General features: G+C 35.5%; 49 protein-coding genes (1 of these 49 only partly in view). 42 read left to right on the forward strand and 7 right to left on the reverse strand.

Going from position 1 to position 57671, the window contains the following annotated elements:
* Positions 1 to 53 precede the first annotated feature (53 nt).
* Positions 54 to 734 (forward strand): GntR family transcriptional regulator, encoded by a 681-nt coding sequence (locus DS031_RS03025; RefSeq protein ID WP_113804460.1) that lies wholly within the window; start codon positions 54 to 56, stop codon positions 732 to 734.
* Between the two features lie 75 nt (positions 735 to 809).
* Here DS031_RS03025 and nadX read toward each other — a convergent pair whose 3' ends face one another.
* Positions 810 to 1613, reverse strand: a complete 804-nt coding sequence (nadX, locus tag DS031_RS03030; protein WP_113804461.1) for an aspartate dehydrogenase — start codon at positions 1611 to 1613, stop codon at positions 810 to 812.
* A 226-nt stretch (positions 1614 to 1839) separates the two neighbouring features.
* Here nadX and DS031_RS03035 point away from each other — a divergent pair, with 226 nt between their 5' ends.
* The 28 genes from DS031_RS03035 to DS031_RS03170 all read left to right on the forward strand — a co-directional run bounded on the left by DS031_RS03035 (position 1840) and on the right by DS031_RS03170 (position 35489).
* The gene (locus DS031_RS03035) at positions 1840 to 2172 is read left to right on the forward strand and encodes a 2Fe-2S iron-sulfur cluster-binding protein (RefSeq protein ID WP_113804462.1); all 333 of its coding nucleotides are present in this window, start codon (positions 1840 to 1842) and stop codon (positions 2170 to 2172) included.
* Between the two features lie 45 nt (positions 2173 to 2217).
* Positions 2218 to 2388, forward strand: coding sequence for a hypothetical protein (locus DS031_RS23445; protein WP_181832986.1), 171 nt, complete (start codon positions 2218 to 2220; stop codon positions 2386 to 2388).
* A 686-nt stretch (positions 2389 to 3074) separates the two neighbouring features.
* The gene (locus DS031_RS03045) at positions 3075 to 4022 is read left to right on the forward strand and encodes a ribose-phosphate diphosphokinase (RefSeq protein ID WP_113804464.1); all 948 of its coding nucleotides are present in this window, start codon (positions 3075 to 3077) and stop codon (positions 4020 to 4022) included.
* A 155-nt stretch (positions 4023 to 4177) separates the two neighbouring features.
* Entirely contained in the window at positions 4178 to 5047 is an 870-nt protein-coding gene (locus DS031_RS03050; protein ID WP_113804465.1) for an SDR family oxidoreductase, read from the forward strand.
* Positions 5048 to 5271: 224 nt separating this feature from the next.
* Positions 5272 to 8565: a DEAD/DEAH box helicase gene (locus DS031_RS03055; RefSeq protein WP_113804466.1), complete on the forward strand. Its 3294-nt coding sequence runs from the start codon at positions 5272 to 5274 to the stop codon at positions 8563 to 8565.
* Between the two features lie 209 nt (positions 8566 to 8774).
* Entirely contained in the window at positions 8775 to 9383 is a 609-nt protein-coding gene (locus DS031_RS03060; protein WP_113804467.1) for a TerD family protein, read from the forward strand.
* Positions 9384 to 9444: 61 nt separating this feature from the next.
* Positions 9445 to 10026, forward strand: coding sequence for a TerD family protein (locus DS031_RS03065; protein WP_113804468.1), 582 nt, complete (start codon positions 9445 to 9447; stop codon positions 10024 to 10026).
* 84 nt (positions 10027 to 10110) lie between these two features.
* Positions 10111 to 10689, forward strand: coding sequence for a TerD family protein (locus DS031_RS03070; protein ID WP_113804469.1), 579 nt, complete (start codon positions 10111 to 10113; stop codon positions 10687 to 10689).
* 88 nt (positions 10690 to 10777) lie between these two features.
* Positions 10778 to 11509 carry a TerC family protein gene (locus tag DS031_RS03075; RefSeq protein WP_113804644.1) on the forward strand — a complete coding sequence of 244 codons (732 nt, stop codon included), beginning with the start codon at positions 10778 to 10780 and terminating at the stop codon, positions 11507 to 11509.
* Between the two features lie 83 nt (positions 11510 to 11592).
* Positions 11593 to 12783, forward strand: coding sequence for an HpcH/HpaI aldolase/citrate lyase family protein (locus tag DS031_RS03080; RefSeq protein ID WP_113804470.1), 1191 nt, complete (start codon positions 11593 to 11595; stop codon positions 12781 to 12783).
* Positions 12734 to 14155: a phosphoribosyltransferase family protein gene (locus tag DS031_RS03085; protein ID WP_113804471.1), complete on the forward strand. Its 1422-nt coding sequence runs from the start codon at positions 12734 to 12736 to the stop codon at positions 14153 to 14155. Before DS031_RS03080 ends, DS031_RS03085 begins: the two co-directional genes overlap by 50 nt.
* The gene (locus DS031_RS03090) at positions 14130 to 15248 is read left to right on the forward strand and encodes a cysteine protease StiP family protein (RefSeq protein ID WP_245947173.1); all 1119 of its coding nucleotides are present in this window, start codon (positions 14130 to 14132) and stop codon (positions 15246 to 15248) included. Before DS031_RS03085 ends, DS031_RS03090 begins: the two co-directional genes overlap by 26 nt.
* 1 nt (position 15249) lies before the next feature.
* Positions 15250 to 16260, forward strand: a complete 1011-nt coding sequence (locus DS031_RS03095) for a helix-turn-helix domain-containing protein (protein ID WP_113804472.1) — start codon at positions 15250 to 15252, stop codon at positions 16258 to 16260.
* A gap of 27 nt (positions 16261 to 16287) precedes the next feature.
* On the forward strand, positions 16288 to 17925 hold the full coding sequence (locus tag DS031_RS03100; protein WP_113804473.1) for a YceG family protein: 1638 nt from the start codon (positions 16288 to 16290) through the stop codon (positions 17923 to 17925).
* A gap of 5 nt (positions 17926 to 17930) precedes the next feature.
* The gene (locus tag DS031_RS03105) at positions 17931 to 19031 is read left to right on the forward strand and encodes a toxic anion resistance protein (RefSeq protein ID WP_113804474.1); all 1101 of its coding nucleotides are present in this window, start codon (positions 17931 to 17933) and stop codon (positions 19029 to 19031) included.
* A gap of 168 nt (positions 19032 to 19199) precedes the next feature.
* Complete coding sequence (locus DS031_RS03110) at positions 19200 to 19721, forward strand: phosphatidylglycerophosphatase A family protein (protein ID WP_113804475.1); 522 nt, start codon at positions 19200 to 19202, stop codon at positions 19719 to 19721.
* A gap of 121 nt (positions 19722 to 19842) precedes the next feature.
* Complete coding sequence (locus DS031_RS03115) at positions 19843 to 21063, forward strand: uracil-xanthine permease family protein (RefSeq protein WP_220182068.1); 1221 nt, start codon at positions 19843 to 19845, stop codon at positions 21061 to 21063.
* Positions 21064 to 21275: 212 nt separating this feature from the next.
* Positions 21276 to 22661, forward strand: a complete 1386-nt coding sequence (gene hydA / locus DS031_RS03120; protein ID WP_113804477.1) for a dihydropyrimidinase — start codon at positions 21276 to 21278, stop codon at positions 22659 to 22661.
* Between the two features lie 30 nt (positions 22662 to 22691).
* Entirely contained in the window at positions 22692 to 23942 is a 1251-nt protein-coding gene (locus DS031_RS03125; protein ID WP_113804478.1) for a Zn-dependent hydrolase, read from the forward strand.
* Between the two features lie 14 nt (positions 23943 to 23956).
* Positions 23957 to 25420, forward strand: coding sequence for a CoA-acylating methylmalonate-semialdehyde dehydrogenase (locus DS031_RS03130; RefSeq protein WP_113804479.1), 1464 nt, complete (start codon positions 23957 to 23959; stop codon positions 25418 to 25420).
* A 21-nt stretch (positions 25421 to 25441) separates the two neighbouring features.
* Positions 25442 to 26779, forward strand: a complete 1338-nt coding sequence (locus tag DS031_RS03135; RefSeq protein ID WP_113804480.1) for an aspartate aminotransferase family protein — start codon at positions 25442 to 25444, stop codon at positions 26777 to 26779.
* A gap of 83 nt (positions 26780 to 26862) precedes the next feature.
* Positions 26863 to 28230 (forward strand): NAD(P)-dependent oxidoreductase, encoded by a 1368-nt coding sequence (locus DS031_RS03140; protein ID WP_113804481.1) that lies wholly within the window; start codon positions 26863 to 26865, stop codon positions 28228 to 28230.
* Between the two features lie 26 nt (positions 28231 to 28256).
* The gene (gene preA, locus DS031_RS03145; RefSeq protein WP_113804482.1) at positions 28257 to 29537 is read left to right on the forward strand and encodes an NAD-dependent dihydropyrimidine dehydrogenase subunit PreA; all 1281 of its coding nucleotides are present in this window, start codon (positions 28257 to 28259) and stop codon (positions 29535 to 29537) included.
* A gap of 275 nt (positions 29538 to 29812) precedes the next feature.
* Positions 29813 to 30748, forward strand: coding sequence for a 1-phosphofructokinase (pfkB, locus tag DS031_RS03150; protein ID WP_113804483.1), 936 nt, complete (start codon positions 29813 to 29815; stop codon positions 30746 to 30748).
* A complete protein-coding gene (locus DS031_RS03155) occupies positions 30745 to 32670 on the forward strand; it encodes a PTS fructose transporter subunit IIABC (protein ID WP_113804484.1) in 1926 nt (641 codons plus the stop codon). The genes pfkB and DS031_RS03155 overlap by 4 nt, the downstream gene beginning before the upstream one ends.
* A gap of 356 nt (positions 32671 to 33026) precedes the next feature.
* On the forward strand, positions 33027 to 33722 hold the full coding sequence (locus DS031_RS03160) for a YqcI/YcgG family protein (RefSeq protein ID WP_113804646.1): 696 nt from the start codon (positions 33027 to 33029) through the stop codon (positions 33720 to 33722).
* A 128-nt stretch (positions 33723 to 33850) separates the two neighbouring features.
* A complete protein-coding gene (locus DS031_RS03165) occupies positions 33851 to 34498 on the forward strand; it encodes a LysE family transporter (protein ID WP_113804485.1) in 648 nt (215 codons plus the stop codon).
* Between the two features lie 187 nt (positions 34499 to 34685).
* Positions 34686 to 35489: a carbonic anhydrase gene (locus DS031_RS03170; RefSeq protein ID WP_113804486.1), complete on the forward strand. Its 804-nt coding sequence runs from the start codon at positions 34686 to 34688 to the stop codon at positions 35487 to 35489.
* A gap of 29 nt (positions 35490 to 35518) precedes the next feature.
* On the opposite strand, the gene DS031_RS03175 is transcribed toward DS031_RS03170, so the two are convergent.
* Positions 35519 to 36046 (reverse strand): helix-turn-helix domain-containing protein, encoded by a 528-nt coding sequence (locus DS031_RS03175; RefSeq protein ID WP_113804487.1) that lies wholly within the window; start codon positions 36044 to 36046, stop codon positions 35519 to 35521.
* 231 nt (positions 36047 to 36277) lie between these two features.
* Here DS031_RS03175 and DS031_RS03180 point away from each other — a divergent pair, with 231 nt between their 5' ends.
* The 4 genes from DS031_RS03180 (at position 36278) to DS031_RS03195 (ending at position 39826) form a co-directional block, all read left to right on the forward strand.
* Positions 36278 to 37057, forward strand: coding sequence for a GTP cyclohydrolase II (locus DS031_RS03180; RefSeq protein ID WP_113804647.1), 780 nt, complete (start codon positions 36278 to 36280; stop codon positions 37055 to 37057).
* On the forward strand, positions 37044 to 38129 hold the full coding sequence (gene ribD, locus DS031_RS03185; protein WP_113804488.1) for a bifunctional diaminohydroxyphosphoribosylaminopyrimidine deaminase/5-amino-6-(5-phosphoribosylamino)uracil reductase RibD: 1086 nt from the start codon (positions 37044 to 37046) through the stop codon (positions 38127 to 38129). Before DS031_RS03180 ends, ribD begins: the two co-directional genes overlap by 14 nt.
* A gap of 145 nt (positions 38130 to 38274) precedes the next feature.
* Positions 38275 to 39132, forward strand: coding sequence for a dimethylarginine dimethylaminohydrolase family protein (locus DS031_RS03190; protein WP_113804489.1), 858 nt, complete (start codon positions 38275 to 38277; stop codon positions 39130 to 39132).
* A 211-nt stretch (positions 39133 to 39343) separates the two neighbouring features.
* Positions 39344 to 39826, forward strand: coding sequence for a DinB family protein (locus DS031_RS03195; protein WP_113804490.1), 483 nt, complete (start codon positions 39344 to 39346; stop codon positions 39824 to 39826).
* A gap of 111 nt (positions 39827 to 39937) precedes the next feature.
* Here DS031_RS03195 and DS031_RS03200 read toward each other — a convergent pair whose 3' ends face one another.
* Positions 39938 to 41428, reverse strand: a complete 1491-nt coding sequence (locus tag DS031_RS03200) for a phytoene desaturase family protein (protein ID WP_113804491.1) — start codon at positions 41426 to 41428, stop codon at positions 39938 to 39940.
* 491 nt (positions 41429 to 41919) lie between these two features.
* On the opposite strand from DS031_RS03200, the gene DS031_RS03205 reads away from it, so the two are divergent.
* Entirely contained in the window at positions 41920 to 42219 is a 300-nt protein-coding gene (locus DS031_RS03205; protein ID WP_113804492.1) for a hypothetical protein, read from the forward strand.
* A 225-nt stretch (positions 42220 to 42444) separates the two neighbouring features.
* Positions 42445 to 44064, forward strand: coding sequence for an ABC-F family ATP-binding cassette domain-containing protein (locus tag DS031_RS03210; protein ID WP_113804493.1), 1620 nt, complete (start codon positions 42445 to 42447; stop codon positions 44062 to 44064).
* A 42-nt stretch (positions 44065 to 44106) separates the two neighbouring features.
* On the opposite strand, the gene DS031_RS03215 is transcribed toward DS031_RS03210, so the two are convergent.
* On the reverse strand, positions 44107 to 44511 hold the full coding sequence (locus tag DS031_RS03215; protein ID WP_113804494.1) for a hypothetical protein: 405 nt from the start codon (positions 44509 to 44511) through the stop codon (positions 44107 to 44109).
* Positions 44512 to 44752: 241 nt separating this feature from the next.
* On the opposite strand from DS031_RS03215, the gene DS031_RS03220 reads away from it, so the two are divergent.
* Complete coding sequence (locus DS031_RS03220) at positions 44753 to 46009, forward strand: hemolysin family protein (RefSeq protein ID WP_113804495.1); 1257 nt, start codon at positions 44753 to 44755, stop codon at positions 46007 to 46009.
* Between the two features lie 61 nt (positions 46010 to 46070).
* Here the strand turns inward: DS031_RS03220 and DS031_RS03225 are convergent, their stop codons facing one another.
* Positions 46071 to 47303, reverse strand: a complete 1233-nt coding sequence (locus DS031_RS03225; protein ID WP_113804496.1) for an aminopeptidase — start codon at positions 47301 to 47303, stop codon at positions 46071 to 46073.
* Between the two features lie 275 nt (positions 47304 to 47578).
* Between DS031_RS03225 and DS031_RS03230 the strand changes: the two genes are divergently transcribed.
* From DS031_RS03230 to DS031_RS03240, 3 genes are all read left to right on the forward strand, one after another.
* The gene (locus DS031_RS03230; protein WP_113804497.1) at positions 47579 to 48442 is read left to right on the forward strand and encodes a hypothetical protein; all 864 of its coding nucleotides are present in this window, start codon (positions 47579 to 47581) and stop codon (positions 48440 to 48442) included.
* A 169-nt stretch (positions 48443 to 48611) separates the two neighbouring features.
* Positions 48612 to 51062 (forward strand): Lon protease family protein, encoded by a 2451-nt coding sequence (locus DS031_RS03235; protein WP_113804498.1) that lies wholly within the window; start codon positions 48612 to 48614, stop codon positions 51060 to 51062.
* Between the two features lie 153 nt (positions 51063 to 51215).
* Entirely contained in the window at positions 51216 to 51659 is a 444-nt protein-coding gene (locus tag DS031_RS03240) for a hypothetical protein (RefSeq protein ID WP_113804499.1), read from the forward strand.
* A 77-nt stretch (positions 51660 to 51736) separates the two neighbouring features.
* On the opposite strand, the gene DS031_RS03245 is transcribed toward DS031_RS03240, so the two are convergent.
* The gene (locus tag DS031_RS03245) at positions 51737 to 52537 is read right to left on the reverse strand and encodes an alpha/beta hydrolase (RefSeq protein ID WP_113804500.1); all 801 of its coding nucleotides are present in this window, start codon (positions 52535 to 52537) and stop codon (positions 51737 to 51739) included.
* Between the two features lie 163 nt (positions 52538 to 52700).
* Here DS031_RS03245 and DS031_RS03250 point away from each other — a divergent pair, with 163 nt between their 5' ends.
* On the forward strand, positions 52701 to 54254 hold the full coding sequence (locus DS031_RS03250) for a hypothetical protein (RefSeq protein WP_113804501.1): 1554 nt from the start codon (positions 52701 to 52703) through the stop codon (positions 54252 to 54254).
* A 15-nt stretch (positions 54255 to 54269) separates the two neighbouring features.
* Entirely contained in the window at positions 54270 to 55457 is a 1188-nt protein-coding gene (locus DS031_RS03255; protein ID WP_113804502.1) for a GNAT family N-acetyltransferase, read from the forward strand.
* Between the two features lie 24 nt (positions 55458 to 55481).
* Here DS031_RS03255 and DS031_RS03260 read toward each other — a convergent pair whose 3' ends face one another.
* A complete protein-coding gene (locus DS031_RS03260) occupies positions 55482 to 56825 on the reverse strand; it encodes a 5'-deoxyadenosine deaminase (RefSeq protein ID WP_113804503.1) in 1344 nt (447 codons plus the stop codon).
* Positions 56826 to 57224: 399 nt separating this feature from the next.
* Here DS031_RS03260 and DS031_RS03265 point away from each other — a divergent pair, with 399 nt between their 5' ends.
* A protein-coding gene (locus DS031_RS03265) for a cation:proton antiporter (protein ID WP_181832987.1) crosses the window boundary here: on the forward strand, positions 57225 to 57671 show its 5' portion. The gene runs 1407 nt beyond the window's last position; only the first 447 of its 1854 coding nucleotides appear in the window; it begins with the start codon at positions 57225 to 57227; its stop codon lies beyond the right edge, outside the window.

The raw sequence follows: 57671 nt of genomic DNA on the forward strand, positions 1-57671 counted from the left end.
AGCTATACTTTGTATACCAAATATAAAGTAGTAAATAGAAAGCAGGTGAAATTGTGCAGGAGCAGTGGGTAGAAGGTGAATTAATTTCCATTCGTGAACGTGCTTACCGGTATTTAAAGCAGCTTATTTTAGAAGGTTATTATGAACCAGGCGATCGTTTAGTGGAACGTGAGCTGGCAGATAAGTTAAAAATTAGCCGGACACCGATTCGTGAGGCCCTTTTTCGTTTAGAATCTCAAGGATTTGTAAAAACAGTTCCGCGAAAAGGTGTCATCGTCTCAAGTATTTCAGAAGAAGAAGTCATTGAAGTATTCACAATTTTATCATCTCTTGAAGTACTTGCGGCAAAGCTTGCTTCTCAAAAGATGACAGAAGAGTTACAATGCGAATTTGATCAATTAATTAAAAAATTAAGCAGTATGGAAGGCAAAACAGATGAAGAGATTTCACAGCTTAATATTGAAACAAACCGCTTAATGTATAAAGCCGCAAAAAGTCCAAAGCTGTATGAAATTTTAACAGGATTACTGGATTATATTCGTATGTTTTCTCATATGGGCTATGAAACACCGGGAAGACGAGATCAATCGATTAAAGAACATCTAGAGATTTTAACAGCAATCCGTAATAGAGAGTCTGAAATGGCCGAATATTTAACGAAAATTCATATTGAAAATTCAAAAAAAGCGTATTCTCAGTCTATTAAAAAACATAGTAAAAAACAAAATTCATAAAGAAAAGCTGTTGTACATTAAGCACAACAGCTTTTCTACTTTTAGCGCAATCGCCCAGCTTTTGCGCTTTTATTATTATATGCCAATAACGAATCTTGATGTCAAATTGTTTAAAACTTTGCAAATACTCATTGCTACAATATAACCTGATTTTGGATTGTCCGCTGAAGGTGTGTTTTGAACTTGAAAACGTACTTCACCAAAATCCCCGCGTGCAGCAATTTCATGGGTGTTATGTTGAACAGTTGGATCAACATATACTTCAACTTCTGTTTCATCAAATCCAATGCCAGCTAAACTAAGAGCAGCAGAAACATTTACACTTTCAGGAAATAATTTTGCTGATTGGCGTGCTGTGCCGCTAAAAATACAATATGGTTCACAAATCGTTTCTAAATTAACTCTTTCCTCTGCAATTGTGCCGTACCAAACACGAGGTGGTTTTCTTGTAATTAATTTTATTTCGCTTATATTGCGAAAACGCGCCGAGGCAATGCGGTCTAACCCAGCAATGGCAGCAGATGGAATCATTAACTTCGTATTTGTGCGTTCAGCTGCTTTTTCAAGGGAGGTGTGAAGAGTTTCATCTGCTAGGGCGCCGACAGAAATAATCATAAGATCTTTTCCTGATAGAAGTACATCTTCTCCAAATTGATACACTGCGTCATGCCCTGCTGCTTCAATGACAACATCTAAATCGAGTTGTAAAAATTCATCGATGTGATCACAAACTATCCAATCTTCTTCTAGCTGCTGCACCTTTTCCTTATTGCGAACGAGAATACCCTTTAATGAAACATCATTTACTTTTCTTTCTTTAATATAATGGGCAACATCTTTCCCAATTGACCCAAAGCCAATTAGTCCAACTTTTAACATACGAACACCCCTTTTAAAAGTTATCAAACTATTCAAAATTGTATTTGGTATACTAAAAATAATATAAAAGAAATTAATAGTCAAGATAAAAAAGTTAAACAATCTAAAAACTAAGTATACTCTAGCAATAATTGAATAAATTCTATTAAATTTTTCAAAAACATATTGTCAGAAAATTTTAAATATGGTATATTGTATACCAATAAGGAATTGAGGAGGATGTCCAATGCCAAAATTAAATTTTTTAACAAGCGGTAAAGTGTTTGAAGTTCCCGAAAACTCGAGCATCTTAAGAATGTCACTTCGTTATGATGGTGATTTACCAAATCGCTGCGGTGGCGGGACATGTGGCTCGTGTGTATGTAAAATTGAAGAAGGACAAGAACATACAGATAAAGTAAAACCGCAGGAACAAAGAAAACTCGGTGATGAATGGCTTGATAAAGGATATCGATTAGGCTGTCAAACGTTTATTAATGGAGATGTAACACTTTCATGGGACGAAGAAGTTACGAAACAAGTGAAAAAACGGAAATTAACAAAGATAACTGCAAAATAACGAGCAAAAATGAATGATAAAATAATACAGAAGGGAAGAAAAAGAATGCTGGTATGTAACGATCATGTATTAAAGGGGATCAAACTGTTAGATGTACCGCATATTCATAAAGCTCCTACAGGTGTTACTTGTTCATTTTGCACGAAAAATGCTGTCTTAAAATTGTATTATGCCCATACTCCATTCTCCCTAGGCGACCTAAAAAAAGAAGCCTAAAGATATTTGATTAGCGAAGTTAAGTATCGAGGATAGGAGAAGAAACCGTTGAAATTTATTTTAAAACGGATAGGTTGATTGGAAAAATGTTTTTCCAGCAACCTATCCGTTTTAATGTGATTTGCTATAAGAAAGCAAGCAGGCTAGTAGTTAGCCTACTTGCTTTGATTAAAATTTTAAGATATTTTTTAATGTATTATATTTGTTTTCTGCTTTTTGTAAGGCCTTTTTTCCAAATAAAAAGTTAAACATGCTCATCACTCCTAAAATTTGTATGGTTATTCTTATTATCATTATATACTCTTATTAGTTGATAATCAATATCAATCGATATAATTGTATACCGAATATCAATAAAACAAGCTTAATAAGTGCTTTTTTAGGATTATATAGGTATTTTTGTATACCAAAAAAAGTGATGAGCTTTATTTAAGGATTGAGTTAAAGGATTATTCTCAATTGAATTAATAAATTGTTAGTGAAACGTTTGAAGTAAATGGCTTCAAAAATAAGCGTAATAATTGTTATCATAGGTCCCATGTATCTCTTTGCTAGAAAAAGATACACATAAACGAGAAAGCAGTCTTACTTCTTTTAAAAAGGGATAAATTTTTCTGAACACTTTCTTCTATGAAATAAAACGATTATAATGTGTGTAAGATGAAAAAAGTGGGGGTTAACGGTTCGTGACTTATAATATTTCAAAAGCAAAAGTATTTACATTGAATTCAAATCCAGAACTTGCACAAGAAATAGCAGATTTGCTTGGTGTTCAAATGGGTAAAAGCTCTGTTAAACAATTTAGTGACGGTGAAATTCAAATTAATATTGAGGAAACGATTCGTGATTATGATACATACTTAGTCCAATCCATTTCTCAGCCGGGAAATCAACATATTATGGAACTTTTAATTATGATTGATGCTTTAAAACGAGCATCAGCAAAAACAATTAATGTAGTCATTCCGTATTATGGATATGCACGCCAAGATCGCAAAATTGGGGACAGGCAGCCGATCACAGCAACGTTAATTGCGAATTTATTAGAAACAGCCGGTGCATCAAGAGTAATGACAGTTGATCTTCATGCAGATCAGCTGGAGGGATTTTTTAATATTCCCGTTGATCAGCTTTCAGGCATTCCGCTTTTATCTGATTATTTTGCAGAAAAGCACCTTTCAGATGTTGTTGTAGTTGCTCCTGATAACAGCAGTGCACTGCGGGCAAGAAAGCTAGCAAGCCGCCTGAATGTACCGATTGCCTTTATGGACAGACGAACTTATGAGCCTGAGTCACCGCATGCTGTGAATGTGATAGGTGAAGTAGAAGGTAGAAGAGCAATTATCATTGATGATATGATTGACACTGGCGGCAACTTGATGCTGACAACAACTGTATTAAAAGAGCATGGGGTAAAGGAAATATACGCATGCTTTACACATGCAGTTCTATCAGGCATTGCTGTGGAACGAATTGAACGTTCTAGTATTAAAGAGTTGGTTGTGACAAATACAATTAGACTTCCAGAAAAAAAGCAAATAGATAAAATTACAGGACTTTCTATTGGTCCGCTTTTAGCTGAAGCCATTTCAAGAGTACAAAATAAAGAATCAATCGATGAATTGATGCATTAAAAAAATAGAGGTCAGGTCCAATTTGTTTATGGACTGGCCTCTATTTTTATATCATTTGACTCATTTTTTATTCTTTTAATAGAATGATGTTTATTTTTATAAGTTCAAGGTAATTTCATCCATTGAGAATAACAATCAGAAGAGGAGATGAAATGATGGAACCAACAAATCGTCAAATGAATGGACAACCTGCTCAGCATCAAAATCACCAACCAGGAACAGAAACAAATATGGACCCAAATCCTATTAAAGAAAGTGTTGATTACAAAGGGAGTGGAAAGTTAAAAAATAAAGTGGCTCTTATTACGGGCGGAGATAGCGGCATTGGCAGTGCTGTGTCAATTGCGTTTGCAAAAGAAGGAGCCGATGTTGCAATTGTTTATTTTGATGAAGATGGAGACGCACAAGAAACAAAGCAGCGTGTTGAAGAAGAAGGAGTTCGCTGTCACTTGATTTCTGGTGATGTGAGTGAAGAAACATTTTGTCAGCATGTTGTTGAAGAAACAGTGGATGAGCTTGGCGGTCTTAATATTTTAGTGAACAATGCTGCCGTACAGTTCCCGCAGGAAAGTATTGAAGATATAAGTACAGAGCAGCTTGAAACAACATTTCGAACAAATATTTTTTCAATGTTTCACCTAACAAAAGCAGCCTTGAAATTTTTAAGAGAAGGCGACACGATTATTAATACAGCTTCAGTGACTGCCTATGAAGGAAATGAGCAGTTAATCGATTATTCCTCAACAAAAGGAGCGATTGTAGCGTTTACTCGTTCCATGGCAAAGTCGCTTGTTAAAAAAGGAATTCGTGTAAATGCAGTTGCTCCCGGACCGATTTGGACACCGCTCATCCCGGCTACATTTGAGGAGGAAAAAGTTAAAAAGTTTGGTACGAATACTCCAATGGGAAGGCCTGGACAGCCTGTAGAATTAGCGCCAAGTTATGTTCTGCTCGCTTCTGAAGATTCTTCTTATATGACAGGACAAATGATTCATATAAATGGAGGTCAATTTATTTCGAATTAATGCAAAAGTGCTTAAGCGCCAAAGTAGGCAGCTTAAGCACTTTTTGTCCAATTCCTTAAATTGTCTATAAAACAAATCGCAACGTAATTTTTTAATAGAAGAATTTGAGTAAGGTTTATGGCATTTCCACATTTGTTTATACTGTATATATTATTGAAATGTATAAACTTATTCATGATACAATCAAATAAAAAAGAATTGAAAAAATAGAAAGCTGGTTAAAAATGAATTCTATTAGTTTTGAACTAAATCCTGAGAAAATTAAGGTGTTATGTGGAGATGATACAGTTTATAATCGGGGAATCGATTATTTTAATAAAGGTAGAGTCGTTACGATCGACTACATCCCTGATGAACAAGCTAATGAATTTGTTTGTGATGCCGTTGTGCAGGGCAGGGAACGATATGATGTTCATATTGAGACAACTTCATTTGGCGAAATCGAGGCAGAGTGTGATTGCCCCGCTTATTATAAATATGATTCATACTGCAAGCATATTGTCGCGGTGCTATTAAAAATGCATGCTGTAATTAAAATTAAAAAAAGACAGCCCAAATTAACAATACAGAATAATATTAAATTAAAGCGGCGAACAAAGCTGCCGAAAAACGATTTTCAACTAACAGAACATTTAATTACATTATTTGAAGATGAGCAGCTCCAAAGCAGCGATTCTCAAGGTCATTCTGAGCCGCTGTCAATTGAATTTATAGGGAAAATCCAACAATCTTTAAATCTTGAAGCTATTTTTACAATTGAAATGAAAATAGGGATAAATAAATGTTATGTTGTTCGCAAAATTAGAGAATTTCTTGAACATATCGAAGAAAGACAACCTTACTTCTTCACGAATAAATTTACATATGACCCATTAGAACATTATTTTAAGAAAGAAGATTTAGCAGTGATTCAAAAATTATTAGCTATTTATCAAAATGAATCTACTTATTATCAAGCATTAGGGTCTTACTTAGATTCACATTCAGCTAATAATGACCGGGCCTTATTTGTGCCACCTCTTGTAGCAGATCAACTTTTAGAAACATTAGTGGGAAGAAATTTCACCTTTGAATGTAATGGATACACTTATACTAACATTAAATTATTAAAAGAAGAACCACCCTTTTCTTTTCAACTGACGAACCTGCAAGAAGATCACTATCATTTACAAGTAAATGGACTTCATAATGCAGTTTTATTTAAAAATTATGGATATGTGTTTAGGGAAGGGAAGTTTTATAAAAGTTATTCTTTGCCGAAAAATATGCTGACAACGGTGAAAAATCATTTTGAACAGGCTCAGCATCAAAAGATTATTATAACAAATGAACAAATAGAAAATTTTCTTTCCTATGTTGTACCGGGTTTAAAGGAGATTGGAGAAATTACCATTGCAGATGAGGTTACAAATAAAATCGTAAATCAACCACTAAAAGCGCAATTATTTATTGACAAAGAAGAAGAACGATTGTTTGCAAAATTAAAATATTTATATGGAGAGAACAGCATTGATCCCTTTCAAGATAAAGTTATAAAAAAAGAAAACCATGACAGTATTATAATGCGTGATCGAAAAAAAGAAATGGAAATTATGAATGCCATTGAAAGCACCTCTTTTAAGTTTAATGGTCAAGAACTTTATATGGAGCAGGAAGATGAGATTTTTGAATTTCTATTTGAAGAATTACCGCAGCTAATTGAGATTATTTCTGTACATATGACCAACGGAGCAAAGCAAATATTCTATGAAGAGCAGCCATTTATAAGAGCGAACATTGATATTCGCTCAGATATCAACTTGTTAGAAGTTAGTTTTAAAATGGAAGGCATAGATGAAGAGGAAGTACAGGATATTTTAAAAAGTGTAATCGAAAAGAAAAACTATTATCGCTTATCAAATGGTACATTTCTTTCATTGAAAAAAGCAGAATTTCAAGAGATTAATCATCTGTTTGAAGAACTAGATATAAAGAAATCTCACATTGAAGCTAAAACCTTTCAATTTCCTGTTTTGAAAGGAATGCAGCTTGCTGAATGGAATAAACGAGAAACAGCATCGGTGATATGGAGCAGGGCGCTTGAAGAGCTTATTAATAATATAAAAAATCCGGAAAATCTTGATTTCCCTATACCGAAAAAGTTAGAAGCCATCATGCGTGACTATCAAAAAGTAGGCTTTCAATGGTTAAAAACATTATCACATTACCATTTTGGCGGGATTTTAGCTGATGATATGGGACTTGGTAAAACATTACAGGCCATTGCTTTTATATTATCAGAAAAAGAGCACCATCAAAGTGGACAAAAGCCAACGCTCATTGTTGCACCTGCTTCGTTAATTTATAATTGGAAAAAAGAGTTTGAAAAGTTTGCTCCACAATTAAATGTATTGGTTGCAGCGGGGGATAAACAAGATCGACTTGAAGTGCTTCAGGATTATTTAACAGTGGATGTTATCATAACCTCTTATCCGTTAATGAGGAGAGACGTGGATTTATATGAAAATCAAGTTTTCCATACATTGATTTTGGATGAAGCGCAAGCTGTTAAAAATCATTATACTCAAATTGCTCAAACAGTAAAAAAAATTGAAGCAGTAAAACGTTTTGCTCTTAGCGGCACCCCGATTGAAAACTCTCTTAATGAGTTATGGTCAATTTTTAATATTGTAATGCCGGAATTATTTCCAAGTAAAAAGGAATTTACAGATCTTCCACAAGAAAAAATTTCAAAAATAGCCCGACCATTTATTTTAAGACGTTTAAAAAAGGATGTATTAAAGGAACTTCCAGAAAAAATTGAAACCCTGCAGCTGTCAGAATTAAAACCGCAGCAGAAAAAGTTGTATTTAGAATACTTAGAAAAAATTAAGCAAGAAACAATCGAAAGTGTTCAAATGGAAGGCTTTCAAAAAAATCGGATGAAGATTTTGGCTGGTCTTACACGTCTTCGTCAGCTTTGTTGTCACCCTAGTTTATTTTTAGAAAATTATCAAGGCGGCTCAGGTAAGCTGGAACAGTTATTAGAAATTGTACAGGACAGCTTAAGCAACAAACGGCGATTGCTTATCTTTTCACAATTTACAAGCATGCTTGAAATTATTCGCCAAAAGTTTGACCAGCAGGGGATTCATTATTTTTCTTTAGATGGAAGCACTCCTTCTGAAAAACGAGTCGAGATGACAGAAAGGTTTAATAGTGGTGAAAAAGATGTGTTCTTGATTTCTTTAAAAGCGGGCGGGACAGGTTTAAATTTAACAGGAGCTGATACGGTTATTTTATTTGATTTATGGTGGAATCCTGCTGTAGAGGAGCAGGCAGCAGATAGAGCTCACCGTTTTGGGCAAAAAAATGTTGTTCAGGTCATTCGTCTTGTTACGCAAGGGACAATTGAAGAAAAAATGTATGAACTGCAGCAGAAAAAAAGAGAATTAATTCAGCAGGTTATTACACCCGGTGAAACGATGCTTTCAAGTTTATCAGAACAAGAAATTCGTGAATTATTAGAGGTTAGATAAAAATTCTAACCTCTTTTTAATTTTTTATAAAAAAATTTGAAACCTTTTTGGAGTGTACTCGTAAATGATAGTACAAGAAAAACAAATAAGGCATACAAGAGTTGCCTTAATTGTTTTTCTTTGTATTAAAAGTAATTATGTAGTAAGGTGAAAGTAACTCATTCACGTTAGCGTGAAGAGGAAAAAATTATGAAGGAGTGACATCGAGCGTGGCAATATCATTACAAAAAGGGCAGCGAATTGATTTAACAAAAAGTAATCCAGGATTAACGAAAGTAATGATCGGTTTAGGTTGGGATCCCGTTTCACAATCAGGTGGAAAAGGCTTATTAGGAGGATTATTTGGCGGGTCTTCAGCGCCAAATGTTGATTGCGATGCATCCGTCATTATGTTAAAAAATGATAAATTTGTAGATAAACAAAATCTTATCTATTTTGGTAATCTGAAAAGTAATTGTAAAAGTGTTGTTCACTCCGGCGATAACCTTACAGGTGATGGTGACGGAGATGATGAACAAATTCAAATTGATTTAACACAAGTGCCGCAGGATGTCAATAAACTAGTTTTTGTCGTAAATATTTATGATTGTACACGCAGAAAACAGGATTTTGGAATGATTCAAAATGCGTTTATTCGTGTAGTGAATCAGCAAAACAATCAAGAACTTGTCAGATTTAATTTAACAGATAACTATTCAGGTCAAACAACCCTAATTACTGGGGAACTTTACCGACATGGAACGGAATGGAAGTTTGCAGCAGTTGGAGAAGGGACAACAGATCCAGGCTTACAGCAAATCGTCCAGCGATACATATAATTTGGGACGTTAAAAACCTATTATTTAAAAATCTCTTACTATAAAAAAGGAGCGATTTAACATGGCAATTAGTTTACAAAAAGGACAAAAGGTAGATTTAACAAAAACAAATCCAGGACTTTCAAAAATCGTTGTAGGATTAGGCTGGGATGCAAATAAATTTGATACTGGTGCAGCATTTGACTTAGATGCTTCTGTTTTTTTATTAAATGAAAGCGGGAAAACACGTTCAGAGAAAGATTTTGTCTTCTATAACAACAATGAAGGCGGAAATGGTTCAGTTGTCCACTCTGGTGATAATTTAACAGGTGCTGGAGATGGTGATGATGAGCAGGTGAAAGTTGATCTTCAATCTGTACCGCAAGATGTAGCAAAGATTGCTTTTACGATTACGATTCATGATGCGGAAAGCAGAAATCAAAATTTTGGACAAGTATCCAATGCGTTTGTTCGTGTTTTAAGTGAAGAAACTGGCGAAGAGTTAATCCGTTATGATCTTGCAGAAGACTTCTCAATTGAAACAGCAGTTGTTGTCGGTGAATTATACCGTCATAATGGCGAATGGAAATTCAGCGCCGTTGGAAGCGGCTATCAAGGCGGTTTAGCAGCGCTTGCAACGGATTACGGATTACAAGTAGGCTAATTTTATAGGGAATGAACAGGTTTTGTGCGTTGTACCTTTAAACAACGTACTTTTAATACATTCATAGAAAGGATGAAGGGAAAGATGGGCATTCAATTATCAAAAGGACAGCGCATTGATTTAACAAAAACAAATCCAGGGTTAACAAAAGCAATTATTGGTCTCGGCTGGGACGTTAATCATTTTGACAGTGGAGCCAATTTTGATTTAGACGCTTCAGCCTTTCTTGCTGATCAAAATGGAAAAGTCATTAATGATCTAGATTTTGTTTTTTATAACAACCTCGAAGATCCAAGCGGTTCAGTTTCGCATACAGGTGATAATCGAACAGGCGCGGGTGATGGTGATGATGAGCAAATACTTGTTGAGTTTTCAAAGGTTCCATCTCATATCCATAAAATTGGCATTACAGTTACGATTCATGATGCTGATTTACGAAACCAAAACTTTGGACAAGTATCAAATGCCTTTGTTCGCGTTGTAAATGAAGAAACGAATGAAGAATTAGTGCGCTATGACCTAGGTGAAGATTTTTCCATCGAAACAGCAATTGTCGTATGTGAGCTTTACCGTCATAATGGCGATTGGAAATTCAATGCCATTGGCAGTGGATTTTCCGGCGGATTAGCAGCACTATGCAGAAATTATGGTTTAGAAGTTTAATGTACCTTTCATCTTTTAAGGAGGAAACATAGTGTCAGAAATTATTCAAAGTATTTTACACACATATTCGCAATTTTTTAATTGGGAAATGTGGGTAGAAGTATTAAGCAATCCTGTTAGCTGGGGCCTCATAGGAACATTAGTTATATTAGAAGGATTGTTATCTGCAGATAATGCATTAGTGTTAGCCGTAATGGTGAAGCATCTTCCGGAAAAGCAGCAGAAAAGAGCGCTGTTTTATGGTTTGCTGGGAGCCTATGTATTCCGTTTTATTGCAATTGGCTTAGGGATGATTTTAATTAAGTTTTGGTGGATTAAAATACTTGGTGCCGCTTATCTTGCGTGGTTAAGTCTTAAGTTCTTTATTGACCGTTACAAGTCAGGGTCTGAAGAAGAGGAAGCAGTAGAAGGAATGAATCAAAAAGGTCTATTGATCCGCTTATTTGGTACGTTCTGGGGAACGGTTATTGCGGTTGAATTAATGGATTTAGCGTTTTCGATAGACAGTATTTTAGCGGCATTTGGTGTTAGTGAACAAATTTGGGTACTGCTTCTTGGTGGAATGCTTGGCGTTCTGATGATGCGCGGTATTGCTGGTGTATTTTTAAAACTATTAGAGCGGGTGCCGGAACTTGAAGTAACAGCACATATTTTAATTGCTTTTATCGCTTTAAAAATGGGACTAACGTTAGTTCATGTTGAAATTAGTCACTGGTTTTTCTTTATCTTTATTGTTGCATCTTTTGTGATTACGTTTATTGTTCACAGTATGAAATCTTCGAAAAAAGTACAAGAAGAAACAGCAGCTACGAAAGAATAAAAAGTGGGGGGAGAGTGTGTTCTTCCTTCTTTTTTTACACATGCCGTCTTCGCTAAGGTGATGTTAAGAAGGAGAGCTTATCAATGGAATATTTTCATTATTTAATGGATTCTGCCAAAGAAACATTATTTTATAAAGTACCGAAGCAAATTAGTAAATATGATGAAAAGGAACTGCTTGCCCATAGTTTAGGAGCGACACTTTATATGCCGGCGACGCGCAGGGATATTGCCGATCTAATCTTAAATGCTAAATATCACGATTTAACATCGCTCGTTATTTGTTTAGAAGATGCGGTCGGCGATCATGAGCTTGCTTACGCTGAAGAGAACTGTATACAGCAGCTCACCATTTTATACCGTACCATTCAGCGTCGTAATGATCTACAAAATTTGCTCCCGCTGATATTTATTCGCGTTCGCTCTTCTAAACAGTTAATTGATGTTTTTCAAAGATTAGGAGAGGCAGTTCACCTCTTAACAGGTGCAGTGTTTCCAAAATTTTCAGCAGACAATGCTGAAGAATTTTTACAAAGTATGGATTACATAAGGAAAGAAAAAAACTGTCTCTTATACGGAATGCCAATTTTGGAAACACCAGATATTCTTTATAAAGAAACTCGCATAGACCGTTTATGGACGCTTCATGCCCTGCTTGCTGACTGGAAAGATCACATCTTAAACATTCGTATTGGAGCAGCTGATTTATGCGGTTTATTTGGAATAAGAAGAACAATGAATACAACGATTTATGATGTAGCTATTTTGCAAGATTTTATAGCTGATGTTGTAAATATTTTTGGGCGAAGAGAAGATGGCTGCGTGATTTCAGGCCCGGTTTGGGAATATTTTGACAGCGGAGAAAGAATTTTAAAACCGCAGCTAAGACAATCACCGTTTCAAAAAGGATACGGTGAGCACGGGTTAGAAATGCGAAAGAATTTATTAACTAAACATATTGATGGCTTAATTCAAGAGGTGCTTTTAGATAAAATAAACGGCTTAACAGGAAAAACTGTTATTCATCCAACACACCTTGCTCCTGTTCATGCGCTGCATGTTGTTACCAAAGAAGAATATAGTGATGCATTAGCAATCACAGAAAATGCGGGGGGAGAAATGGGGGTTTTGAAGAGTCATTATCACAACAAAATGAATGAAATAAAACCGCATTATTATTGGGCGGAAAAAATACTTTTAAAGTCTCACATTTACGGGGTGTTTCATGAAGGATATACATACATTGACATACTTAACGAACCAGCATACGTTTAATTTATTAGGAAAGATGAAGCTTTCTATTACCATTAAAGAAAATCCTTACAATCTTAAAATGGAAAATTTGTTTGGGTTAGCAGCACGAAAAAACAAAAAACGCGGCTTTTTATTTGTTAGCAAAGCGCTTGGAAAACACCTTCCAGTTAACCCTTATTATTCGCTTCTGTGCGGGGCTTTGCTTTCTGCGAGGTACACAGAGACAGTACTAAAAAAACAATTTCCTTTAAAAGAGCAGGTAATAGAAGCATTTCGTTCAAAAGAGAATATGAAAGAATGTTATCATGACTTAATCGAAAAGCCGGTCCCACTATCGAAGCAATCCCTTTTCATCGGATTTGCCGAGACTGCAACAGCATTAGGTCATTCGATGTTTGAGCATTTTACAAATTCCTCCTATATCCATACAACACGAGAAGAGCTTGTTGATTTTTCCTCAACCATTCATTTTAAAGAAGAACATTCACACGCTATTTCTCAGTGCTGTTATGGAAAAGAAGAGTATTTTTCAACTACTGACCCTATTGTCTTAATTGATGATGAAATAACAACGGGGAAAACAACACTTAATATTATTGAATCCATTCAAACAAAATTTCCACGTAAAGAGTATACAATTGTTTCCATTTTAGATTGGCGATCTGCCGAAGATGAAAAACGTTATAAAGAAATGGAACAAAAATATAACATTAAAATTCACTCTGTAAGCTTAGTGAAAGGCTTGTTAACGGTGGAAGGGGAACCAGTAGAAGAGGAGCCGAAATATAAGTATCCGTCCTCAGATCAACAAAAAGTTCATATCATTGATCACACGAATGAAGCAGTGAAGCAGCTGAAAAACTATCATTCAATAACCTACAAAAACTCGATAAATTCTCTTAAAGCCGTTAATCCTGCTCCTTATTTAGAAGTGACAGGACGCTTTGGAGTAAGTGATAAAGTAAATAAAGCGGTGAGAACGGAATTAAACATACTTGGCAACTATTTAAAAGAAAAACGACAATCCGCTCAATCTTTATGTTTAGGAACAGGGGAGTTTATGTATGTGCCAATGAGGATTGCATCATTTATGGGAGAAAATATCCTGTTTCAGTCAACGACAAGAAGTCCGATTCATCGAGTGAATGAGCCGGAATATGCAATAAAAAGCGGTTTTTCATTTGAAAGCCCGGAAGATCCTAATATTCTTCATTATTTTTATAATATTCCTTTCGAAGAATATGAGGAAGTTTTTCTGTTTCTTGAACGCGATGGTGTAGAAACAGAACATTTAATAGAATGTTTAAAACAAACAGGAGTTTCCTATATTCATATTATTAAACTTAGTGAAAGCGGGGAACACGTACATGAAAATGAATTTAAAAACATCTGATCCATCTATCATGGGAAGCTACTCTCCCCATGACGTTACCTTTTTATTAAAAGATCTTAGCCGCATAATGGAAGAAGACAAGCTTGAAACACGGGAAAAAGCGATTCAATCAGGAAGACATTATTCTGAAATGCTGCCAATTGAATATAAGCCATCCGAGCAATATCTTAACTTGTTTTATCAATCTCTAAATGAATATAAGAAAAGAGTGGCACATGCGGTAGGGGTAGTAGCTGAGCAGCTTCTTCAGGTGAGGGGAAATAACTTTACATTAGTTTCTTTAGCGCGAGCAGGTACACCAATTGGCATATTAATCAAACGTTATTTAGCTTATAAATACAATCTCAACCTTCCGCACTACAGTATTTCAATTATTCGCGGGCGGGGAATTGATCAAAATGCGATTCAATATATAATGAGTCAACATCCTAATCAACCGATTCAATTTATTGACGGCTGGACCGGCAAAGGAGCGATTTCAAAGGAATTATCAAAAGCTTGTCAAGAATTGCAGCAGTATAAAGAACTTATTGACGATCGATTAGCTGTCTTAGCTGATCCAGGACACTGTGCTCCGATTTATGGAACAAGAGATGACTTCTTAATTCCAAGTGCCTGCTTAAATTCTACCGTATCTGGCTTAGTAAGCAGAACGGTATTAAATGATGAGTATATAGAAAAAACAGATTTTCATGGAGCAAAGTTTTATAAAGAGTTAAAAGAGGAAGATGTTTCAAATCATTACATTGATGCTGTAACAGCTGAATTTGAAAATGTAGTAAAAGAAGTAGAAGAGGACACAAAGGAACTAGAAACATCCTATCAAAACCCAACATGGGCTGGTTTGCGGGAAGTCGAAGAAATCCAGAAATATTACAGCATTACTGATATAAACCATATTAAGCCTGGTGTTGGTGAGACAACGAGAGTACTGCTGCGCCGCGTACCTTGGAAAATTCTTGTGAAGAACAAAGAAAACCCTGACTTAAAGCATATTTTGTATTTAGCAAGTGAACGCCAAGTTCCGATCGAAGAATATACAGAAATGTCTTATTCATGCTGCGGACTAATAAAAACGGTGAAAGGAAACTAATATGATTTTTGCGAGTGATTTAGATCGAACACTTATTTATTCAAAAAAGTCAATGGCACTTCCAAATGATCAATCAGTAAAATATCGTTTAGTCGAAACGCTTGACGGTAAGGAAATTTCTTATATGAGTGAAGAGGCGATTTCTCTATTGTCAGATCTCAATAAAGAGCTCACCTTTATTCCCGTAACAACTCGAACGATCGAACAGTTTAAACGAATTAAAATTTTTCAAAATGAAATTTGTCCAACCTTTGCTGTTACAACAAATGGAGCGTCTATTTTAGAAGATGGAAAGCTTGACGAAGAATGGCAAACTAAAATCATAAAAGATGTAACAGATAACTGTTTAACGAGTTATGACTTTTTAAATGAATTTCAACAAATTGCAAATGATGAATGGGTGCTGTCAAACAAAATGGCTGATAATATATTCTCCTATTGTATTCTTGATGAAGCAAAAATTCCTGAAAAAGAGCTTCATACATTTGGAGAATGGGGCAAAAGTCAAGGATGGACAGTATCTCGGCAGGGCCGAAAATTATATTTTATACCACATCCAGTTAATAAGGGAGCGGCCCTCCAATATTTAAAGGAAAAGCTTAATCATCCCTATACGTTTGCTGCAGGGGATTCTTATTTAGATTACAGTTTACTGCTTCAAGCACACCGCTCTTTTATCCCGCAGCACGGACAGCTGATGTCACAGTTAATTGAAGAGTCTCACATCAAACCTACAATTCAAAAAGGGATATTAGCTTCGGAAGAGATGCTGCAAAATGTATTAGATTATTACTTTGGGTCTACACTTAATTTAAATGATTCTAATCTATTAAGCGCTGTGGAGGCGTGTAAGATGTGGAGTATTGATAGTTCGACACTTCGTAAACGTGTTAAAGATTTTCCAGAAGGAACGATACGTAAGTTTGGAAACTCGTATGTTGTAACAAAACAAGGTATGGAAACAGTGTTTGGAGTGCCTGAAAGTAATCAAAAAACATCCCTTTCAACTTAGAGAGAAGTTTCTTAGGGAGGAATAATCATGACAATATCATATCAAGAGATTCAGCCTCTAGTTATAAAAAATGTCCCTATCGAAAAATGGAAAGAGATTATCTCAACAAACCTTCCACAGCGAGAAAAGTATATAGGTGATAATCAAACGTTTTTCTTTAGTCAGTTTATTGGACAAATATTAGGAACATCAGAAGATGAAGATGAATATTATAACGAATTATTTGAACTTGTTCATCATGAAAATCTGCAGCTTATCTTGTTAAGTGAAAATCTTGATAAAACAATTGCGAATGACCGTTTTCAGTCAATTCAACAAGTTCTTCTTATTAATCAAAAAGAAAAAGGATTGTCTGTCAATCGGTTTGTTGCCTTTTTAGATGGACTTATTCCAAAAAGTGAAAATTCAGCAATGCACCGGCACCTGCGGATAAAAATGATCGAGGTATTTAAGGCTTTTGAAAAGCACCATAAAGCTGGATTCAATGATAAAGATTTTAGAAGAGTGCTCGTTGATTTAATTAAATGGTCTTGGAACCATCTTGATCAATGGCTTGCATCATGCAGCGTAGAAACAAAAATGCCTCGTGTTCTTTGGTATGGAGACGCTTCAAAAAGCGAAGCATATTTTCTTTATTATTTACAATTAGTAGGATGTGACCTTATCTTATATCATCCTGCTAAAAAGGATATTTTCAAGGGATTTGGACTAGAGATCTCGAAATCATTAGTATACAACAATTCTTATCAAAGCGATCCAGAGCCTTTTCCAAAAGAAAGGAAAAAGCGGAGTTCGACAGTTGCATTTAAAGCAACTCGGCAAATGGATCAAGTGTTACATCATGATAGCTCGCAGCTTTATAAGTCATGGCAGTTTCGGGATTATATACCGATGTCGCTTACATTAAAAACAACGTATGATGAAATTTTTTTACTTTCAAGGGAAAAAGCGTTTATTCGACCAAATTTTTATGTGGAAAACGGTATTGTTCATATTCCTGTACTTTTTGCAAAGGTTGCGGGTGTAACGACAAATCAAAATGAATATTGGAGCAGAATGCATGAACTTATTCGAGATGACTATGCCTTATTGATTAATCAATTTCCATTTACGGCAGAAGTAAATGTTAATTTTTATTATCATTACCATCATGCATTAAATAATGAAGGAAAATTAGATGCCAGTAAGCTCATTGAAAGCAACTGGTGGCCATATTCATTTTTACCGAGTGGTTTGCAGTATGGTCTTGCGGAAGCTATTTCTAGGTTATGCGAAAAGCCTTTTTTATTAAAAAGAAACGGAGAGAAAGAAGAGGATGTCCAGCTTTATCTTCTTCAGCAGGCTTCTAAAATCCCTAAAAAAATTATAGAATTGCTGCAAAAGTTCGATTATTCCCAAGCTGTACCAAGAATTGTTCTTTATAATAATGAAATGAACGGCAGCCTTTCAAGAAGCGATGCGGCACTGCTCCTTCTTTTAAACGAAATGGGAGTTGATCTTATTCTTTATCATCCTGCAGGACACAATGATGTGGAGCAGTATATTACTGAAGATAAATTTGATGTACACCGGCTGGATGAGATGTGTTTTGAACTAGGATTTAAACAATCATTAGGCTTTCGTGATTTAGTTAAATCGAAATTATTTAAATTTTTAGGAGAGTGAATGAGATGACTCAAAACGATCTTACAGCTGTAGAGTCGACTGAGGAAAAATTAACAGAACAATCAGCTGATCAAATAAAACGTCAGCTAAGAAATGATCCTGAAGTTCTTGAACTGAAGCAGAGACTTGATGAAAGACAGCCAACAGAGCTTTTAGCATTTGGACAGGAGCCGGCTGATGAAATTTCCAAGTTTTCTGATAAAATTCTTCATTCAATGAAAGCTACAAGTATTCAAGATTCAAGCACATTATTGAAACAGCTTGGTAAAATTATGGACAAGTTTGATAAAAATGATTTTCAAGAAAATAAAGGTTTTCTTAGTAAAATCTTTAAGCGCGGCGAAAAAATGATTGAAAAAATCTTCTCAAAATATCAAACCATCGGCGGTGAAATTGATAAAATTTACGTTGAGATTTCAAAATACCGTGATGAAATGCTGAAATCGACTCATAATCTTGACGATGTTTATGAGAAAAACTATGAATTTTACTTAGCATTGGAAAAATATATTGTCGCAGGTGAACTAAAAGTAGAAGAACTAAAAAATAAGGTCATTCCTGAACTTGAAAAACGAGCATCGGCTGGAGATCAGCGTGCTTCAATGGAGCTTGAAACGATTAGAGGTGGGGCTGAATTATTAGAACAGCGCGTTTATGATTTGCAAATGGCGCAGATGGTTGCCTATCAAACAGCACCGCAAATTCGCTTATTACAGCGCGGCAACACAAAACTTGTCAATAAAATTAATTCAGCGTTTGTAACGACGATTCCTATTTTTAAAAATAGTGTCATTCAAGCAGTGTCTGCAAAGCGTCAAAAATTAGTGGCAGACAGTATGAGTGAACTAGACCGTCGGACAAATGAAATGCTAAAGCGCAATGCAGAAAACATCTCCCAACAAAGTGTCGATATTGCCCGGTTAGCAGGCGGTTCAAGTATTAAGATTGAAACAATTGAAGCCTCATTTAACACAATTATTAAGGGAATGGAAGAAACGAAAGCGATTGAAGATGAAAATAAACGAGCGCGTGAAGAAGGAAAACAGCGGATTATTGAACTGCAGGAAAACTTTAAGAAATTAAAAGAAAAGCATCATCAATCATAAAACCTGTTAATTAAGTGAGAGAATGATGTGTTAGACATTTTTTTAGCATTGGTTCATAAACTATTATATTAAACTAGTGAAAAACTACTAAAATTTTTTATATCAAACGTTATGAGTTTCCTTCCTATCTAACATTAGATTCTATCATAAACGAAATGGGGAAATACGATGACAAAAAAATGGACAACTTCTCAAATAAGACAAGAAACGATTAAACAATTAGAACAGCGCGGCGTAACGATTGATGATATTGCAGCGATTGTGTTTGAAATTCAAAAAAAATATGTGCCAAATTTAGAAATGGATCATTGTATTTTAAATGTGAATCGAGTGCTTAATAAAAGAGAAACCTTACATGCTGTATTAACAGGAATTGCACTTGATGTAATGGCTGAAAAAAAGATGCTGCCTGATCCGCTCCAACACCTCATTGAAACAGATGAACCATTGTACGGAATAGATGAAATTATTCCGCTTTCCATTGTAAATGTTTACGGCTCAATTGGTTTTACGAATTTTGGTTATTTAGATAAAGAAAAGTTTGGGATTATTAAAGAATTAGATGATCATGACAGTGAAAAGGTGCATACATTTTTAGATGATATTGTATGCGGCATTGCAGCAGCTGCTGCGAGCCGGATTGCACACAGTTCAAGAGATCGTGAAGAAGGATATATAGAAAAGTTTTAGAAAGAAGTTCATTCTCCGTTTCATAATGGAGAATGAACTTCTTTAATTTATTTTTATACAGACATGAAACGTTAAATGGATTGATATAATGTGGTATCAAAGAAAAAAGGGGGCAGTAAGTATGCAAACTGGTAAAAAGCTCGTCCTCGGATTTCAGCATGTGTTAGCGATGTTTGGTGCGACAGTTCTAGTGCCGATTATTACTGGGTTAAGTATTCCAGTGGCCTTATTTACAGCTGGTGTGGGAACCATTCTTTTTCATCTTTTGACAAATAGAGATGTTCCAGTATTTTTAGGAAGTTCATTTGCTTTTATTGGTGGTATATTAACAGTAAAAGAACTATTTGGAATTGAATATGCGACAGGTGCGATCATTGGGGCAGGAGCTGTTTATTTAATAATGGCAGCAATAGTGAAAATAATTGGTCATAAAAAAATTACAGCCATTTTTCCGCCAGTTGTCATTGCGCCAATTATTATGGTGATTGGCTTAACGCTTGCGCCTGTTGCCGTAAACATGGCAGCTGATAATTGGTTGATCTCCATTGTTACGATTTTAACTGTTGTTATTGTTGGTATTTTCTTTAATGGTTTTTTCAAGACAATTCCAATCATAACAGGTATTATTGTTGGATATATTGTTTCAATTGCAACAGGAAACGTTGATTTTACAGGAGTTCTTGATGCAAATTGGTTTGCAGTTCCAAATTTCCATGCGCCGAAATTTGAATTAGAAGCTTTTGCGATTATTGTTCCGATTGCTCTCGTAACGATAATCGAACATATAGGCGATATTACGACAAACGGAAGTGTTGTTGGTAAGAACTTTATAGATAAACCTGGTCTTCACCGAACATTTTTAGGCGACGGATTTGCGACTATGTTGGCTGGATTGCTTGGCGGACCTGCTAATACAACGTATGGTGAAAATACGGGTACACTTGCTATTACAAAAGTATATGATCCTTCGATTTTACGAATGGCTGCTTTTATAACAATATTTTTATCATTTATCGGTAAATTTGCCGCATTAATTAGTACCATTCCACTAGCTGTAATGGGTGGCATTAGTTTTATACTGTTTGGAATGATTGCAAACATTGGGGTAAAGCAGTTAGTTGATCACCGTGTTGATTTAAGTAATACGAAAAATGCGATTATTTTCTTTGCGCCGCTTATTATCGGATTAAGCAGTTTGGCAGAAGGAAATCCTGCTGTCATAAATATAACTGAAAACGCGCAGCTCTCTGGTTTATCATTAGCCGCTCTTACAGCTGTTATTTTACATGCTGTTTTAAATATTAAAGGAAAACAGCAAACAAAGAGAAAAGCAAACGTCTAGCTATTTGTTTTAATATAAAAATTTTAGATGACTCAAAACAAGGGGTTCACCCTTTTGAGTCATCTTTTTCACGTTTTTCTTCTCGAAACAATGTATAGAGAAAAGTAACCTCACATATATTTAATTAGCTTATCCTATTCTTTTATTCTACTTTTCTATTCACATAGAAGGACAAGGTATCATAATTTGTTTGGTGTATGGAGGAGGAAGTGATGAAAAAATTAATCCGCGGAGGAACGATTGTAACCGCATCTGATTGCTATGTGGGAGAAGTACTCATTGAAGGAGAAAAAGTGGCCGCAATTGGAGAGCAGCTTGATGAGGAACATGCTGAAATCATTGATGCATCAGGATGCTATATTTTCCCAGGTGGAATCGATCCGCATACACACCTTGATATGCCTTTTGGCGGTACGGTTACTGCAGATGATTTCGAAACAGGGACTCGGGCCGCTGCATTTGGCGGAACAACGTCTATTATTGATTTTTGCTTAACAACAAAAGGTAACACACTCGCATCTGCGATTCAAACTTGGCACAAAAAAGCGAAAGGAAAGGCATGTATCGATTACGGTTTTCATCTCATGGTTTCTGAAGCAAGTGATGAAGTATTACAAGAACTAGGAGCGGTTGTTGAAAAAGAAGGAATTTCTTCATTAAAAGTATTTTTAGCTTATAAAAATGTTTTACAAGTAGATGATGAAACGCTTTTTAAAACATTAGTAAAAGCAGAGCAGCTGGGGGCGCTCGTTCAAGTCCATGCAGAAAATGGGGATGTCATTGATTATTTAACGAAAAAAGCATTGGCAGAAGGAAAGAGTGAGCCGATTTATCACGCATTAACACGTCCTCCGGAAGCAGAAGGAGAAGCAACAGGTCGAGCGATTGCTCTTACAGCATTAGCAAATGCACAATTGTACGTTGTCCATGTCTCATGTGCAGAAGCCGTAAAGCGAATCGCAGAAGCAAGGGAAAAAGGATGGAAAATTTACGGTGAAACATGTCCTCAGTATCTAGTTCTCGATATTTCTTCATTAGATCAGCCGAATTTTGAAGGAGCAAAGTATGTTTGGTCACCGCCGCTAAGAGAAAAATGGCATCAGGAAGTGCTTTGGAGTGCGCTTCGAAGCGGAATTTTACAAACTGTTGGATCTGACCAATGTTCGTTTAATTTTAATGGACAAAAAGAACTCGGTCGAGGTGACTTTACAAAAATTCCAAATGGAGGTCCGATGATAGAAGATCGCTTTTCCCTTTTATATTCAGAGGGGGTTGCAAAAGGCAGACTTAGTCTCAATCAGTTTGTGGATGTGATTTCAACAAAAGCAGCAAAACTTTTTGGATTATTTCCGAAGAAAGGAACAATTGTTGTTGGTTCTGATGCTGACCTGGTGATTTTTAATCCTCATGCTAAAAGAACAATTTCTAAAAAGTCTCATCATATGAATGTAGATTATAACGCCTTTGAAGGTATGGAAGTAAAAGGTGACATCATCAGCGTGTTATCTCGAGGGAAATACGTTATTAAAGAGAAAGAATTTGTCGGTCAAGCTGGTGCGGGCCAATTTCTAAAACGAAGAGCATTCCGGCAGCCTTAGGGAAAGCTTGATAGAGAGGAGGGTGATAAAATGAAGCTTACAATTAATAAAGACCGGTTAAAGCAGCATTTTGAAGTTCTAAGTCAAATCGGGAAAATTGGCGATACCGGCGTATGCCGACCGGCGCTTTCTAAAGAAGAAAAAGAGGCTTTTCATGTCGTAACAAAATGGATGGAAGAAGCAGGAATGACCGTTCGAATTGATCATTTTGGCAATTTAATTGGTCGCCTTGAAGGGAAGAACCCACAAGCTCCTGTTCTAATGATCGGCTCACATTTAGATTCACAGCCATATGGCGGAAGATTTGATGGTGTTGCCGGGGTGCTTGCAGGCATTGAAACAGCTAAAACTCTTACAGAGAAAGAGGTTGTTTCGGAGCGTCCGATTGAAGTGATTTCCTTCTGTGATGAAGAAGGTTGGCGTTTTAATAAAGGACTGTTTGGTTCAAGGGGGATTTTAGGGAAGTTAGAAAAAGGTGAATTAGATCGTAAAGATAAAGACGGTATGACGAGAAAAGAGGCACTCATTGAATTTGGCTGCGATCCAAATCGTTTTTCCGCGTGCGTCTATGAACCAAACGATATTCATTGTTTTCTTGAACTTCATATTGAACAAGGTCCCATTTTAGATAAAGCGAATGAAGCGGTTGGGGTTGTTTCTGGAATTGCCGGACCGTTATGGCTCACGGTCACTCTGAAAGGATATGCAGGTCATGCTGGTTCAGTACCGATGAATATGCGAAAAGATGCCCTTGTGGGAGCTGCGGAAGTAATTCTTTCCTTAAACGAAATCGCAAAAAGAATTCCTGGCGCTCCCACAGTCGGTACAGTTGGAAATCTTACTGTGTTTCCTAACTCTAGAAATATTATTCCTGAGGAAGTTTCCTTTACTGTAGACTTAAGGGATCTTAATCAAAATCGCCGCAAGAAATATGAAAAAGAACTTTGCGAAGTGATAGAGAAAGCTGCAGGGAAAAACAGCTTAACATTTAGTATTAGAGAAGATACGAATAGTGAACCACGGTATTGTGCAGATTGGATTAAAGATATTATGCATGAGAAAGGGAAAGAGATCGGGATGAAAACAAGAGAATTAATGAGCGGACCTTTTCATGATGCATTAGCTCTCTCTTATGCATGTGACTACGGAATGATTTTTGTCCGCTGTAAAGACGGCATTAGTCATAATCCGGCTGAATTTGCTTCATACGATGATTTAGCGCTTGGAACAGAGCTTATGTACCGAGTTGCTGCTGACATTGCAAGGCGTCCGATTAAATAAATGAGTTACTTTTTATGAAAGCGGTGGTGAAGGTGACTAAGCTGTTAAAAAATTATATTAATGGAAAATGGATTGTTTCTCACTCAAATCAAACAGAACTTGTTCCAAACCCTGCAACAGGAGAGGTGCTTGCCTATGTTCCTCTTTCAAACAAAGAAGACGTTGCTCAAGCTGTCTCTGCCGCTAAAAAAGCCTTTCAATTCTGGAAAAAAACACCCGTGCCAGTACGCGCTCGTTTGTTGTTTAACTATCAGCATCTTTTATTAAAACATAAAGATGAATTAGCTGAACTTATTACGAAAGAAAATGGAAAAAGTCTGCAGGAAGCTCATGGTGAAGTTCAAAGAGGGGTAGAATGTGTCGAATTTGCGGCAGGGGCTCCAGCGTTGTTAATGGGTAGACAGCTTCCTGATATTGCCCATGGAATTGAATCAGGAATGATGCGTTACCCGCTCGGAGTTGTTGCGGGTATTACACCGTTTAATTTTCCAATGATGGTGCCGTGCTGGATGTTTCCGCTTGCTGTTGTATGCGGTAATACCTTCATTTTAAAACCTTCAGAAAGGACTCCTCTTGTCACCTGTCGTCTTGCAGAATTGTTTCATGAAGCTGGTTTCCCTGCCGGAGTGTTAAATATTGTCCACGGCGCTCATGATGTTGTGAACGGCATATTAGAACATAAAGACATTCAAGCTGTTTCATTTGTCGGTTCGCAACCTGTAGCCGAAATGATTTATAAGGAAGCTGCGGCAAACGGCAAACGAGTACAGGCGCTTGCCGGTGCGAAAAATCACTCCATTGTTATGCCTGATGCCGATTTAGATCGTGCTGTTTCAAATATTATAAGTGCTGCTTTTGGTTCTGCAGGCGAACGGTGCATGGCGTGTGCAGTCGTTGTAGCAGTAGGAGAAATTGCCGATGAGCTTGTCATGAAATTAAGAGAAGAATCAAATAAGATCCAGATTGGCAATGGACTAGAGGAAGATACTTTTCTTGGGCCTGTTATTAGGCAGTCCCATAAAGAGCGCACGCTTCATTATATAAAGCTTGGTGAAGAAGATGGGGCAGAATTAGTTCGTGATGGGAGAGATGATCAGGAAGCTTCATCAGAAAATTGTTTTATCGGACCGACGATTTTTGATCGTGTCACAACAGACATGGTTGTATGGAAAGATGAAATATTTGCGCCTGTTCTGCTTGTCATGAGAGCAAAGAATTTATCTGAAGCCATTCAATTAACCAATCAATCTGAGTTTGCAAATGGCGCTTGTTTATATACAGACAGTGCAAAAGCGATACGAGAATTTCGTGAAGAAATTGACGCTGGAATGCTTGGAATTAATTTAGGTGTACCTGCACCGATGGCCTTTTTCCCGTTTTCAGGCTATAAAAAATCATTTTACGGTGACCTGCATGCAAACGGTCATGATGGCATTGAATTTTACACTCGAAAAAAGGTGATTACAGCTCGTTATTAAGGAAGAATCGAGGTGAGGAAGATGCTTAATAAAGAAGATCTTTTAAAAAAAGATCAAAAGCATATGTGGCATCATATGTCTCGTCATAACCCAACCCCTCTCGTTATTACAGAAGCTGATGGTGCTTGGATCGTTGATATTGACGGAAATCGTTATTTTGACGGGATGTCAGGGCTTTGGTGCGTTAATATTGGTTACGGAAGAAAAGAATTGGCAGAAGCAGCCTATGAGCAGCTTGTAAAAATGCCGTATTATCCTCTAACACAAAGTCATATGCCAGCAATTGAGCTCTCCCATAAATTGAGTGAATGGCTTGAAGGGGAGTACCGCATCTTTTTTTCTAACAGCGGCTCTGAAGCAAATGAAACAGCATTTAAAATCGCTCGACAATATCATCATCAGCGCGGTGAAACATCGCGAACAAAGTTTATTTCAAGGCATCGAGCTTATCACGGCAATACGATGGCAGCTTTATCTGCAACAGGGCAGGCAATTCGTAAATATAAATATGAACCGCTGGCACAAGGGTTTCAACATGTGCAGCCTCCGTATTGTTACCGATGTTCTTTTGGGAAGAAATACGGCAGCTGTGAAATAGAATGTGCCAAAGCCATTGAAGACGCCATTTTATGGGAAGGAAAAGAAACTGTTGCAGGGGTTATTATGGAGCCAGCCATTACGGGAGGAGGCATGATTGTTCCGCCAAAGGAATATTTACAAAAAGTAAGAGAAATTTGTAATAAATACGGCGTTCTTCTTATTATTGATGAAGTCATTTGCGGAATGGGCAGATCAGGAAAACGATTTGGACATCAAAATTTTTCGGTGAAGCCAGATATTGTAACGATGGCTAAAGGAATAACGAGCGGTTATTTACCTCTTTCAGCGACAGCAGTGCGAGCGGAACTCTATGAATCTTTTAAAGAAGAGGGAGAAGCACAGCATTTTCGACATGTGAATACGTTTGGGGGGAATCCTGCAGCATGTGCGTTAGCATTAAAAAATTTACAGCTTATCGAAAGTGAAGAATTAATTGATAAAGCAGAAAGAACGGGAGCTAAACTAGAACAAAAATTATTGCCATTATTAAAACATAAAAATGTAGGTCACATCCGCCGATTTGGTCTTCTAATCGGGATAGAAATCGTCGAAGATAAAGAAACAAAAACACCATTATCTGAGGAAAAAATGAAAGAGCTTGTGAATGAATGCAAAAAGCGCAGTCTTATTATCGGAAAAAATAGTGATACAGTTCCAACGTTCAATAACATTTTAATGTTGGCACCGCCTCTTATTACAAGTGAAAAGGAGATTGATTTTATCACAAGTGTAATAAAAGAAGTTGTCTTATCAACTTAGCAGCGGCCCTTGAGGATAACTTGTTTAATAGTTTCAAGTTTACAAGCTGTTTAAATACTATGATGAACAAGGGGGATATGGGGATGGCAGGGAATAAGGACGCCGATTTTACTTCTTTTCAGGAACTAGAGAAAAATTTTCAAGAAGCAGCACCTGCCCTTAAGCCGAAAGAAGCAATCGATGAATCAAACCGATGCTTATATTGTTATGACGCGCCCTGCATAAAAGCTTGTCCAACAAGTATTGATATTCCAACATTTATTAAAAAAATTGCAACGGGAAACCTTTATGGATCAGCAAAAACGATTATGGAAGCAAATCCTGTAGGGGCAAGCTGTGCGCGTGTATGTCCAACAGAAGAATTATGTGAAGGAGCCTGTGTCTTAAATGGTCCTTCAAAACCAATCATGATAGGAATGCTTCAAAAGCATGCGACAGACTGGGCGATCAAAAATAAAAAAACTTTCTTTAAACGCGGACAGCAAAATGGCTGTAGAGTTGCCATAATTGGAGCAGGACCAGCTGGACTGTCAGGTGCCCGTGAATTAGCGAGAATTGGATATGAAGTGACTATATATGAAGCAAAAGAGAGGGCTGGTGGGCTATCAACATATGGAATTGTATCATTTCGTTTGCCAAAAGAAATTCCGTTATGGGAAGCCGAACAAGTCGAAGCATTAGGCGTAACATTTAAATATTCTACTACAGTCGGAAAAGATATTTCATTTAATGAAATTATTAAAGGTTATGATGCCGTGTTACTTGCAGTTGGAATATCAGCAGTGAAAAAGCTTAATATACCAGGTGAGGAATTATCAGGTGTGCTTGATGCGATTTCTTTTATTGAAGAAACAAAAAAGAACGGGTTAACAAATGAATTTATTGGTAAAAATGTTGCAGTCATCGGTGCAGGCAATACAGCAATTGATGCAGCAACATGTGCGAAACGACTTGGTGCTGATTGTGTTCAAATTTTTTATCGAAGAACAGAAAAAGAAATGACGGCCTATGAATTTGAATATGAATTTGCGAAGCAGGATGGTATTGAGTTTCGCTGGCTTTCGTCACCTACTAAAATAATAGGAAAAAATGGCTCAGTAACAGCGTTAGAATTAATTAAAATGAAACTTGAAGAGCAAGGTCAAAATGATCGACCAAAACCTGTACCGATTGAAGGATCAAGTTATCCAGTTGAAGTTGATTACGTCATTAAAGCCATTAGTCAAACGCGATTTACATCTATAATTGATGCTCTTAATCTTGAACATGAAAATGGAGTCGTCCTTGTGAATAATAAAACGATGCAAACATCTAATCCGAAAGTATTTGCAGCTGGGGATGTTATCTTTGGTGGAGGGCAAACAGAAGCGATGGTCGTTGATGCAGCCGAACAAGGTAAGGTAGCTGCATATAAAATACATGAAAATTTTACCCAACATGCAGGGGAATGAATTTAACGAAGTAAGGAGTGATGGAAATGGCAGATTTAAACATTAATTTAGCTGGCATATCATCACCAAATCCATTTTGGCTTGCGTCAGCACCTCCGACTAATTCAGCTTACCAAGTCATGCGTGCTTTTGAGGCAGGGTGGGGCGGAGTGGTTTGGAAAACATTAACAGATGATCCTGTTACAAACGTGACCTCTCGCTATGGGGGTATTCATTACGGCGGCCGCCGCATTATGGGATTTAACAACATTGAACTGATTACGGATCGACCGCTTGACGTGAATTTAAAAGAGATTGCTGAAACAAAAAAGAAGTTTCCACATCACGCTCTTGTCGTATCACTTATGGTAGAACATGATCAAGAAAAGTGGCATGAAATTGTTAAAAAAGCAGAAGCAGCCGGCGCAGATGGACTTGAACTGAACTTTGGCTGTCCGCACGGCATGGCTGAACGCGGCATGGGCTCAGCTGTTGGTCAGCATCCAGATTTAATTAAACAGCAGATAGAATGGGTAAAAGAGGTGGCTGAAACACCTGTTATTGTAAAATTAACCCCAAATATTACTGATATTCGTTTTGCAGCTCGTGCGGCAAAAGATGGTGGAGCTGATGCGGTCAGCATGATTAATACAATCAACAGTTTGATGGGGGTTGATATTCATTCATGGCTTCCAATTCCTCATGTTGATGGAAAAGGAACACATGGCGGCTACTGTGGTCCTGCTGTAAAGCCAATTGCTCTTAACATGGTCGCAGAATGTGCGCGTGATCCAAAAGTCAATCTACCAATCTCGGGAATTGGCGGGATTGCCTCGTGGCAGGATGCGGTTGAATTTATTTTAATGGGAGCAGCAGGTGTGCAGGTCTGTACGGCAGCAATGCATCACGGCTTTCGAATTGTTGAAGATATGATTGATGGATTGAATTACTATTTAGATGAAAAAGGAATTTCCTCTGTGATGGATCTTGTAGGAAAAGCTGTTCATACGTATACAGATTGGGGAAATTTAAATTTAAACTACAAAATTGTTGCGAGAATTAATGAAGACAACTGCATTAACTGCAACAAATGTTATATTGCCTGTGAAGATACCTCGCATCAATCGATTGACTTATTAAAAGATTATAAAACTGGCAAGGAAACGGTTGTTGTTCGTGAAGATGATTGTGTTGGATGCAATTTATGTTCAATTGTTTGTCCGGTTGAAGGAGCAATTGACATGGTAGAAGTAAACATAAATCAACCTTCACAAACATGGTTTGAACGTCAACAAGTTTTGAATAAAAGTTCTAATCAAGACAATTAAAGCATTTGAATAAGAGTCAAGCACTAACCATTCTAGAGGAAGTGCTTGACTCTTATTTTTTTTTTGCTTGATTATGAATGTTTTTGATTTTAAATGATAGAAAATGGTTGATTTTTAATTATGAAGGAAGTATACTGTATACAATACACATTAAAACATTAAGGATGACTTGAAAAGGATAAGGTGTATCACTGTAAGATAGTATTAAAACAATCAAAAACAGTCAGATTGTCTAACAAGTCTGACAGAAAAATTTAATAAAGGTGGACGATAATATGATTTATACTTGTACTCTTAATCCATCTGTTGACTATCTTGTTCAAGCAGACAAGATTCAAATTGGAGAGTTAAACCGTATTGAGAATGAAATGAAGATTCCTGGTGGAAAAGGGATTAACGTTTCTCGCGTACTAAAGCGTATGAATGTTGAAAGTAAAGCATTAGGCTTTATTGGCGGCTTTACTGGTGAATTTGTTAGGGATGCCTTAAAGGCTGAATATATAGGATGCAATTTTGTATCAGTTAGTGGAGACACACGAATTAACGTTAAGCTAAAAGCAGACAAAGAAACAGAAATTAATGCAGACGGGCCAATTATTTTGGCTGAGGAGCTTGAGCAGTTAATGGAAAAACTTGATGCGCTCACCCCAGAGGACATTCTCGTTTTGGCCGGCAGCATCCCTAAATCATTACCATCTTCATTGTACAAACAAATAATGGAACATGTTCAACATAAAAATGTAAAAGTGGTTGTAGATACAACGGGACAAACACTTTTAGATGTATTACCGCTTAAACCATTTTTAGTGAAGCCGAATCATCATGAATTAGGAGAACTTTTTAATGTGACGATTGAAACGGTTGAAGAAGCCATTCCATATGGCAGAAAACTTGTTGAAATGGGAGCAGAAAATGTGATCGTTTCAATGGCAGGAATGGGGGCGCTATTTTTTACAAAAAATAGTGTGCATTATGCGAATGTTCCAAGTGGAGAATTGAAAAATTCCGTTGGTGCAGGAGATTCTGTTGTTGCAGGCTTTATTGGTTCTTATGTGAAAAAAGGAAGTTTGCTGCATGCATTTAAGTATGGCGTAACAGCAGGAAGTGCATCAGCATTTTCAATAGGTTTTTGTACAGAAGAATATATTCAGACATTAATTAATCAAGTAAAAATAAGAGAAATAAATGAGGGGGCTGCAGTTACATCATGAGAATTACGGAACTGTTAAAGAAAGATACAATTATTCTTGATTTATCCTCTAATTCAAAAGAAGGTGTTATTGATGAGCTCTCAGCTAAACTAGGTGAAGCTGGTAGACTCAATAGTCAAGAACTATTTAAAGAAGCAATATTAGCGCGTGAAGCACAAAGTACAACTGGAATTGGGGAAGGTATTGCGATTCCGCATGCGAAGACGAAAGCAGTTCAGATACCTGCTATCGCTTTTGGTCGCTCACGTCAAGGTATTGATTATCAATCACTTGATGGTCAACCGAGTCATTTGTTTTTTATGATTGCAGCAAGTGAAGGAGCAAATAATGCCCATCTTGAAACACTTTCACGTCTGTCTACATTGTTGATGGACAGCTCATTTCGCAATAAACTTCTTAATGCATCTTCTATTGATGAGTTACTCACAATCATTGATGCGAAAGAACAAGAAGTTTTAAAAGAAGAAGAGCCAAACCAAGATACAGTAAGTGAAGCACAAGAAAGCAGCAAAGGAAAAATATTAGCTGTTACAGCTTGCCCAACTGGTATCGCCCATACATATATGGCAGCTGATGCTCTCAAAACAAAAGCAAAAGAAATGAATATAGAAATTAAAGTGGAAACAAATGGTTCGACAGGTGTTAAAAATGCTTTAACACAGGAGGATATTGAAAACGCGATTGCGATTATTGTCGCAGCAGATAAACAAGTTGAGATGGAACGTTTTAAAGGAAAACATGTGATTCAAGTACCTGTAGCCAAAGGAGTTCGTGAACCACAAAGTTTAATTGAACGTGCATTAAAACAAGAGGGTTCTGTTTACCAGAACGGCTCAGGAAGTGCAGTAGGTGAATTGAATAAAGCTGACAAAGGAGAACGTAAAGGTTTTTATAAGCATTTAATGAATGGTGTATCAAACATGCTTCCATTTGTTGTCGGAGGCGGGATTTTAATGGCTCTGTCCTTTATGTTTGGCATTAATGCCGCAGACCCAAATGATCCTACCTATCATCCAGCTGCGGAAGCATTAGTGAAAATTGGCGGTGACAGTGCCTTCGGCTTAATGATTCCAGTATTTGCAGCCTTTATTGCAATGAGTATCGCAGATCGCCCTGGGTTAGCACCTGGAATGATTGCTGGACTAATGGCATCAACAGGTGGTGCAGGCTTTTTAGGCGGATTAATTGCTGGGTTTTTAGCTGGATACACTGTACTAGCACTGAAAAAAGGTTTTTCAAAGCTTCCACCATCACTCGAAGGAATCAAACCAGTTTTGCTTTATCCGTTATTTGGAATTCTTATTACAGGTTTTATAATGATGTATGTTGTTATCGAACCTGTTAGAACACTGAATGATGGAATTACCTCATGGTTAGGGAGCATGGGAACAGGAAACATTGTCTTACTAGGTTTACTTTTAGGTGGAATGATGTCAGTCGATATGGGTGGTCCTGTTAATAAAGCAGCACTTACATTTGGTATTGCGATGATTGATGCTGGTAACTATGCACCACATGCAGCCATTATGGCTGGTGGAATGGTGCCTCCGCTTGGACTAGCACTTGCGACAACACTTTTTAAAAACCGCTTTACAAAAGCGGAACGTGAAACTGGAAAAACATGCTATATTATGGGAGCCTCATTTATTACAGAAGGTGCTATTCCATTTGCTGCAGCAGATCCGAAGCGAGTAATTCCAGCAGCTGTTATTGGTTCTGCGGTTGCTGGCGGTTTGTCGATGATTTTTGAAATTGGTCTTCTTGCACCCCACGGAGGAATGTTTGTTGTTCCAATCGTAACTGGAAATCCGATTTTATATGTGCTTTCAATTGTGATTGGTATGGTTGTAACAGCTGTATTAGTTGGATTATTTAAGAAACCAATTGAAACATCAGAAAATATAGTAAAGCAGGCTGCATAAGGATAAAGAAAGTTCGAAGGAAAGTAACCATGTATGCAAAATCAAGAGCAGTCCGATTTATTGATGGAACACATAGTCTAAATAAAAAGCCTGATTTATAAAGCCTTAAGTTCGATAAAAAATCTTATATCGTTAAATAGAAGTCCGCTGACAGTTTTTTTGTTAGTGGACTTCTATTATATTTAGCTTATTCGTTAAAATTAGACGTTTAATAGAGGGAATGGAAAGGGAATGTATAGTGTAATTAGGTTTAGCATAATAAACAATCTTAAACAATATATTCATATAGATTGGGAAAAAAGGGGGAATATATTTTGAAAAACACCTTACATAGTAAATTGCTTACAAAAGAAGATATGATTAATAAGGAAAAAGTTCCACATTGGGTCGCAGAAGAATTTCAGACGTTTCATAACATCGTAACAGATCCTACCTTTCCATGCTACTTTGGGATTCACGCTCAAAAAAAAGGTGAGCTTCGCTATACGTATTTATCTCATAATGATTGGAGTCATTTTCCTGATACTGTTCGTGATTTTCTATATTTAATGCACGAAGATCGATCCGTTCGAAGAGGGTTGTTTGTATTTGTAGAACCAGAGAGAGAAGAAAGGTCAATTGAATATTATCGTGCTTATTTTTGGAGGCTCCTCGATTATCTTCATGAGCGTGATAAAAAAGAGTGGCCTGCACATATACCAAAAAATCCAGATCATCATTTATGGGCTTTTAGCTTTGATGGGGAACCATTCTTTACTTTTGGAAATGCTCCAGCTTATAAGCAGAGAAAAACACGAGATTTAGGAAACTGTTTAGTGATTGGAATGCAGCCGCGGATGATTTTTGAAGGCCTTGAAGGTGATCGCCCAACCGGAATAAAGTCGAGACAATCTGTTCGGGAGCGTGTAGAAGCATGGGATAATCTCCCAAAGCACCCGAACATCAGTCATTATGGTGATGAAAATCATCGTGAATGGAAGCAATATTTTATTGGTGACGATGTAAAACCGATTACAGGTAAATGTCCATTTCATCATAAATCTTCTAGTTAGAAAACTATTCCGTCAAGCATTCGGTTGACGGAATTTTTTATTTGTAAAAAAATGATCTTCTGTTCTAAATACCTTTACTTTTACATTACATAGAAGTAGACAAGTTATATGGATAAGAAGGTGTATAGATGGTTATTGTTATAATCAAGCAAATTGTCCTGGGCTTATCCCTGGCTGCACCTGTTGGTCCAATTAATATTGAGATGATTAAAAGAGGCATGTTTCAAGGGTTTTGGAGCTCATGGCTTATCGGGATAGGAGCGATGACTGCTGATTTCCTTTTTATGCTTCTCGTTTATTTAGGATTTGGTCGGTTTTTATTAGAGCCGCTCATTCAGCTGCTTATGTATAGCTTTGGATTTGTTTTTCTTACGTATTTAGCAATGGTGACATTTCAATCAGCAAAAATAAAATCAACGTTTCAAGAAGATTTTAGTCGTACAAGCTTCGGTCAGTCATTTCGGGTTGGGTTTTTTATTGCGCTTGCCAATCCAATCAATATTGTGTTTTGGTTTGGTGTTTATGGATCAGCATTAAGTGAAATTGCTTCACAGGTGGAGGTTACAAAAGCCCTTTTATATAGTTTATGTATCTTTATAGGCATTATTTTATGGAATTTAAATATTGCCTTCACCTCACATTTTAGCAGAAATATATGCAGTCAACGATGGATGGAAAAGATGATCTATTGTGCAGGGATTCTTTTATTAGGTTACGGCATTTATTTTGGTTATAATGCGTTTTTATTACTAATAGAAATAAGGGCATCTTTATAATACTGCAACAAGCAAACCATCTTTCTATTCCATAATGGAAAGGTGGTTTTGCTGTTAACGGTAAGGGATAATGGATATCCTAAGAAATAAACACCAGTTTTGACTAGTGATTACAACAAAAAACTTGTAAATAAAAATATTTTCAATTAACATCAAAGAAGCAGCTTTAAGAAAGGAACACAGCTTGATGAAAAAGACATTAGTCGTTTCTTTATTTAGTATATACTTATTATTTACTTCCTGTTCTCAGCACCCGGGAGATGAATTAATAGATGATGCGAATGTAACAGAGATAAAAAATGTTAAATGGTCATATGAGGAAGAAACAGGTCCAGAGCATTGGGGAGAGTTATTACCTGAATACATTCTTTGTAAAAATGGGGCCGAACAATCACCGATTAATATTCAAGAAACGATTGTGGGAGTGAATGAATCGCTTTCTGATCTTAAAATTAATTACCATTCAACAACTGTTTCTTTAAATAATAATGGAAATAGGATCAGCATAACAGATGTATCTAAAAATAATACAATTGAATTAAGTGAAAAAACATATAAGCTTAATCAAATTCATATCCATACCCCTAGCGAACATCAACTTAACAGTCAACACTATGAGATGGAGCTGCACTTTCTACACGAAGATAAAAGAGCAAATCTTGTTGTTTTCGCTGTATTTGTTCAGGAAGGCTCCGAAAAAGAATCACTTGCAGAACTCATTACAAACCTTTCTCAGCAGAAGTTAGAAACAGAAGTACAGCTTAATCAAACAGTTGATTTATTAAGTATGCTTCCTAATGATTTTACAACATTTCGTTATGATGGTTCACTTACAACACCCCCATGTACTGAAAGAGTAAAATGGCTCGTTTTTGAACAGCCAATTGAAATGTCAAAGGAACAAATAGCGGCCTTTCAAGCAGTTATATCGGAAAATAATCGACCTATTCAACCGCAAAATGAACGTGAAATCGCTAAAAAACATCAGTAAAGAGGGAGTCCCGTAAAATGGCTCCCTCTTTACTCATTGTAGACAGAAACCAGGAGCAGAGCGGTTTTATCACTTAAGTTTTTAACAGCATGGGGAACACAAGCATTCCAATAAAACGTATCGCCTTCTTCTAGTATTAGTTCATCTTCCCCTTGTCTGACAAAAACCTCACCTTTTAGTACTAGATGACATTCAACTCCTTTATGAGCATGTGGAGTATCTAAACTTGAATAGCCTGGTGGCATCTCTATAATGGACAGCTGCAGTGGTGTATTGTCTGTTAGATGTTCAATTTTAATGTTACCTTTACCGAAATAACTTACTTTTCTCTCATCTTTTCGCACGACATGTACTCTTTTTTCTTTTTCTAATAATAAATAAGCAAGTGGAACATTTAAAGAATTTGCAATTGTGTCAAGAGTAGAAATTGATGGAGCTGTTTTATTGTTTTCGATATTACTCATAAAGCCCTTTGACAGTCCAGTACAGTCACAAATTTGTGTAATCGTTATATTTTTACGCTTTCTAATTTCACGAATTGTTGAACCAATATCCATATTAACTAGTGCTCCTTTAGAGTTATCTTATAAAGAACTTAGTTTTATATTAACAAAAAAACAATTGACTTTCCAGCATTGAAATGATAATTTGTTCTTAAATAGAATAATAAGTTCTTTATTAAGAAATTAACAAAAAGAATAAAACGACTTAAAATAACTGAGAAAATAAATAGAACTATGAACACATATCATTTAAAAAGAATTGGATATACTTATACGTCGGATAGCATGGTTAAAAAATGGAACAATAAGGAGGAAAATACTTTGAAAGAAATAGCAGTAGAGCTTTTAAAAGAGCGCATTAAATTAATAGATCAAACAGATAATAGAGCTCTTTACCTTGTTGGTCCTATTAAATTACCGGTTAATTTAGAAGGTAATACAGTAATATTTCAATGGTATTCATGGTTAAATACAGAATCATCATTTGATAATCAAGAACAATTAATTGAACAGTTAGCAAAAAGCAATTTAGCTGATATGCAGCAATCTTCCGTATTAGTGTATGGTGATTTTTCAGAAAGTACGGAGGCGTTAATTCGCATGCACAGCATTTGTCATACAGGAGATATTTTTGGAAGCAAACGATGTGATTGCGGATTTCAATTAAAGAAAGCAATGCAGTTAATCGTTGAAAACGGAAGCGGCGCTCTCTTTTACTTAGCCAATCATGAAGGGCGCGGTATTGGATTATTTAGCAAAGCAATGGCTTATATACTTCAGGAAAATGGTTATGATACTGTTGATGCAAATATTGCTTTAGGATTTGAAGATGACAAAAGATCATATGAGGAAGCTATTACGGTACTTCAATATTTAAGAAAAAAACCTGTTACATTAATTACAAATAACCCTAAAAAGCTTGAAGCTCTTGAACGTTCTGGTCTATTTGTTACAGACCGTCTTTCATTATGGGGGGATGTATCTGTCTATAATGAAAACTATTTAAATACTAAAATGAATCGTTCAGGGCATATGAAAGGGGAAGCTTTAAGTGGAACAAGATAAACAGTATATGCGATTAGCTTTAGAAATGGCGAAATCAACGACTGGTCAAACTGCTCCAAACCCTCATGTAGGTTCTGTGCTAGTAAGAGATGGACAAATTGTAGGAATGGGTGCCCATTTAAAAGCAGGAGAGCCGCATGCCGAAGTTCATGCATTAAGAATGGCGCAAGAAAAAGCAAAGGGAGCCACTGCTTATGTTACGCTTGAACCATGCTCGCATCAAGGGCGGACAGGTCCATGTGCCGAAGCATTAGTGAAAGCTGGAGTTTCAAAAGTGGTTATTGCAGCACTTGATCCAAATCCTCTCGTTTCAGGAAACGGTGTAAAGATTTTAAAGAATGCTGGAATTGAAGTGGTTGTTGGCGTATTAGAAGAAGAAGCTGATAAACTAAATGAAGTGTTTAATAAATTTATTGTTAAAAACACACCATTTGTTACGCTTAAGGCAGCAATGACACTTGATGGAAAAATTGCTACTTCAACAGGAAGCAGTAAATGGATTACAGGAGAAAAAGCAAGAGAAGAAGTTCATCGGCTGCGCAGTGTGCATGATGCGATTTTAGTTGGAGTAAATACAGTTATTGCGGACGACCCTGAACTTACGTGTCGATTCATTGAAGGCAGAAACCCAATACGAGTAATTCTTGACTCTACGCTTCGTATCCCTCTTTCAGCAAAGCTTATCAATGACGACGAAGCACCAACATGGATTTTTACAAGTCAATCTTTTGATGTTCAAAAGAAAGAGGAGCTTGAAAAAAGAAGGTGCCGTGTATTTGTTACCTCTAGTCAAGAACAAGTTGATATTCAAGAAGTGCTGCAGCTGTTAGCAAATGAACAAATTACAAGTTTGTTTGTTGAGGGCGGCAGCGGAATAAATGGTGCGTTTATTGAAAAACGTCTAATTGATAAAGTTATCTTTTTTATTGCTCCAAAATTAGTAGGTGGAAGGAATGCTTTAACGCCTGTTTCAGGAAAAGGAATATTAGAAATGAACGACGCTCTTCAACTTCAAAATGCCTCAATCAAGCAGGTAGGAGAAGATTTTTGTATTGAAGGATATCTTAAATAAACAAGAAGTCATCGGAAGAAGATGACTTCTTGTTTATTTTTATTTTATGAATCACAAATAGAAAAATGGTTCTTTAAATAGGTTTATATCTTTTATCTGTTAGGGAATAGTAAAACAAAAGAATTGATAATGGAGGATCTCCTATATGTCAAAAATGACTAAACAAACTTTAAAGGCGTCTTGTAATACGGAATATGATACATTACGAAAAGTTGTATTGTGTAAGCCGAGTTATATGAAAATACGTGAAGTGATAAATGAAACACAAAAGCATTTTATACATGATAATATTAATATTGAACTTGCTAATTTACAGCATGAAAACTTAAGAAAAGCATTAGAAAAACACGGTGTAGAAGTGAGTTTACTTCCTGTCCAGCAAAAATTTCCTGAACAAGTTTTTACGCGCGATATCGGTTTTACAATTAATGAAACCGTGTTTATTTCTGAAATGGGGCAGCACATTCGTCAAGGAGAAGAACAGATATTAAAAGAATGGTTGAAAGAAAACGAAATGAATTATTATGATTTAAAAGAAGGCAGTATTGAAGGTGGAGATGTTATTCTTGATCAGAAAACGCTTTGGATAGGTGTAAGTGATCGAACAAGCAAAGAAGCCATCGAACAAATGCAAAAGCTGCTTCCAAATTTTCAAATAACTGCTGTGCCCTTTGAGGAAAAATATTTACATCTTGATTGTGTATTTAATGTGCTTTCAGCAAATGAAGCATTAATTTTCTCACCTGCATTTCAGGAAAAAGAGTTAGAAGTTCTTTCTTCTCGTTATCATTTAATTGAAGTAACAAGAGAAGAGCAATTTACACTTGGTACAAACATTCTTTCACTCGGAAATAAAACCGTTGTCAGCTTACCAATTAATAAAAAAGTGAATAAGCAGTTGAGAGAAAATGGTTATCATGTAATCGAAGTAGATATTTCTGAAATAATAAAGTCAGGTGGATCTTTTCGCTGTATTACCCTCCCAATTTTTCGTCAAAATTAGTTAATTATGAATAATAAATAAAAAACGCCTAATTAATTAGGCGTTTTTTATAATGAACGTTACGATATACAATATCTTCTCATAGTAGTTTACTTGTTTCATAATAAATGGGGAAGGGAATATACATAATAACATTCTTTTTTAAGTTAGTTAAGATAGGAAAATTGTGTGGTTAGTAAAAGAGAAAATAATGAAAGAGGGAGGAAGAAAAATGTCAAAAGATATTATTTTACATCAATTACATATTGCAAGAGGAATCACTACAAATTATTTAAAAAGCTTTCCTGAAGATATAGCAGATATTGTACCAACTGGGTTTAATAATAATATTCGTTGGAATTTTGGACATATACCAGTTGTTGCAGAAAAACTTGTATTTGCACCTGCAGGAGAAAATATACAACTTCCAAAAGAGTTTTTTGCTTTCTTTAATGCTGGTACTCATCCTAAGGACTGGGAAGAGCCTGCCCCATCATTTCTTGAAATTGTGGCGATCTTAGAAGAACAAAAGAGTCGTCTTCTTAATACCTTTTCTAACCGTTTAGATGAAAAGCTTTCTGAACCATTTCAATTAAGAAAAAATATGACGTTTCAAACAATTGGTGAACTTCTTTTATTCAGCTGTTATCATGAGGCTATGCATATTGGTACAATAAAAAGTATGAAAAAAGCAATTGATGCAAAAAAATTCTAAATTATTACAAAGAGGTTGGCTTGTAGAGCCAACCTCTTTGTAATTAAGCAGCGTATTTTTTATTAGTAATTGATCAATAGGTTGATATGTCGATTAATCGAGAAGGGAAAGTTAGTTGTTAACTTGTTCAGCGGCTATCATACCAGATAATACAGTACTCGATGTTTCATCACCAAGGAATCCCGCCTGATTACAAACCCATAAGTCATCAATTCCAGAATAGCTTGAATAATACTGAAGCAAGTTGGATTTTCTAGTTGGAATATAGCCTCTGCCTCTTCCTTCTTGTCGAGGAATAAAGCGATTAAACGTTACAGGCCTACCTGGAAGGATAAGTTCAATTGATTCCGAGAAGCCAGGAAAACGTTTTGTCACTGCATAAATCATTTGGTCTGTATAACGATTATTTTTATCCTTATATTCATTTCGATTCCACCACTGTTTCGGATCTGTATAAGTAGAAATAGTAATGGAACGCTTATGGTTGGGTGCCATTATATAATCGTTTTGTGCTGATAAGGAAAATGAAAACTGATTTCCTTCTGAATGAGGCTTGTCATACTCTTGAATAAATTGATGATACAGGACATCTTCTTCGGGTTTTTTATTAATAAACTCATCATTACATCCAGCATAAAGCATAAAGGTTCCCCATGTCTCATGTGCTGCTTCTTTCGTTTTATGATTAAGAAATTTTTTTTTCTGTAAAGAAGGTGCAAGAATTTCCTGAATGTTATGAAGTGAATTATTTAAAATGAGTTTTTTTCCTGTAAATAATTCTCCGTGCTGATTTGTTACATGCCATCCATTTTCTTTGCGTTCTGCTGATACAATTTTGTTTTGCTTTTTTACTTTACCGCCTTGTTTTTCGATAAAAGCAGCAAGATCATGAGCCACTGATGCAAGTCCGCCTTGGATGTAGAAAGCATCTTGATGAAAAGCTTGTAGTGCAGCATATCCTAAAAAGGCTGGACAGTTTTCTGCTGTTGTTTGAATACGTTCCATTAATTGTCCATTTAAAAAGTGTAAAAATTCTTTATTATTTTCGAGATTGAATTTTTTTAATCGATCCGCAACTGTCTGGTTAACAAAGGGAATTAATTTAAATGTATGCCGGTTTATTAAGCTTGTGATTTTTGGTATTTTTTTAAATTTTTGTTTAGGCATGGGGAGGTGTTGATGAATGACTTCATCAAGGTACATCCCTGTACGAAAAACCTCTTCGAAAAAGTCGATCATCCGTGCGTGTTCTTTTGGGAAATGAGTCGAAAGTTCCCGATACCAATTACGCTTTTTCTTATAATAGCGAATCTTCCCATCAGGTAGATGTACATCCATAATAACAGGAAGCTTTGTCATCACAGGAAGAGGAAGACCAATCTTTTTATATAAATTAAAGAGCACACCATTTTCCTCAAAGCCCATTCCAACTGCTGTTTCCGCTGAAAAGCGAAATCCTTTCCTTTCCAAATTGCCACTACGTCTGCCAAGGTCATTAGAAGCTTCAAATAAAGCGACATTATGCCCGTATTTAGAAAGAAGGGTTCCTGCTGATAATCCATCAAAGCCAGCACCAACAATGATAATATCAAAATCATACATGTTTAATCACCTATTTCTTAATAAGCTGCCAGTAATAAAAAATTTGTATTTAAAACGATTCAAATTTTTATAAAAGGGTATTTCTACAAAGATAACATAAGAGGACTATGGTTGTTAAGGAAACGAGCTATTAAATGAAATCAAAAGATATTATAAAGGGATTTCCAACGAATGTGTAGAACTAAATAAACTAGTACACTTACATGCTGTGTGCACTAAGCTTTATAAAAAAGAAGAAGGAGGTGCCTTTTACATAGGGAATATTCTACAATAAATTCTACAAATCGTGTGTTTATTAGAATTTCTCTAATAATATTTACAAAAACTTAAAAAAATTGAAATATTATCGTTATAATGTTAGTTTATAATTAGTAATAGATATAAAAAAGTTGTTGTAAAATACTTTTGCTCTATTTTTACTACCTCCAGCTTTCTAAACAAATTGGGTTGTCACTTAGCCTCTGGACTACTTTAAGAAAGGGGAAATGAAAGTGATTTTAGAAACAACTGAACTACACTATGAATTGGTTGTTGACTTATGTTTATTGGAAGAGGAATCTCCTGTTATAACTAATTATCAAGGCAAAGAATTAGAAGGAAAGGGTAAAAGTGATCAGAATTTAGATGAAAAAATCACTAATTTTGATAAGCGTATGTTGAGTATTGAAAAACAGCTAAAAACGATGGAAAAAACAAGACAGCCTACATCAAAGAAGTTAGAAGCGGAAGTAGCGCTGCTTACTCGTGAACTGCATGAATTGAAAGAAGATCTCATGGTTCCCGTTCCTTAAAAGAACGAATTAAAGAATGTAGAATGTAAGTTGATTAACAAAGCCTGTTGAAATAGCTTAAATTAAATTGAAAGCGCTTTATATTTTTTGAAGTCTCTCCGCTGTCAAATGATAGTGGAGGGATTTTTATGTTTCTTTTTCTAGAACTTTATGTTAAATATCGCGAAAGTTTTCTTTTAATGATATAATTTCGTAGATATCAAATATTGGAGGATTTAATAATTTATGATTACTGTTAATAATGTAAGTTTACAATATGGAGACCGAAAATTATTTGAAGAAGTTAATATTAAGTTTACACCAGGAAATTGCTATGGTCTTATTGGGGCAAATGGCGCTGGGAAGTCAACCTTTTTAAAAATTCTCTCTGGTGAAATTGAAGCGCAAACCGGTGATGTACATATGAAGCCAGGTGAGCGTCTAGCTGTATTAAAGCAAAATCACTTCGAATATGAAGAACATGAAGTATTAAAAGTGGTTATTATGGGACATGAGCGTCTTTATGAAGTGATGCAGGAAAAAGATGCAATTTATATGAAAGCTGATTTTTCTGAAGAAGATGGTATGAAGGCAGCGGAGCTTGAAGGAGAGTTTGCTGAATTAGATGGTTGGGAAGCAGAATCCAATGCCGCTATTTTATTAAAAGGTCTTGGTATTGATGAAGAGCTTCACACGAAAAAAATGGCTGATTTAACTGGTGGAGAAAAAGTAAAAGTTCTTTTAGCTCAAGCATTATTTGGTAAGCCTGATGTTTTACTTTTAGATGAGCCGACAAACCATCTTGACATTAAAGCAATTCAATGGCTTGAAGAATTTCTTATTAACTTTGAAAATACCGTCATTGTTGTGTCACACGACCGTCATTTTTTAAACAAAGTATGTACGCATATTGCTGATTTAGATTTTGGTAAAATTCAAATTTATGTAGGGAACTATGATTTCTGGTATGAGTCAAGTCAGCTTGCCCTAAAAATGGCGCAGGATGCCAATAAAAAGAAAGAAGAAAAAATCAAAGAGCTTCAAAATTTTGTTGCCCGTTTTAGTGCAAATGCTTCAAAATCAAAACAGGCAACATCTCGTAAGAAATTACTTGAAAAAATCTCTTTAGATGATATTAAACCATCTTCAAGACGTTATCCTTATGTTGCATTTACGCCTGAACGAGAAATTGGGAATGACTTATTGCGTGTAGATGGCATTACTAAAACAATTGATGGCGTGAAAGTGCTTGATAATGTTAGCTTTATTATGAATAAAGATGATAAAATTGCCCTTGTTGGAAAAGATGAAATTGCTAAAACAGCATTATTTAAAATTTTAATGGGTGAAATGGAACCGGACAGCGGAACATTTAAATGGGGTGTTACAACATCACAAGCCTATTTTCCAAAAGATAACTCAGAGTACTTTGAAAACTCTGATATGAACCTTGTGCAGTGGCTCCGTCAATTTTCACCAGCTGATGAAAGTGAAAGTTTCCTGCGCGGATTCTTAGGAAGAATGTTATTCTCAGGAGAAGAAGTATTAAAAAAGGCAAGCGTTTTATCAGGTGGAGAAAAAGTACGCTGCATGCTTTCTAAAATGATGTTAAGTAATGCAAATGTATTACTTTTAGATGAACCAACAAACCATCTTGACTTAGAGTCCATTACAGCAGTAAACAATGGTCTTGTTAGCTTTAAAGGCTCCATGATCTTCGCATCGCATGATCATCAGTTTATTCAAACTATTGCAAATCGCATTATTGAAATTACTCCTAAAGGTCTTGTGGATAAACAAATGACATATGATGAATTTTTGGAAAATAAAGATGTTCAAAAACAGCTTGAACAAATGTATCAATAATGAAAGAACATCTGCAGGAGCATCATCCCTGCAGATTCTTTTTTATGCAACTTTTATCGCTTTACCAAATGGTACTCTTGGCAAATAGTCATCAGGGATTAACCAAAATACTTCCTTTGTAAATGTTAATTCTTCATAAATATAACCGGTTACGTCTGTAATATAAAAAATGGTATCAACATTTTGTTCTGCCCATTCTAATACTAGGGTATAAGAGGATTTGCCGTGCTTGAAATATTGAATGTTATGATTAGTGATTAAAGAAATGTCTCGAATTTGGAAATCGGCTTGTATTAATGTTGTATCTGGTCTAACTTCTTGAAACAATTTAATAATATTATTCATAAGAATGGGGCGAGCTGGTAATTCTGAAGTATCAACAGCAAGCGCAATCGATTTATTTTCTCTTTGTTTCAATAGGGAAAGAAGATTAGATTGCCATCTCATTTCATATCAACTCCTCAGTTTTATATGAGCAGTTGTATTTTGTATCATTCTCAATTATTTATGTTGAAAAATTCAAAAAAAATGAAGCATAGTTACATATCATAAAGGGAAGTAGACAAATATGATATGATTATTCATAATAAAAAAAGTAAAAAATAATAAAGCAATAACTTTTAAGCATAAAAAAGTAGTATAATAATGTGTAAACCAACAATAATTTGATTTAGGAGTGTGGATTTTTTTGGACGAAGTGCCATTGAACTTGTTTATTCTTTTAGGTTTTTTAATTTTTCTTTCAGCCTTTTTTTCATCAGCAGAAACAGCTTATTCTAGTGTAAATAAAATTAGGTTAAGAAACTATATGGATGAACAAAGACGGGGAAGTAAAAATGCATTATATATTGCCGAAAATTTTGATAATGCCTTGTCAACGATTCTAGTCGGAAATAACATCGTTAATATTGCAGCTGCCAGTATTTCAGCAAAAGTAGCAACAGATTTATTTGGCGGAAGCAGTGGCCTTTTTATAAGTACGGTTGTGATGACAGTTTTAATCTTAATTTTTGGGGAAATACTACCCAAGTCATTTGCCAAAGAAAACGCTGAAAGTTATGCGTTAGCTATTTCAAGTATATTGCTGCTTTTAATTAAAGCTTTAACACCAATTAACTTTCTTTTTAGTAAGTTAAAATCACTTGTATCTAGATTCTTCTCAAAAGATAATGGAAATTTACCTTCAGTAACTGAAGAAGAATTAAAAGTGATGATTGATTTAAGTGAAGAAGAAGGTGTGATTAATAAAGATGAAAAAGAGCTTGTTCACCGCTCATTAGATTTTAACGATATTAGCACAGGTGAAATATTAACGCCTCGAATTGATATGATTGCCATTGAAGTAAATCAATCAGTGGATGAGATTAAACATGTATTTTTAGAAGAGAGGTTTTCAAGAATTCCTGTTTATGAAGAGCATATCGATAATATTATTGGGATCTTATCTGAAAGAGAGTTTTTAGCTCACCTTGTGCAGTATGGTGAAGTAAATATAAGAGAGTTAATTAGAAAACCGATGTTTGTCGTGGAATCAACAAAAATTGCGACTCTTTTGCCTGAACTTCAGAAAAGCAAAGTGCATATGGCAATTGTAATTGATGAATTTGGAGGAACGTCAGGTTTAATTACCTTAGAAGATATATTAGAAGAAATTGTTGGTGATATATGGGATGAACAAGATGAGAAAATTAATGTCATGACCCAGCTTAATGAAAACACTTATGAATTTCATGCAGAATATCAGCTCGATAATTTCTCGAAATTGTTAGATATACATCTTCCTGAAAGTTCCTATCATACGCTTGGTGGTTGGATTGTTGAAAAGCTTGAACGCATTCCAATTGAAGGCGAATACTTTGAATATGAGAACTTAAAAGTAACCGTGGATGAAGTAGAAAATCGAAGAATAAGAAAAATCAAAGTAGAAGTTTTTAATATTGCTTAAATAAAGCAAACAAGAAAGAGGCTGACTTATTAGAGTCAGCCTCTTTCTTTGTTTTCCTACTTTAAATTGCCCAATTTCCGTTTCTGAAGATTGCTTCACGTTTTCCATCAGCAGTCTCACCGTCAATGTTCATTTCAGCAGAACCAATCATGAAATCAACGTGGGTAAGGCTCTGATTTAAGCCGTTTTTCTCAAGTTCCTCTTTAGACATATTTTTGCCGTTCTCAATGCAGAAGGAATACGCATTCCCGATTGCAAGGTGGTTGGAGGCATTTTCATCAAACAATGTGTTATAGAAAATAATGTTAGAGTTTGAAATAGGTGATTCATGTGGGACAAGCGCTACCTCGCCTAAAAAGTGTGATCCTTCATCGGTTTCGATGAGGCGTTTTAATGTTTCATAACCTGTTTCAGCTTCGTAATGAACGATTCTCCCGTTTTCAAATGTAAGCTTGAAGTTTTCAATCACATTTCCGCTGTAGTTTAATGGTTTTGTACTTGAAACTGTCCCATTAACCCCCTCTTTTAATGGGGTTGTAAACACTTCTTCAGTTGGCATATTTGCAACAAATGATGTACCTGTCTTGTTCTCGCTTCCTCCAGATACCCAAATATGTTTATCAGGAAGTTCAATTGTTAAGTTTGTGCCCGGTGCTTTGTAATGAAGAGCTTTATAATTTTTATTATTTAAATAGTCACTTTTTTGATTGAGTGAAGAAATATGTTGCTGCCATGCAACGACGGGGTCAGCTAAATTAATTCGTGTTGCATTGAAGATTGCGTTCCACAGTTTAGTAATTTTTTCATCTTCAGAAGCATTAGGAAAGACTTTTTCAGCCCACTCTTTTGAGGCGTACGCTACAATTGACCAACTAATTTTATCTGATAAGATATAGCTGCGAAAGCCCTGCATTGCTTGACCAGCTGTTTTATTTGCTTCAGCAATTCGATCTGGATTGATACCTTTTAATAAGTCAGGATTTGAAGAGACAATAGATAAAATCGCTGCCCCGTTTTCAGCCATTTCTTCGTAACCTTTTGCTTTCCAGAGTGGGTATTCTTTAAATGCTTCGTCTGGAGCAAGATCATATTTAATTCGTGTTATTTGTTCATCATGCCATTCAATATGAACATTCTTTGCACCTGTTTCATAAGCTTTTTTTGCTATTTTTCGAACAAATTCTGCTGCAAGAAGCGGGGCGTTTATGATAAGCGTTTGCCCTTTCTGTAGGTTTACACCTACTTTTACTGCAAGTTCAGCATATTTTTCTAGTTGTTGTTCAAATGTCGTCATAAAATTCCTCCAATATTTATGTATAGTGGTTTATATTATCGTATCAGTTTTATTATCAATAGAAAAGGAAACCGTCTTCATGGTTATATGAAAAACCTTTGAATCGCATACTAATTTTTGAGGAATCTACTCTATAGTTAGAAAAAGACCGACATAAATCGAGAATAAACAACGAATGATTGCTTATATTAACTTTGCTATCAATATTTGAAGCAGTGGTGTTCATGTAAATGAAACAACCATAATTTGAAATTTTTAGATATGGAGGAAAGAGGATGTCTGATAGTTTCCGTAAATTACAGGAAAGGAAACCACCTTCTAAAGAGAGTGATGCAATCCAGAATCGAAACAGTTGGCTTAAAGTATTTGTAGTGGTTTCATTTACTGTATTAATTTGTTATAAAATTGCAACTGCACAATTTGTATTTCGTTTTGCTGATTTTATTTCACTTTTTTTGGCTTTATTTTCAATTAGTCTTTCCTTATTTTATTATTCAAAAGTAAAAACACTTACTGAAAAATTAAATGCATTAATAATAAAGATTGACGATATGTCGAGTGTGGAAAAGGCATTATCTGCTGAAATTAAAAATGAAGAAGCAGATGAAATTTTTTCTCAAAAGGAAGTAGAGGTAGAACTTAAAGAATTTGAGGAAGAAGCAAACGATTTGGCAGAAGTGGAGAAGAAAAAAGAGCTGCAAAGAATTGAATGGGATAAAACTCAAATTCTAGAAGAATTATTTTTAAAAGCAAAATTGCAAGATGAAGAAAAAGATCTGTATCGAGAGAAAATCGTCCAAAAAGAAAATGAGGCATTTAACCTTAAACAGGAATTAACACAAATGAAAGGTAAAATACAGCAGGTGGTCTCCGAAAAAATACTAAGAGGAGATCCACAGATTGAAAAAATTGTTCATATTGTACATGCGGATTTTATTTTAAAAGCTTCTTTTGATGATTTAAATGAGAAGCTTCACTCTCTAAGGCTTCATCATATTCTTCCTCAAGAGACAATCACATATCTGGAAAAGGCAGGATATGTTGATGGATACTTTAATGTGACGCGTGCAGGATATCGTGAGTTTATTAAATATGCAAAGAAAATGAATATAAATGAAATGATTGGAAATGGAAAATAATAACAAGCCATCTAAAGAAGATTTTCTTTAGATGGCTTGTTATTATTTTCCTCTAATTAATGATGAGATGTACTTGGCTAATTTTATATTTAAATTCCTTAATGCTTTGTCATTAGACCTCTTTTATTAACATAATTTTAATATACATAGCCTATAGGGGGACGAAGGGATGCACACACATAACGATACAGATATGAAAACTAAAAAGAGAGTAGAGTTGGAAAAGCTGCGGAGTATATGTGATCCAGCAATTTTCTTGTTTGAAACAACAGAAGATGTTACAAAAGAAACAGAAGAAATTATTGGGCAAAAACGTGCGGTAGAAGCAGTAGAATTTGGCCTTTCTGTTGAACAACAAGGGTACAACATTTTTGCAGCAGGTCCTTCAGGTACAGGTAAGACAACATTCATTCAAATTAAAGCAGCCGCTTTTGCAAAAGATAAATCTACCCCGAATGATTGGTGTTATGTATATAATTTTGAAAATCCAGACCGGCCTCTTGCACTTTCCTTTCCCGCTGGAAAGGGAGTGGAATTTCAAAAAGATATTGCTAATTTATTAATGGAGATAAAGCTTGAATTAAATCGTGTTTTTACAGATGAGGAATTTAATACAAAAAAAAGGTTATTAGTCCAATCATTAGAAAATAATATTGATCAAAAATGGAAAGATGTTGAAAACTACGCCAATACACTTAATTTAGGCATTGAGAAATCTGATACAGAAATTGCAACATTTCCAATTCGAAATGGAAAATCATTGACAGATGAAGAGTTTAATGAATTAGATGAAGTTGAGAAAAAAAATTTAAAGAAAAAAAGGGAAAAAGTTCAGGAAAAGGTAAATGAAATATTAGCGGAAATTCAGAAAGTGGAGCGTAATATCACGCGTATTTTAAATAATTTAATTAAAACAATTCTAGAAGAAAGTACAACGCCATTTTTAAGCATATTAAAAACAAAATATAAAAGAAATCAAAGTATCATTGATTATTTGGAGTCTTACGGAGCTGATATTGTTGAACGTTTTTCGATATTTATAAAAAAGCAAAAAGCGAATAAAGATAACTTGTTAGAATCTTTGCTGGATGAAGACGCAAAACTTGAACGTTATACAGTTCACATTTTTGTGAATAATGCTGGTAAAGAGGGTGCACCAGTTATTTATGAAACAAACCCAACATATCAAAATTTAATTGGGAAAATCGAATATAAAAATTCCCTTGGAAGTTTAGTAACAAGCTTTAAGCGGATAAAACCGGGAGCTTTGCATTTGGCAAATGGGGGTTATTTAATTTTGCAAGCCTCTCAATTGCTGAGAAAGCCAAACTCTTGGGAAGGTTTAAAACAAATGTTAAAAACAAATTGTATTATTATTGAGAATATAAGTGAAGAAAACAGTGTAATTGGAAAAGCTGGTATGAAGCCAGAGTCAATTCCTTTAAATGTAAAAGTTATCTTAATTGGATCTCCATATTATTTTGAACTATTATCAAGTTTAGATGAAGATTTTTATAAGTTATTTAAAGTAAAAGCAGAATTTCATGCTCAAATGGAACGAAATGATGAACATATTGAAAAAGTTGTTTCCTTTGTAAAGCAATTTGCGGAAAAAGAAAAGTTAAAACCATTTCATCGAAGTGCTGTTGCCGTACTTGTTGATTATAGTTCACGGCTCATTTCTGATCAGTATAAGCTTTCTACAAGATTTCAAGACTTAACGAAAGTGCTTGTCGAATCGAGTTATTGGGCAGTTCGAGAAAACGCTGAAATCGTTGAGAGTCAGCACATAGAAAAGGCAATCCAAAAACAAACATATCGATCTAATTATATTGAAGAAAGATTAAGGCAGCTCATAATAGACGGAACTCTTATGGTAGAAACTGATGGCGAAAAAATTGGTCAAATTAACGGCTTATCTGTCATGAGTACGAGCGAATACCGATTTGGGCTGCCGAGCAAAATTACAGTACAAACATATGCAGGCGGCGGAGGTGTTACAAACATTGAAAGAGAAACAAGCTTAAGCGGACAAATTCATACAAAAGGACTACTGGTGCTTAGTGGATTTCTTTCTGGTGTTTTTGCAAAAAAGCGCCCTATACCACTGTCTGCAAGTATTACCTTTGAACAAACATATAATATGATTGATGGAGATAGCGCCTCCAGCACTGAACTATACGGTCTTTTATCATCACTTGCCAATGTCCCAATTAAGCAGGGAATTGCTGTTACAGGGTCTGTGAATCAATGGGGACATATTCAAGCAATAGGAGGTGTTAATGAGAAAATTGAAGGTTTTTATTATGTTTGTAAGGAAAAGGGTCTAACTGGTGAACAAGGCGTTATTATTCCTCAACAAAATGTTAAAAATTTAATGTTAAATCAAGAGGTCATTGAAGTTATAAAAGATGGAAAGTTTCATATTTGGGCTGTTGAAACAATTGCAGAGGGAATCGAAATATTAACGGGAATATGTGCAGGGCATAATCGTAATGAGGAAGGCAGTTTTCCTGATGGGACGCTTTTTAGAAAAGTTGAAGAGCGCATTAATAAAATGTATGAAACAAAAAAATCTCAGCCAAAAACACGAACATTAAAACCATATAAACGAAGATAATCTCCTGAGAAACAGGAGATTTTTTCTTTTTTATGAGGCGCTGTTAACAAACCTCTCTATATAGAGTGTTGTTAAAATGTAAATAAATATATAAAGGATAGCAGGATTAAAGTGACGATTAAGGGGGGAAACGTTAATTAGGAGGGAGAGAAAATGAGTCAGCGAGCATATCGATACAACCATAACTTTTCCAAAGAAAGTTTCCAAAGAAGTTTAATTGCTTTACAACATATTGAGCATCAAATTGAATGTTTTAGTCCCTACTATAACCAAACGCAGCTTAAAACAGGTATACAAAAAATTAATAAAGGCGATATTATTGAATTAACAAATCAACGTAAATTTTTATTTGATATTGGATGGTATACATTAGTAATTATTAATAACGAAAATCAGCTTTATATGTCGCTTGATTGTTTATTAGAGCATTTAGAGAATGATCAGCTTTGTACAATTTTTGATTTTCAGCTAGAAGTTAACTATTGGCAGCATCAGCTCGATAAATCATTAGAAGAACGTGATCGAGAGAAGTTTTTTACTGCATCAGAAAAGCTAAATCATTACAATAACATTGCTGATTTCAATCATTCTTTTTAAGAAGGTAAAAAGAATGTAGTTTAAATAATGAAAAGAAGAAGGGAAAGATGGCTCATTATCCTTCCCATCTTCTTTTTTTACCACCAAATCTGTGGTGCTTTTTCGCTAGAAACGCCATCATCAAGTTTGTTTTCTTCCTCCCAAGAAAGGGTATCTAAAAACTTGCAAACATCTTCTTCAACTTGATTTCTTTCTTCTTCAAGTGTAATAATATGGCCTGATTGCTCATACCAATTTAACTTTTTATTTTCTGTTTTAACCGTATGATAGATGATTTCAGGACTGTCTAGGTTAATCACTTTATCATGTCTACCTTGGACAACAAATGTGGGTACAGTGATGTGTTTAAGATTCTCTCGAACATCAGCAACAAGCTTTTGAAGCAGTTGAATCATCTCTAATGAATTCCTTTCAATGATGTTTAATTCCTGTTCAATTTGTTCATCATTTTTCCTTTCATGTTTTTTATATTCTCTTGAATAAGAGAGGACCATGTTACGGAGAATATTCTTATTTTGAAGGCCCATTGGTGCACACATTGGCACAATACCTACTAAAGGTAATTCTAATGCCAGTTTTAGTGAAAAGACTCCACCAAGAGATATCCCTGCTGCTGCAACTTTTTTATAGCCGCTATCTCTTAAAAAATTGTACCCATCGATGACATTTTTCCACCAATCTTGAGGGGTTGATTCAATAAATCGTTCTGGCGGTTTGCCGTGTCCTTTATATAAAGGAGAATGTGATGTGTAGCCTTTGCTTTGCAAATATCTTCCAAGCATACGAACATCAGCCGTATTACCAGTAAATCCATGTAAAAGAAGAACCGCTCGATTTCCTCCTTCAAAAGTGAAAGATTTTGGTTCAACAACTTTCATTGCAAAACCCCCTTTTTTCTTTATTGTTTACAAGATTCAACCTTTCATCCTTTATTTTATATAGATAGGGTTTTTGAATTAAAATGAAGATTTTAAGCAGGAAAATGATTAGGTTATGTGAAAGTAATGCTATAGATGTCGTTTTCAAAACTGGAGGTCTAAAATGGATGAAAAAATCTTTACGCAGGCGTTAGTATCTCTAAAAGGAAACGAATTAAGAATTGCCTATGTCATGTTTTGCCGGACAAGTATATTAGATATAATGGCATCAATGCTTAGCAATACGTTTATAAACAGTGACCATAATTATTTTACAAATCAAATTGAAAAAGAGGTGAAAAATTTAAAAGGTAAAAAAGATGAAGAGCTTCAATTTGAATTAATGGAGGAAATATCAAAAGTATTGAATCTGTATGGTGGTTCTTACTCCAACAAGGCAGAGATTGAAGAGCGAGCGTTAGACATTGTAAACAAGACATGCGAAATGTTGAAAAATCATGACAAATCATTTCGCAGTTTGTGTGAGGCAAATACACAAATTTCCTCTCTAAACATAGTGATCAAATGGCAGTTGAATGAGCTGATTAATAGCTTTAATAAACGTTTTCAAAAAATGATGCTAGAAAACCAAAAGGAATTTTCTTCAAAAATAAATGATTATATTTATGGTTTACCTAATGACCAGCAGCAGAAAATTAAACAAAAACTTGGAATTGAAGATTTTTCTGAAGAATTAATGCGCAGAAAAATGGAAACAAGCGGATTAAGCATTGTTTTCTCAATTATTGCGGAAACAAGCAGTTTTTCATTTTATAATCAATTATTACACTTATTTGCTCAATTTTCAAAAGCTTTTGGCTTTACTCTTCCATTTAGTATTAGCTCAAATCCTCTTGTTATTATTCCTTCTTTAGTAGGTGGTGGGGCTCTTTTATATAAGAAGCAAAGTAAAAGTTTGCAAAAGCGCCTTTTACCATTCACGATTTTACAAATTGTTCTTCCATACATGAGCGAACAATCTAATAACCTTCCAACGCTTGAGCCGCTAATTAACACATGGAATATTATTTATGAACGTTATCGTCGTGTTGAGAAGCAGCTGTCTGATCAAAAACAAAAAATTGAAGAAACAGAAAGCATCTTATCCCAAACAAAAACAATTATTCAAAGACTACAGCATGAACTAAAAGAAGTAAAAAGTCTTCTTCATACAGAAAAAAATAAAATCACAGTAAAATTAAAAGAAACTTCCTTTAATGAACTTCGTCTCCTTGCTGTAAGTACAAAGTTCGAGCTTGTTCTTGATTCTTATATAAAAACAGTTGAAAAAATTGATAATCGAAACTATAAGAAAGTCTCTAAACGACAACAGATAGACTTTTTTGATAAGCTAAAAACAGCAATTGAAAAGTGGGATTTAAACGTTGAAATTAATCAATTAGAAAAAGAGGCAGATAAACACCTGCAGCGGCTGACTGCAGAACTTAGTATTTATTACAGTTCGTTTGTTGGCTTAGAACATAAAGCTATTCAGCATTATGAGAAAACAAAACAGCTTCTTATTAAGCAGTTAAGCGAACAAAAAGAAAAAGAAAGCCTTCTTTTTGAAGAAATCATGTCACAGAAGCAGGAAGAGCGCTATTTAAAGAAACGGAAAGACAACCTTGAAAAAGAACATTACAGTTTAAATCACTTAGAAGGTGTGAAACAGGTTTAAAAAGGGGGGATAACAGTGGATCAAATTCGCATTTTAACAAAAAATGAACTAGATGAAGCGCTATCACTTTCTCAGTTTGCTTTTCAATACAAATTAACAAACGAAGAAAAGGCTCGCAAAAAAGACAGAATAAAGGAAAATGAAGTGTGGGGCTATTTTCAAAACGAAGATCTAGCTTCAAAGCTGCATTTATTATCATTACAAGTATTTATTCAAGAAGTTCCCTTTTATATGGGAGGGATAGCTAGTGTTGCCACATGGCCCGAATATCGTCGTAAAGGTATGGTTAAAAAGTTGTTAAAAAAAGTATTGATTAAAATGAAAGAGAACGGACAAACAATTTCTATGCTTCATCCTTTTAGTTTTCCCTTTTACCGCAAATATGGTTGGGAAACATTTATTGCCTATAAAAAGTATACAATTGACATCAATCAAATTCCTAGGTCAGAAGCCGCTGATGGAACAATAAAACGTATCGGAAAGAACCGCTCCCTTTTAAATGAAATCTATACAGCATATGCAAAAAAATATAACGGAATGTTGATTCGATCAGAGGAATGGTGGAAGAACCTTATATTTACACAGAAAAATCACCAAACGGTCGTTTGGTATGATGAGGAACAAGTACCAAAAGGTTATGCTATTTATACAGTAAAGGATAAACGGATGAAAGTAGAGGAATTGATCTTTTTAAATGAACAAGCACGATGTGGGTTATGGAATTTCATTAGTCAACATGATTCCATGGTCCATACTGTTCAATTAACTGTTCCAGAAAGTGATCAGTTTTCTTTTGTGTTTGAGAACCCAAGTTTTAAACAGGAAGTTGTTCCATACTTTATGGCAAGAATTATCGATGTGAAAGATTTTTTAACTCAATATCCTCTTAAGCCTTCTCGATCACTATTTTTACATGTTTATGATGAATTTGCTTCATGGAACAACGGAATTTTTCATCTTCAAAATAGTAAGAATGGATTACTTGTAAAGCATTTTGAAAAGAAAACAGAAAAGATGGCATGCGCTCATCCTCCAAAGCGCGGCCTGCAGTGTGATATTCAAACATTAACAGCTATGCTCCTTGGTTATCAGCGTCCAACTTTTTTGTGCGAGATTGGAAAATTAAAAGGAAACAAAGAGGAAGTAGCGGTGTGGGAACAATTGATTTCAAAGAAAACAACATATTTTATCGATTTTTTTTAAAAAGTTTGAAAGTAACCCATTGCATTAAGCAATGGGATTTTTTTTCATTCGTTTTAACAATCGCTGAATGGATTTGTTTGCTTCTTTTAAAACAATATTTTGATCAATTGTGTTTAATTTACGATTATCCATAATGATTTGACCATTAATGATCGTAGTTTCGACATCGGCGCGTGTTGCTGAATACACAATGCGCGAAATAGGATCTACATCAAAAGAGGGAAAGGTATGAAAATTTTGGAGGTTAAGAATGGCAAGATCTGCTTTTTTACCAACCTCTATGCTCCCGATTTGATCTTCAAGTCCAACTGCTTTTGCACCGCCAATTGTCGCCATTCGAAATACCGTTTTCGCATCCATTGCGGTTGGACCGTGAAGCGGCTTTTGAAGAAGAGCGGATAATCTCATTTCATTGAACATATCTAAATTGTTATTACATGGGGCGCCATCTGCTCCTAAGCTTAATGAAATATGGCGCTTAAGCATATCTGGAATCTCAGCAACTCCTGAAGCAAGCTTTAAGTTAGATCCTGGGCAGTGGCTAACTTTTACGCCGCGTTCCTGAATAATGAGTTTCTCTTCTTCATTAAGCCATACACAGTGTGCTAAAATTAGCCTTTCATTGGCAAGTCCTAGATGATCGAGATAGACAATATTTCGCATCCTTTTTTCAGCTTCAACAATTGCAATTTCTCCTCTGTTTTCCGAAGCATGAGTATGAACGAAGAGATGGTGCTTTTCTGATAGTTTTTGGACTTCTATTAACAGCTCTTCTGTACAGGAAATAACAAATCGAGGTGAAAATGCATATTGAAGGCGCTGATGCTCATATCCATGCCACTTTTCCATTAAATCCACACTTTTTTGAATGGATTCTGCTGTATTCTCGCGTAAAGCAAGAGGTACTTCATTTCCTTTATCCATCATTACTTTTCCAGATAGTGCACGAATGCCGCTTTTTGCGAGGGCTTGGAATGCAAAATCTGTATGATGAACGGTTTCCATATCTACAATGGTTGTAGTCCCGCTTTGAATTAATTCCCCAATTCCAAGCATGGCAGAGTAATAGACAGATTCCTCATCATGAGCTGCTTCAAGGGGCCAAATCCGCTGTTTTAGCCAATCTAGTAATTCTAAATCATCAGCCTGACCGCGAAATAGTGTTTGACATAAGTGAATGTGTGTTTGAACAAAGCCGGGGATAACTGTTCGATCTTTTGCATTAATGATGATATCATCTGTGGAAGGAATTAAGTTTTTTCCAATGGATTGAATAGTATCATTTTTAATCAATAGATCTCCGTTAATAATCTCTTCATTGCTGTTCATCGTAATAATTTCAGCGTTTTGTATTAAAATATTTCCCATAAATGAATCCCTCCCATTTCTTTAATCCACAAAACTATAATTATATGTTAGTTAATTTAAAGATTATACGCTAGGAGTATGAAAGAAAAAGTCCCTAATAAGCTAGAATATGAACTATTAAATGAAAAAATGCCAGTTATAGAGAGATTCTTTATAAAGATTTGATATTAAAACATGGACGTATTGGTGTAGAGAGGAAGTAATAATTGTTTCAAGGGAAGGTTTTAAGGGAAAAAAGATCACATACATAATCGATAGCAGAAGTAGAAAAGTTGATATTAATAAAAAATTTTAAAGTTGTCAATTTTTATATCTTTTATCTAAACTTTTAAAAATAAAAGGTCCCTCTATTCTGTTATTATCTATACAATTCTGAGGGTTATAAGAAGGAGAAAGTTTATGATTGATTCTATATTATTTAACTTGATGTTAATCGGTGCTCTTGGAATAGGGTCACAGTGGGTTGCTTGGCGCTTTCGGTTACCAGCTATTGTTGTCATGTCAATTGTTGGTTTACTTGTCGGCCCAATTTTTGGAATGATTGATCCGAAAGAAGATTTTGGTGCATTATTTCATCCTTTTATTTCAATTGCAGTCGCTATTATTTTATTTGAAGGAAGTTTAAACCTTGATTTTAGGGAAGTGAGCGGGCTTGGCGCTCCGGTTGTTCGGATTGTTACAATAGGTGCCTTTCTTGCATGGCTGTTTGGTTCTTTTGCAGCTCATTATGTAGCCGGTTTATCATGGGCTGTTGCTTTTGTGATTGGAGGTTTATTTATTGTTACAGGGCCAACTGTTATTTTACCGCTTTTGCGGCAGGCGAAGTTAAAGCCGCGACCTGCAGCG

It is taken from the genome of Bacillus taeanensis, from assembly GCF_003318295.1.
Classification (GTDB): domain Bacteria; phylum Bacillota; class Bacilli; order Bacillales; family UBA6769; genus Maribacillus; species Maribacillus taeanensis.

Coding starts and splice junctions, on each gene's coding strand:
- DS031_RS03160 (WP_113804646.1), top strand. CDS start 33,027: ATGATTAATAAGGAAAAAGTTCCACATTGGGTCGCAGAAGAATTTCAG.
- DS031_RS03235 (WP_113804498.1), top strand. CDS start 48,612: ATGCACACACATAACGATACAGATATGAAAACTAAAAAGAGAGTAGAG.
- DS031_RS03035 (WP_113804462.1), top strand. CDS start 1,840: ATGCCAAAATTAAATTTTTTAACAAGCGGTAAAGTGTTTGAAGTTCCC.
- DS031_RS03200 (WP_113804491.1), bottom strand. CDS start 41,428: ATGTATGATTTTGATATTATCATTGTTGGTGCTGGCTTTGATGGATTA.
- DS031_RS03080 (WP_113804470.1), top strand. CDS start 11,593: ATGGAATATTTTCATTATTTAATGGATTCTGCCAAAGAAACATTATTT.
- DS031_RS03115 (WP_220182068.1), top strand. CDS start 19,843: ATGCAAACTGGTAAAAAGCTCGTCCTCGGATTTCAGCATGTGTTAGCG.
- DS031_RS03100 (WP_113804473.1), top strand. CDS start 16,288: ATGACAATATCATATCAAGAGATTCAGCCTCTAGTTATAAAAAATGTC.
- DS031_RS03210 (WP_113804493.1), top strand. CDS start 42,445: ATGATTACTGTTAATAATGTAAGTTTACAATATGGAGACCGAAAATTA.
- DS031_RS03135 (WP_113804480.1), top strand. CDS start 25,442: ATGCTTAATAAAGAAGATCTTTTAAAAAAAGATCAAAAGCATATGTGG.
- DS031_RS03125 (WP_113804478.1), top strand. CDS start 22,692: ATGAAGCTTACAATTAATAAAGACCGGTTAAAGCAGCATTTTGAAGTT.
- DS031_RS03130 (WP_113804479.1), top strand. CDS start 23,957: ATGAAAGCGGTGGTGAAGGTGACTAAGCTGTTAAAAAATTATATTAAT.
- DS031_RS03095 (WP_113804472.1), top strand. CDS start 15,250: ATGATTTTTGCGAGTGATTTAGATCGAACACTTATTTATTCAAAAAAG.
- DS031_RS03260 (WP_113804503.1), bottom strand. CDS start 56,825: ATGGGAAATATTTTAATACAAAACGCTGAAATTATTACGATGAACAGC.
- pfkB (WP_113804483.1), top strand. CDS start 29,813: ATGATTTATACTTGTACTCTTAATCCATCTGTTGACTATCTTGTTCAA.
- DS031_RS03070 (WP_113804469.1), top strand. CDS start 10,111: ATGGGCATTCAATTATCAAAAGGACAGCGCATTGATTTAACAAAAACA.
- DS031_RS03240 (WP_113804499.1), top strand. CDS start 51,216: ATGAGTCAGCGAGCATATCGATACAACCATAACTTTTCCAAAGAAAGT.
- DS031_RS03065 (WP_113804468.1), top strand. CDS start 9,445: ATGGCAATTAGTTTACAAAAAGGACAAAAGGTAGATTTAACAAAAACA.
- DS031_RS03170 (WP_113804486.1), top strand. CDS start 34,686: ATGAAAAAGACATTAGTCGTTTCTTTATTTAGTATATACTTATTATTT.
- DS031_RS03195 (WP_113804490.1), top strand. CDS start 39,344: ATGTCAAAAGATATTATTTTACATCAATTACATATTGCAAGAGGAATC.
- DS031_RS03230 (WP_113804497.1), top strand. CDS start 47,579: ATGTCTGATAGTTTCCGTAAATTACAGGAAAGGAAACCACCTTCTAAA.
- DS031_RS03075 (WP_113804644.1), top strand. CDS start 10,778: ATGTGGGTAGAAGTATTAAGCAATCCTGTTAGCTGGGGCCTCATAGGA.
- DS031_RS03215 (WP_113804494.1), bottom strand. CDS start 44,511: ATGAGATGGCAATCTAATCTTCTTTCCCTATTGAAACAAAGAGAAAAT.
- DS031_RS03190 (WP_113804489.1), top strand. CDS start 38,275: ATGTCAAAAATGACTAAACAAACTTTAAAGGCGTCTTGTAATACGGAA.
- DS031_RS03165 (WP_113804485.1), top strand. CDS start 33,851: ATGGTTATTGTTATAATCAAGCAAATTGTCCTGGGCTTATCCCTGGCT.
- DS031_RS03225 (WP_113804496.1), bottom strand. CDS start 47,303: ATGACGACATTTGAACAACAACTAGAAAAATATGCTGAACTTGCAGTA.
- DS031_RS03050 (WP_113804465.1), top strand. CDS start 4,178: ATGGAACCAACAAATCGTCAAATGAATGGACAACCTGCTCAGCATCAA.
- nadX (WP_113804461.1), bottom strand. CDS start 1,613: ATGTTAAAAGTTGGACTAATTGGCTTTGGGTCAATTGGGAAAGATGTT.
- DS031_RS03140 (WP_113804481.1), top strand. CDS start 26,863: ATGGCAGGGAATAAGGACGCCGATTTTACTTCTTTTCAGGAACTAGAG.
- DS031_RS03105 (WP_113804474.1), top strand. CDS start 17,931: ATGACTCAAAACGATCTTACAGCTGTAGAGTCGACTGAGGAAAAATTA.
- DS031_RS03110 (WP_113804475.1), top strand. CDS start 19,200: ATGACAAAAAAATGGACAACTTCTCAAATAAGACAAGAAACGATTAAA.
- DS031_RS03250 (WP_113804501.1), top strand. CDS start 52,701: ATGGATGAAAAAATCTTTACGCAGGCGTTAGTATCTCTAAAAGGAAAC.
- DS031_RS03175 (WP_113804487.1), bottom strand. CDS start 36,046: ATGGATATTGGTTCAACAATTCGTGAAATTAGAAAGCGTAAAAATATA.
- DS031_RS03180 (WP_113804647.1), top strand. CDS start 36,278: ATGGTTAAAAAATGGAACAATAAGGAGGAAAATACTTTGAAAGAAATA.
- DS031_RS03090 (WP_245947173.1), top strand. CDS start 14,130: ATGAAAATGAATTTAAAAACATCTGATCCATCTATCATGGGAAGCTAC.
- DS031_RS23445 (WP_181832986.1), top strand. CDS start 2,218: ATGCTGGTATGTAACGATCATGTATTAAAGGGGATCAAACTGTTAGAT.
- DS031_RS03245 (WP_113804500.1), bottom strand. CDS start 52,537: ATGAAAGTTGTTGAACCAAAATCTTTCACTTTTGAAGGAGGAAATCGA.
- hydA (WP_113804477.1), top strand. CDS start 21,276: ATGAAAAAATTAATCCGCGGAGGAACGATTGTAACCGCATCTGATTGC.
- DS031_RS03055 (WP_113804466.1), top strand. CDS start 5,272: ATGAATTCTATTAGTTTTGAACTAAATCCTGAGAAAATTAAGGTGTTA.
- preA (WP_113804482.1), top strand. CDS start 28,257: ATGGCAGATTTAAACATTAATTTAGCTGGCATATCATCACCAAATCCA.
- DS031_RS03085 (WP_113804471.1), top strand. CDS start 12,734: ATGAAGGATATACATACATTGACATACTTAACGAACCAGCATACGTTT.
- DS031_RS03155 (WP_113804484.1), top strand. CDS start 30,745: ATGAGAATTACGGAACTGTTAAAGAAAGATACAATTATTCTTGATTTA.